This is a genomic window from Mesorhizobium album, assembly GCF_033977205.1.
GTDB classification, from domain to species: domain Bacteria; phylum Pseudomonadota; class Alphaproteobacteria; order Rhizobiales; family Rhizobiaceae; genus Mesorhizobium; species Mesorhizobium album.
Genome location: NZ_JAVIIW010000049.1, coordinates 1 through 54146 on the forward strand (window position 1 = coordinate 1; position 54146 = coordinate 54146).

Annotated in this window: 48 protein-coding genes and 2 pseudogenes; 28 read left to right on the plus strand and 22 right to left on the minus strand. The window is 62.1% G+C overall.

What is annotated here, in order from left to right; all coding sequences use genetic code 11:
- Positions 1–111, plus strand: a pseudogene (locus RFN28_RS28650) (IS630 family transposase); the annotation flags it as partial.
- A gap of 150 nt (positions 112–261) precedes the next feature.
- Here RFN28_RS28650 and RFN28_RS28655 read toward each other — a convergent pair.
- From RFN28_RS28655 to RFN28_RS28665, 3 genes are all read right to left on the minus strand, one after another.
- A complete protein-coding gene (locus RFN28_RS28655) occupies positions 262–1758 on the minus strand; it encodes a lysozyme inhibitor LprI family protein (protein ID WP_320290498.1) in 1497 nt (498 codons plus the stop codon).
- Positions 1759–2089: 331 nt separating this feature from the next.
- Positions 2090–3652 carry a DUF3592 domain-containing protein gene (locus tag RFN28_RS28660; RefSeq protein WP_320290499.1) on the minus strand — a complete coding sequence of 521 codons (1563 nt, stop codon included), beginning with the start codon at positions 3650–3652 and terminating at the stop codon, positions 2090–2092.
- Positions 3642–3824, minus strand: a complete 183-nt coding sequence (locus RFN28_RS28665) for a hypothetical protein (protein ID WP_320290500.1) — start codon at positions 3822–3824, stop codon at positions 3642–3644. Before RFN28_RS28665 ends, RFN28_RS28660 begins: the two co-directional genes overlap by 11 nt.
- A gap of 1214 nt (positions 3825–5038) precedes the next feature.
- Here RFN28_RS28665 and RFN28_RS28670 point away from each other — a divergent pair.
- Entirely contained in the window at positions 5039–5179 is a 141-nt protein-coding gene (locus RFN28_RS28670) for a hypothetical protein (protein WP_320290501.1), read from the plus strand.
- Here the strand turns inward: RFN28_RS28670 and acs are convergent.
- The gene (gene acs / locus RFN28_RS28675) at positions 5176–7206 is read right to left on the minus strand and encodes an acetate--CoA ligase (protein ID WP_320290502.1); all 2031 of its coding nucleotides are present in this window, start codon (positions 7204–7206) and stop codon (positions 5176–5178) included. The genes RFN28_RS28670 and acs overlap by 4 nt on opposite strands.
- 397 nt (positions 7207–7603) lie before the next feature.
- A complete protein-coding gene (locus RFN28_RS28680; RefSeq protein WP_320290503.1) occupies positions 7604–7852 on the minus strand; it encodes a hypothetical protein in 249 nt (82 codons plus the stop codon).
- A 1164-nt stretch (positions 7853–9016) separates the two neighbouring features.
- On the opposite strand from RFN28_RS28680, the gene RFN28_RS28685 reads away from it, so the two are divergent.
- The 14 genes from RFN28_RS28685 (at position 9017) to RFN28_RS28750 (ending at position 23975) form a co-directional block, all read left to right on the plus strand.
- Positions 9017–10273 (plus strand): ABC transporter substrate-binding protein, encoded by a 1257-nt coding sequence (locus RFN28_RS28685; protein WP_320290504.1) that lies wholly within the window; start codon positions 9017–9019, stop codon positions 10271–10273.
- 152 nt (positions 10274–10425) lie between these two features.
- Complete coding sequence (locus RFN28_RS28690; protein WP_320290505.1) at positions 10426–11331, plus strand: carbohydrate ABC transporter permease; 906 nt, start codon at positions 10426–10428, stop codon at positions 11329–11331.
- Between the two features lie 7 nt (positions 11332–11338).
- Entirely contained in the window at positions 11339–12187 is an 849-nt protein-coding gene (locus RFN28_RS28695; protein ID WP_320290506.1) for a carbohydrate ABC transporter permease, read from the plus strand.
- A 19-nt stretch (positions 12188–12206) separates the two neighbouring features.
- Positions 12207–13271, plus strand: coding sequence for an ABC transporter ATP-binding protein (locus RFN28_RS28700; protein ID WP_320290507.1), 1065 nt, complete (start codon positions 12207–12209; stop codon positions 13269–13271).
- 1 nt (position 13272) lies between these two features.
- On the plus strand, positions 13273–14010 hold the full coding sequence (locus RFN28_RS28705; protein ID WP_320290508.1) for a formylglycine-generating enzyme family protein: 738 nt from the start codon (positions 13273–13275) through the stop codon (positions 14008–14010).
- Positions 13989–15008, plus strand: a complete 1020-nt coding sequence (locus RFN28_RS28710) for a ScyD/ScyE family protein (RefSeq protein ID WP_320290509.1) — start codon at positions 13989–13991, stop codon at positions 15006–15008. The genes RFN28_RS28705 and RFN28_RS28710 overlap by 22 nt, the downstream gene beginning before the upstream one ends.
- A gap of 929 nt (positions 15009–15937) precedes the next feature.
- Positions 15938–16615, plus strand: a complete 678-nt coding sequence (locus RFN28_RS28715) for an outer membrane protein (RefSeq protein ID WP_320290510.1) — start codon at positions 15938–15940, stop codon at positions 16613–16615.
- Between the two features lie 27 nt (positions 16616–16642).
- The gene (locus RFN28_RS28720; protein WP_320290511.1) at positions 16643–16900 is read left to right on the plus strand and encodes a hypothetical protein; all 258 of its coding nucleotides are present in this window, start codon (positions 16643–16645) and stop codon (positions 16898–16900) included.
- A 250-nt stretch (positions 16901–17150) separates the two neighbouring features.
- Positions 17151–17558, plus strand: a complete 408-nt coding sequence (locus RFN28_RS28725; protein WP_320290512.1) for a Ros/MucR family transcriptional regulator — start codon at positions 17151–17153, stop codon at positions 17556–17558.
- A 954-nt stretch (positions 17559–18512) separates the two neighbouring features.
- Positions 18513–19979 (plus strand): arginine-ornithine antiporter, encoded by a 1467-nt coding sequence (arcD, locus tag RFN28_RS28730; protein WP_320290513.1) that lies wholly within the window; start codon positions 18513–18515, stop codon positions 19977–19979.
- An 11-nt stretch (positions 19980–19990) separates the two neighbouring features.
- Positions 19991–21205, plus strand: a complete 1215-nt coding sequence (locus RFN28_RS28735; protein ID WP_320290514.1) for an arginine deiminase — start codon at positions 19991–19993, stop codon at positions 21203–21205.
- Between the two features lie 10 nt (positions 21206–21215).
- Positions 21216–22217 (plus strand): ornithine carbamoyltransferase, encoded by a 1002-nt coding sequence (argF, locus tag RFN28_RS28740; protein ID WP_320290515.1) that lies wholly within the window; start codon positions 21216–21218, stop codon positions 22215–22217.
- 1 nt (position 22218) lies between these two features.
- Positions 22219–23172: a carbamate kinase gene (gene arcC / locus RFN28_RS28745; protein WP_320290516.1), complete on the plus strand. Its 954-nt coding sequence runs from the start codon at positions 22219–22221 to the stop codon at positions 23170–23172.
- Positions 23173–23273: 101 nt separating this feature from the next.
- Positions 23274–23975, plus strand: a complete 702-nt coding sequence (locus RFN28_RS28750; protein ID WP_320290517.1) for a VIT1/CCC1 transporter family protein — start codon at positions 23274–23276, stop codon at positions 23973–23975.
- Positions 23976–24050: 75 nt separating this feature from the next.
- Here RFN28_RS28750 and RFN28_RS28755 read toward each other — a convergent pair whose 3' ends face one another.
- Entirely contained in the window at positions 24051–24407 is a 357-nt protein-coding gene (locus RFN28_RS28755; protein ID WP_320290518.1) for an SHOCT domain-containing protein, read from the minus strand.
- Positions 24408–24603: 196 nt separating this feature from the next.
- On the opposite strand from RFN28_RS28755, the gene RFN28_RS28760 reads away from it, so the two are divergent.
- Positions 24604–25857, plus strand: coding sequence for an MFS transporter (locus RFN28_RS28760; RefSeq protein WP_320290519.1), 1254 nt, complete (start codon positions 24604–24606; stop codon positions 25855–25857).
- A 41-nt stretch (positions 25858–25898) separates the two neighbouring features.
- On the opposite strand, the gene RFN28_RS28765 is transcribed toward RFN28_RS28760, so the two are convergent.
- Together RFN28_RS28765 and RFN28_RS28770 are read right to left on the minus strand one after the other, a co-directional pair.
- Positions 25899–26861, minus strand: coding sequence for an alpha/beta fold hydrolase (locus tag RFN28_RS28765; RefSeq protein ID WP_320290520.1), 963 nt, complete (start codon positions 26859–26861; stop codon positions 25899–25901).
- 118 nt (positions 26862–26979) lie between these two features.
- Positions 26980–27489: a hydrolase gene (locus tag RFN28_RS28770; protein ID WP_320290521.1), complete on the minus strand. Its 510-nt coding sequence runs from the start codon at positions 27487–27489 to the stop codon at positions 26980–26982.
- Between the two features lie 166 nt (positions 27490–27655).
- Between RFN28_RS28770 and groL the strand changes: the two genes are divergently transcribed.
- Complete coding sequence (gene groL / locus RFN28_RS28775) at positions 27656–29278, plus strand: chaperonin GroEL (protein ID WP_320290522.1); 1623 nt, start codon at positions 27656–27658, stop codon at positions 29276–29278.
- A 99-nt stretch (positions 29279–29377) separates the two neighbouring features.
- Here groL and RFN28_RS28780 read toward each other — a convergent pair whose 3' ends face one another.
- From RFN28_RS28780 to RFN28_RS28810, 7 genes are all read right to left on the minus strand, one after another.
- Positions 29378–31966: a cation-translocating P-type ATPase gene (locus tag RFN28_RS28780; protein WP_320290523.1), complete on the minus strand. Its 2589-nt coding sequence runs from the start codon at positions 31964–31966 to the stop codon at positions 29378–29380.
- A gap of 40 nt (positions 31967–32006) precedes the next feature.
- Positions 32007–32843 (minus strand): putative universal stress family protein, encoded by an 837-nt coding sequence (locus RFN28_RS28785; protein ID WP_320290524.1) that lies wholly within the window; start codon positions 32841–32843, stop codon positions 32007–32009.
- Between the two features lie 57 nt (positions 32844–32900).
- On the minus strand, positions 32901–33728 hold the full coding sequence (locus RFN28_RS28790; protein ID WP_320290526.1) for a universal stress protein: 828 nt from the start codon (positions 33726–33728) through the stop codon (positions 32901–32903).
- A gap of 73 nt (positions 33729–33801) precedes the next feature.
- Positions 33802–34227, minus strand: coding sequence for a DUF3775 domain-containing protein (locus tag RFN28_RS28795; protein ID WP_320290528.1), 426 nt, complete (start codon positions 34225–34227; stop codon positions 33802–33804).
- Positions 34228–34290: 63 nt separating this feature from the next.
- The gene (locus RFN28_RS28800) at positions 34291–34635 is read right to left on the minus strand and encodes a c-type cytochrome (RefSeq protein WP_320290529.1); all 345 of its coding nucleotides are present in this window, start codon (positions 34633–34635) and stop codon (positions 34291–34293) included.
- A gap of 45 nt (positions 34636–34680) precedes the next feature.
- The gene (locus tag RFN28_RS28805) at positions 34681–36465 is read right to left on the minus strand and encodes a PHA/PHB synthase family protein (protein WP_320290530.1); all 1785 of its coding nucleotides are present in this window, start codon (positions 36463–36465) and stop codon (positions 34681–34683) included.
- Positions 36466–36553: 88 nt separating this feature from the next.
- Positions 36554–37198: a hypothetical protein gene (locus RFN28_RS28810; protein WP_320290531.1), complete on the minus strand. Its 645-nt coding sequence runs from the start codon at positions 37196–37198 to the stop codon at positions 36554–36556.
- A gap of 148 nt (positions 37199–37346) precedes the next feature.
- On the opposite strand from RFN28_RS28810, the gene RFN28_RS28815 reads away from it, so the two are divergent.
- Positions 37347–37880 (plus strand): flavin reductase family protein, encoded by a 534-nt coding sequence (locus RFN28_RS28815; RefSeq protein WP_320290546.1) that lies wholly within the window; start codon positions 37347–37349, stop codon positions 37878–37880.
- Between the two features lie 96 nt (positions 37881–37976).
- Positions 37977–38801 (plus strand): universal stress protein, encoded by an 825-nt coding sequence (locus RFN28_RS28820; RefSeq protein WP_320290532.1) that lies wholly within the window; start codon positions 37977–37979, stop codon positions 38799–38801.
- A 153-nt stretch (positions 38802–38954) separates the two neighbouring features.
- On the opposite strand, the gene ftsH is transcribed toward RFN28_RS28820, so the two are convergent.
- On the minus strand, positions 38955–40790 hold the full coding sequence (ftsH, locus tag RFN28_RS28825) for an ATP-dependent zinc metalloprotease FtsH (protein ID WP_320290533.1): 1836 nt from the start codon (positions 40788–40790) through the stop codon (positions 38955–38957).
- A 423-nt stretch (positions 40791–41213) separates the two neighbouring features.
- On the opposite strand from ftsH, the gene RFN28_RS28830 reads away from it, so the two are divergent.
- Positions 41214–41423: a ChaB family protein gene (locus RFN28_RS28830; RefSeq protein WP_320290534.1), complete on the plus strand. Its 210-nt coding sequence runs from the start codon at positions 41214–41216 to the stop codon at positions 41421–41423.
- A gap of 147 nt (positions 41424–41570) precedes the next feature.
- Positions 41571–42191, plus strand: coding sequence for a hypothetical protein (locus RFN28_RS28835; protein ID WP_320290535.1), 621 nt, complete (start codon positions 41571–41573; stop codon positions 42189–42191).
- Positions 42192–42284: 93 nt separating this feature from the next.
- On the opposite strand, the pseudogene RFN28_RS28840 reads toward RFN28_RS28835, so the two are convergent.
- Together RFN28_RS28840 and RFN28_RS28845 are read right to left on the minus strand one after the other, a co-directional pair.
- Positions 42285–42490 (minus strand): annotated as a pseudogene (locus RFN28_RS28840) (ABC transporter ATP-binding protein); the annotation flags it as partial.
- Between the two features lie 231 nt (positions 42491–42721).
- Entirely contained in the window at positions 42722–43081 is a 360-nt protein-coding gene (locus RFN28_RS28845; protein ID WP_320290536.1) for a hypothetical protein, read from the minus strand.
- Here RFN28_RS28845 and RFN28_RS28850 point away from each other — a divergent pair.
- Both RFN28_RS28850 and RFN28_RS28855 read left to right on the plus strand, forming a co-directional pair.
- Positions 43043–44683, plus strand: a complete 1641-nt coding sequence (locus RFN28_RS28850; RefSeq protein WP_320290537.1) for a DUF47 domain-containing protein — start codon at positions 43043–43045, stop codon at positions 44681–44683. The two genes, RFN28_RS28845 and RFN28_RS28850, sit on opposite strands and share 39 nt — an antisense overlap.
- A complete protein-coding gene (locus tag RFN28_RS28855; protein ID WP_320290538.1) occupies positions 44680–46344 on the plus strand; it encodes a PEP/pyruvate-binding domain-containing protein in 1665 nt (554 codons plus the stop codon). The genes RFN28_RS28850 and RFN28_RS28855 overlap by 4 nt, the downstream gene beginning before the upstream one ends.
- A gap of 209 nt (positions 46345–46553) precedes the next feature.
- On the opposite strand, the gene RFN28_RS28860 is transcribed toward RFN28_RS28855, so the two are convergent.
- Positions 46554–46958 (minus strand): baeRF12 domain-containing protein, encoded by a 405-nt coding sequence (locus RFN28_RS28860; protein ID WP_320290539.1) that lies wholly within the window; start codon positions 46956–46958, stop codon positions 46554–46556.
- Positions 46959–47097: 139 nt separating this feature from the next.
- Positions 47098–47439, minus strand: coding sequence for an ArsR/SmtB family transcription factor (locus RFN28_RS28865; RefSeq protein ID WP_320290540.1), 342 nt, complete (start codon positions 47437–47439; stop codon positions 47098–47100).
- Positions 47440–47563: 124 nt separating this feature from the next.
- On the opposite strand from RFN28_RS28865, the gene RFN28_RS28870 reads away from it, so the two are divergent.
- The 4 genes from RFN28_RS28870 (at position 47564) to RFN28_RS28885 (ending at position 53365) form a co-directional block, all read left to right on the plus strand.
- Positions 47564–48856: an NAD(P)/FAD-dependent oxidoreductase gene (locus RFN28_RS28870; RefSeq protein WP_320290541.1), complete on the plus strand. Its 1293-nt coding sequence runs from the start codon at positions 47564–47566 to the stop codon at positions 48854–48856.
- Positions 48857–48885: 29 nt separating this feature from the next.
- Positions 48886–49089 carry a YgaP family membrane protein gene (locus RFN28_RS28875; protein ID WP_320290542.1) on the plus strand — a complete coding sequence of 68 codons (204 nt, stop codon included), beginning with the start codon at positions 48886–48888 and terminating at the stop codon, positions 49087–49089.
- Positions 49090–49181: 92 nt separating this feature from the next.
- Positions 49182–50183 (plus strand): efflux RND transporter periplasmic adaptor subunit, encoded by a 1002-nt coding sequence (locus RFN28_RS28880; protein ID WP_320290543.1) that lies wholly within the window; start codon positions 49182–49184, stop codon positions 50181–50183.
- Positions 50180–53365, plus strand: coding sequence for an efflux RND transporter permease subunit (locus RFN28_RS28885; RefSeq protein WP_320290544.1), 3186 nt, complete (start codon positions 50180–50182; stop codon positions 53363–53365). Before RFN28_RS28880 ends, RFN28_RS28885 begins: the two co-directional genes overlap by 4 nt.
- 78 nt (positions 53366–53443) lie before the next feature.
- Here the strand turns inward: RFN28_RS28885 and RFN28_RS28890 are convergent, their stop codons facing one another.
- Positions 53444–53794 carry a DUF6867 family protein gene (locus RFN28_RS28890; protein ID WP_320290545.1) on the minus strand — a complete coding sequence of 117 codons (351 nt, stop codon included), beginning with the start codon at positions 53792–53794 and terminating at the stop codon, positions 53444–53446.
- A 69-nt stretch (positions 53795–53863) separates the two neighbouring features.
- The coding region (locus RFN28_RS28895; protein ID WP_502572787.1) for an ABC transporter ATP-binding protein C-terminal domain-containing protein at positions 53864–54146 on the minus strand (283 nt) is incomplete at its 5' end.

The following is a 54146-nucleotide window of genomic DNA, read 5'->3' on the forward strand; positions in this document are numbered from 1 at the left end:
TTCCTCGCCGAGCACAATCGACAACCCAAACCCTTCACCTGGACCGCTGACCCCGACAAAATCATCGCCGCCGTCAAACGTGGGCACCAAGTGTTAGATTCAATCCACTAGATTCCCTTCGGATAGTTTGGTTCCACGCGCTTCCTCCATCACTGCTGCGGCCGTCATTTCTGCAAGTAAATCAAAAGGCTGACTGAAGGCAGCGTGGGCTTCGCCTCGGTAGCCGTTTTTTCTAGTGTGGAGGATCCGGACGTGCCGCGTCTATTCCGGGTTGTCTATCCTGGGCTCAACCTGACCGCGCGCCGCGATATATTCCAGCCGAGCTGCGAGATAGCTGCCCATGATGCCTTCGGCGCAGCGGGAGGCTTCGAAGGCCGAGAGACCGCGATTTTGCATCAACCATTTTTTCGCGGCGCTCTGCCCTTGCTCGACCGCCACCAATAGATTCTTCAAGTCGGATCTGTCCCAGACGCGCGGAACCTGTTTGCGGATGAGTCGGATGGCCCGCTGCTTGTCTCTCCTGTGCTTGGGGGTGTCGAATTGGCGAGGAAAGTTGACGGCTCGAACATCGTCAGCAGCCCAATCCGCGTAGATCGCGAAGCGAATACTGCCAGCTTCCGTCTCGTCCGGTAGAGCCGCCACGAGCAAGTCGTTGAGAGATTGCCAAGCCGGCAGTTCCATAAACGTCGGACCGTCCTCACAAAGGGGGTTATGACCGTCCATGCTGGAGCCATAAAGGCCACCGAACGCGATCAGGGCTCTGCCTTCTTCGCGTTGGAACAGGAACCCGTGGGGGCAATCAAAAATCGGGTCGGCATGTGTCTGCTCGAGCGCAAGGCGGAGCAGGAAAAACGGAACATCCGCGGCCTTTCTTTTCGGGAGATCAAGCATGTTCAGGATGCTTGGGCTTTGTTCCTGAAAAATGGCAATGGCTCGCGCCTTCGCCGCGTCGCCCTCTCGGGGCGAGACGCCAGCTTCCGGGACATGCGTTGCGAGATAGACGAGCCAGGAATTGGCCAACGCGCTGCCAGGATAACGCCGAAAGACATCGGCCGACTTCGCCGGCGTTACCGGAATCATAGTGCTTGCCGCCATCGTCAAGATGTCGTCGTCGCGCAGATCAGCCTGCAATTGCACGATGTGCTTCTGCATCGAATTACGAAGGCAAGAGGGCTTGTCGTCTGCATGAGCACAACCAAGAGACCACATCTTCTTCTCTTCTTGTTCAACCTCTTGCATGAATGGTCGCTTTTCCGGCGTGATGAGATCGCCCATCTGGGCAACGAGTCCAGCGATCTGACGATCCATCTGACTCAGTTCGTCGCTCGCACAAATCGCCTTTTCGGCCTCGATCGAGGCATTCGCGCAATCGAAGGATGGACCGGCGGCCGCGAAGGCAGAACCGGTGATGAATGACAACCACGCAAAAGCCAGAAATGCGCAAGGTAGGCAGAGAGCCGCAGGCACGAAACTTAGGGATCTAGCTGCATTGCGACCGGAGCCACCTCTACCAAATACAACCATTCTGGCCGATCGATAAGGCATGGCCACCGCCCGCTCTCGACCTGGAACGGTAATACGAGGTGCAAATCCGCAATCGTCGCAAGAAACATTGGCTAGGGAGCGGTCAAGTCGGCGAGCCTCGTCGACAACGGCATCAGCAATCCTGAACAGCGCAAGCAACAGGCGAGCCGTGCGTTCTCCGAACGTCAAACAATTGTCTAAGCGGCACTTCCAGACTTCGTCTCTGAAACCCATTTGGCTGCTCCCGGTTCTGATCACGCGGCATCCACGGCATCCCAAAGCGTAGTGGATGCCAAAGGGTACGGTCTGTGTCGCAGGTCACGCGTTACTTCCGAAAACGCTGCGATGGGTAGACTGCCCCCAGCGGCCTGAGCGTGCCAAGGGTGTTAATCAGTGCTCGACGGAGGCGGAAGCCGGATCCGACGTCGTCCAAAAGAGCTCCAGTCACACAGAAGGCTAAGGCTTAGCGGCGTAGGTTTTTTCGGAGCGCCTGATCTTGGGCGCCGTAGTTTCGTGAACGCTCCACCCGCTGGAAGGCGGGGGGCTTATGGTTACGACCAGGGCCTCAAACAAGCCGCCATAACCCCGAGAAAACGACGGCCGCGCCGAAAAATCCGGCCGTGATGGCAAGGCTCAGCCACTTGAAGGCGACACGCGGTTCAAGCACGGCAATCGCGGGGTTCGTCGGGTTGTAGGACGCGACGATGCTTTGGCCCTGCGGATACCGCGCAACAATCGCGTCGGCCCACTCCTTGCCGCCGGAAACCGCCGGGCCGAAGGCAATGCGGGCGCCGTGATAGTTCTTGCCAGCCACGCTGTAGCTGAATTCGACCACAGGAGACCACCTGGTCACGGTCGACCCGCCACTGCTGCCGCTTCTGTGCACCAACTGCCGGTGAGCCTCGGCGACGCTGGCAATGACCGTACCCGGGGCTTTCGGCCATCGCATGGCCGCGGATGCCTGGCGGTAATCGGAAACGAGGATGGCCAGCGCGAGGAGGCCCGTCGCGCCGAAAAACAAGACCCCTTGCACCACTGCACCCTCGGGAAAATAGGGCTGCAGCCAGGCGATGACCTCGCCGATGCGCATAAAGAATGCGACGATCGCCACACCGAGCAGAAGCGTGCCGGCGGCTCCGGCGTAAGCTGTGGTGGTGCGCAACGGCGCGCCTTGCTCCAGCACCGCATCTTTTGGGTCGGCGGGATTGTAATACACAGGTCCCTCTCGACCCACGCAATAGCGATCGGGCGCTGCCGTGGCTTCGGCGCTGTCGGGAGCGATGTCGCCGGCCCGGATACGGTGGCCGCGATACTCGACCCCGTCGACGTCATAGACGTATTCGATGCTCGGCAGATTGCCGACACGCGCAGTGTCGGGCCCGGCACCTCGTGCCGTCCGCATTCCCGAGCGTACGATACGACCCCTCGTTGAAGGCCAAAGGGCTGTCTTTTGCGCCAGATGGGCGTTGTAGGCGATCTTGCCCGCGAGAGCTGCGAAGAAGCTGACGCCAAACAGCGCCATGATCGCCCAGCCTGGGAGTATGACGATCGCGACTGCGAGAGCGGCGCTTGTGCCGGCCAGAAGCCCGGCCCCTCTCGGCAGATCCTTGGAGAAGCCTGGCCAGCCGCGCAAAATCAGCACAAGAGCGATCAGCCCCACTAGCGGCGCGCCGAACGCAAATGCCGTGAGCGACGTCGCGCTTGTCCCGTTCGGCAGCGGATCGGCGACGCGGCGCGCCTCTGTTGTGAGGCGTCCCGGACCACTGTCACCAAAAGTCACGGCCATTGCATCGGAAAGTGCTTTCGCTGCGGCTATTGCCTGGCTCCGGGTCGGAGCGATGACGGTGGCGACGCCATGGCGAAAATGGCGATCGGCGTCCTGGATGGTGAGTCTCGCATCGGTTTGCGTCGTCTTACGCGCTTGCTCGAAAGCCTGGTCCAGGCGGGTTTTGTCCGGCTCATCGATTGTCAGGAGGGAAACCGAACCTTCATAGGAAGTGGCGAACCAAGATGAAACCCACTCGCGACCCGACCATGCGGATAGTGCGAGAATTGCCAGTGCAACGCCCGCCAGCAGCGCGCGCCCGCCACGCCGCCTCATGTCCTCGGCAGACCGCTCATCGCTCATTGCCGTTCCCCAGTATGGTGTGCGTCCAGATCGCACGACCTTGGCTTACTGCGACATCGGCCGTGAATGGTGCGCCGACGAGATGCGGTTTGTCCATCACGAAGCTGAAGGCGAATTCGAGCACCGAGGCTGGATGTGGAATGCGCTGGTTCGCGTCGCTCTCAACGACCATCTCTAGTCCGCCAATCGGCTACCTGCCCGTCCGCTGTGGATAGTAACCGCTTATTCACCATGAGCAGGCAATCTCATTGAAGGCGCTTCCACCGTGCCTAACCTGAGACTGCGTCATTGATGACGCATCCCGCCTACGGCGGCCGACGTTTTCATGTACCCTCACCCCCCGCCCCCCAAACAGTATGCGTCGGCCGCCGGCCCAGGCGCCCCTGTTCATCCCGCCGGCCCAGGCGCCCCTGTTCATCCCGCCAGACCACGCGCCTTCCCATCGGATCCAGACTGCCAGCCTCATCTTCGCCAAGGTCGCGAAATACCGGACACCGGGGCTTCGATAGGAGTGTTTTGTGATGATCCGAATTCTTGTTGCGGCCGGCGCTCTTACGTTTGCCGCCTCTTTTGCTGGCCGGCAAACGCGCAAGAGACGTTCCATGGCTACGATGCACGGATGACTGCTCGGGACACGAGGCCGGCTACGATTGGGCGGCGAGGAACGACATCACCGACGAGCGGGACTGCGATGGGGAGAGCCGATCTTTCAACGAAGGCTGCCAGGCTTACGTTGAAGAACAAGCCGATGACACAAGTCGGAACAGCGAATCCGACGATGAACATGACAACGAGGACAGCGACCAATAAGAAGGGTCGTGGCTAGTGGAGCTGACTAGTTCCGCGATTGGTTGTGGATCTCCAGCCGCACGGGCCCGCCTCGATCGCAGCTTGTGCAGAACAGCGCCCTCTCGAGCGTGCTAACAGCGCACCTCGCCCGTAGCGCCGGATCAGCGCGGCGGGAGCAGTCCCGGGTCGGAAAACGGCTCATTCACCAAGCGCGGCTGGACGAGAAGAGTCATGATAGGGAAGGCAAGAGTTGCATCCTCCAAAATTCAGGACGCGCGCCATTCGTTCCGCCGTCCGGTCCGAATAGGCTATGGGGACGCGCATCACGGCTACACAGTCAAACGTGTCGCCGGGGATCTCGGCGCATTGAGGAGATCGAACTGCCGCGGCGCGACGACCGGAGATGAAAGTCGGCGTTCCTCTCAAACGCAAAAGACCGCCCCGATTGATCAGATCGGGGCGGTTATGGATTTATGATGAAAGTGGTTGCGGGACCCGCAACCATCACCATCGGACCCGACAACAACGGCGAGATCGCCTTTGGTGCCCTGCAAGCCGGCCTCGATCTGAGCTACGGCCACCCGATAGTTACGTCACATGGGGCGGATCGACGAAGTCACTGGCGATGGCCATTCCGAATTGCTCGACGACGACCCGATCGAGATCACGTTCGCCTACCACGATGGCGACGAGGCCATCCTCAAGGCAATACGGCAGACCTCTTCAACAGCCTGCTAGACCTTCATCCTTCGAATCTCATCGACGACTTCGGGATTAGCCAGGGTTGAGACGTCACCGGCATCCTCATCATTCGAGATCGCCCTGAGGACACGCCGCATGATCTTGCCGGAACGGGTCTTCGGCATGTCGGGGACCATCACGACACGGCGCGGTCGGGCAATGGGCCCGATCTCACGGATCACTGCGTCTTCCACCCGCCTGCGGATGTCCTCGCTTGGGGCGAGCCCGGGTTTCAGCGATACGTAGAGGTCGGGTACCCTGCCTTTGATCTCGTCCCTGGCGGGGACCACCGCAGCCTCGGCGACCTCCTCAATAAGGAGACTGGCGGACTCGATCTCCTTGGTTCCGAGCCGATGCCCAGCCACATTGATGACGTCATCGATCCGACCCAAGATCCGATAGTAGCCATCGGCCGCCTGCAAGGCACCGTCGTTGGCGAAGTACGGCCAGTCGCGCCAGTCGCGACTCTTTCGGTTCTTGCAATATTTCGCGTAGTATTGCTCGACGTAGCGATCGGGGTTCTTCCAGATCGTCTGAAATGTGCCCGGCCACGGATTTTGGATGCAGATGTTTCCAGCGCGGCCGGAGCGCGGCGGTATCTCGTTGCCGTCCTCGTCATAGATGATCGGATGGATGCCAGGCACGCCTGGCCCCGCGCTCCCAGGCTTCATCGGGTGGATGGCCGGCACCGTGCTGCACAAGAAACCGCCGTTCTCAGTTTGCCACCATGTGTCAACGATGACCGCTTCGCCCTTGCCCACAAGGTCGTGGTACCACCGCCACACCGCTGGCTCGATGGGCTCGCCCACTGTCGTCATATGTTTGAAGTGGTAGTGGTACTTTGTCGGCTCATCGGGTCCGGCGCGCCGAAGCGCTCGGATGGCTGTCGGCGAGGTGTGAAAGATGTTGACGTCGAGTTCTTGGGCGATGCGCCACGGACGCCCCGCGTCAGGATGGGTCGGGAGCCCCTCATATACGACCGAAGATGCGGCGAGCGCCAATGGTCCGTAGACGATATAGGAATGACCGGTGATCCAACCGATGTCGGCCATACACCAGTAAACGTCCTCCGGATGGATGTCCTGAATGTACTTCGAGGTTCCCGCGACGTAGGCGAGATATCCACCGGTGCCGTGTTGGCAGCCCTTGGGTTTGCCGGTGGTGCCGCTTGTGTACATGAGGAACAACGGGTCTTCGGCGGGCATTTTGACAGGGTCGATCCTGCGGTGCCGGTAACCCGACAACACCTCGTTCATGATGAAGTCGCGCCCCTCGACCAGCGGCGTCTTGCTCGAGTAGCGCCCCGGGTACCTCTGCCACACGAGCACTTTCTCCAGCGTTACACCATCCTTCTTTGCTTCGGTGAAAGCGATGTCTGCTTTCTCCTTGTGATCGAGGAGCTGACCGCCCCGGTAATAGGCATCCATCGTGATCAGCGCACGGCTTTCGGAATCAACGACCCGGTCCGCCGTGGCTTTGCCGCTGAAGCCGCTGAAGACCTGCGAGTGAATGACGCCCAGCCGCGCGCAGGCTAGCATCGTGATGGGAAGCTCCGGGACCATCGGCATGTGCAACGTCACTCGGTCACCTTTCTTGAGACCGCAGAACCCCCGCAACAGCGCGGAGACTTCGTTTACGCGCACGTAGAGTTCCTGGTAGGTGACATGCTGGATGGCGTCGTGCTCGGGCTCGGGGACAAAGTGGATCGCGGTCTTGTTTTTGTGCTTGGCTAGATGGCGGTCGACGCAGTTGTAGCTGGCGTTGATCCGACCCCCAATGAACCACTTCCAGAACGGCGGATTACTCGTGTCGAGTATGACGTCCCAAGGCTTATACCAGTCGAGAAGGTCAGCGTACTCTTTGAAGCAATTCGGGAATTTCTTGAGGCTGAATCGCTCAAAGACCGCCTGGTCGGTCAGATTGGCTTGAGCAATGAATTTCTCCGATGGTTTGACATAGTCCTCTTCTTGCCAGTGCACTGCGATCTCGGCCTCGGACACCTCTGTGGTTCGATCCTGTGACATAAGCTGCCTCCCAGGTTTTGTGGCTTGAGGAAGCCGTTGCTCTCAAGCGAAGCAAAAAGGATAACACCCGCAGGCCTGTGGCCGAAAATCTGGCGCTGGCCGCCCGCGCAACAGGCGTTCCTCGAACGGAAAGTGAACACCGCGCCCGATCTGGATGAGTTGACTGACCTTGATCGCAAGACCTGAAGGGCAGCGTGCTCTTCTCCCGTAGGGGAGCAAATAGGGTCCTCTGTACCCAGGGCGAGGTCCACACCCACAGGAACAGGCTGCGCACCTACGCGGGTGACTAGGTAAAACTGGTCAATGGCAGTGTTATCGGACTTGCGCCGCCCCAACCCGTCAGCCAAGGCACCGCCTACAGCGACGATCTCTGCAGTTGAGCCCCGCAGCATAGCGTTCAGACTGGCGTGTACCCTTCGATCATCGTCAGAATCTCTTCCTCGATCGCTCGGCGCCGATCTCGCAGAATGCGCGCTTCCGGGCTTGTCTCTCCGTTTTCGGTCCGCACGATCTTTGTAACTTCACGATCGGTATCAGCATACTGCTGACAAAGAGCATCGAAAACCTGGCTGTCCTGGATCAGTTGTCGAACCGCGGCCTCATTCTCCGGGAACCGTGCCAGTATATCGCGTATACGGTCGACCATAGCAGCCTCCTAGTTCCCCCCCGAGCTGCTTGATAATGTAGCTGTCGGCCGACGCCGGAAAAGATGCGAGTGCCGGCATTTTCAAGTTCCGGCGGGCCGCTCGTGAGGATAGTGGGGCCGTGCTCATCACGGCAGAAGCGAGGTAGCGGGAGCCATGGAACGTCAGGTGGCGGCAGAGCTCGCTTGAAAGCGGCTTGCCAGCGGTGTTTGTGCGGAACGGCCAAGGAATACGGTACCTGCCAAGCCGTTGAGGGCATGCAGACTGATGGCCGGAAGGTTGTGCTCGTTGAGGATGTGATAACCAGCGGACCTCGGTGAAGGGAGTGCCAGCATGCAGCGCCACATGGAGAGTGCGCGGATAATGCATTTATAAGCAAGATCGGTCGCGATGCCGTAAGTTCTGCCAAAGCAATCAGCGCAAGCGCTTCAAGAGCACCGCTATCTTCTTCGGCCGATCGGTAGGCACTCGGAAAAATGGATGCGAGCTGAAATATCTCCGCACTCGCGCGCGGACTTTCTGACTACCGAGGACCACAGGCGGATTGCGCTTCATGGTCACTCTCCCCAAAAAAGGGAGAGCCGAAGGTCGCGCCTCGCTGGGCGTCATCCCTCGGCTCTCGACCTTCCCCGATGGGTTTACGACAAGACAACCATCGGGATCACTGATACCCCAACACCCAGGTAAAGCGATTGTTCCCGAATCTTTAGCTGATTTTACGCCGGCATCTTTGCCTATGCAAAAGCCGGGCTCGGAGACTGTCGCCTGCATCGCCGACGTCTCCTAACTGGGTCCTGATCAAGTCGATGCTCGGCAAATTCGCAAGGTTTCTCGCCAAGCACTATGCATCAAATACTGGGCGAGATGAAAGGCGATCATTTCACCAGGAATGGGTATCCCGCCTCCCCTTCAATTGAAGCATCCAAGCTGTTAAAATAGTAGCGCACCTCGGTGCACCCGCGGGAGATGTGGGTTGTGACGACCCACCAGTTGCCCGCGGTATTGATGCTTTGGCGGTCCAAGTGGCCCCCTGCGCTGTTCGCACACTCCCTGCAAACGTTGCCAACTGCGACGGAGCGCTCGCGCGTTTCGTAAGCGGTCAAACGCGTGCGAGCGGCTCTGGCACCGGCCGCCCGACAGGCCGGAGCGAAAAAGGGAGGAATACGATGGTCAGAAGATTTCTTTTCTCCGTGGTCTTCGCGCTGTCGTCGCTGATGGCGACGCATGCGTTGGCCGATATAACCGTGCTCGTTCCCTCGGGAAGCGAGGGCGACGGCCTGAGAGCCGCTGCCGCCGACTATGCGAAGCTGAAGGGTACCAAGGTCGAGATCGTTCAGGCTCCCTATAGCAACGAATTTGAACAGGCTGCCAACGCCGGCCAGACCAAATCGGGCGCCTTCGACATCGTTCTGATGGATGATCCGTGGATTCCGTTCTTCGCAGAGAACGGGCATCTCGAGGACCTTACGCCCTATTTCAAAAAGGCCGGGCTTGAAGGCCCTGACAACGACTTCCTGTCGAAGTCTCTCGCTGTCTGCCGCAATCCCTACAACAAAGGCCCCTACGTGTGCCTGCCCTATGTGGGAAACGCGCAGATGTTCTTCTATGACGCCGCCAAGTTCAAGGAAGCAGGCGTTGAAGCACCGAAGACGTGGGACGACGTGCTGAAGGCGGCCAAGGCGCTCTCCGAAAAAGGCGGCGGCCGCTATTTCGGCTACGTCTTCCGGGGCGGCCAGGGCAACCCGGTCGTCGCCGACTTCATGCCGATCTTCTGGTCCTATGGCGCTGACATGTTCAACGCGGACCGGACAAAGGTGACGATCGACACGCCCCAGGGTGCCGCCGCGATGAAGACCTTCATGGCGCTCCGTGACGTCTCGCCGAAAGGTGTCGAGAGCTACAACGCCAACGAGGTCGGGCAGGCCCTAGCGGCGGGCACGGCGGCCTCGTCGATCAACTGGCCGAACTGGGTCGCGACTTTCGAAGACCCCAGCCAGTCCAAGATGGTTGGCAAGATCTCCTACTCGCCGATCCCGGCAGGCACCAAACCCGGCAGCTCGGAAATCGGCCACTGGACGATGGGCATCATGGCCGCGGCGAAGAACAAGCAGGAGGCCTTCGACTTTATGTTGTGGGCGACCTCATCGGAACAGATGAAAATCTCGGCCCAGCGCGGCAACCCACCGGTGCGCAAGTCGATCTTCACCGATGCCAGCCTGACCAAACAGGAAAAATTCCGGCACTATCCAGTGCTCATGCAAGCGATCGAAGCTTCGACACCGCGCCCGCGTCACCCAAAATGGCCTGAGATCGAAAACGCGTTCGGGATCGAGCTTTCCAAAGCCGTAGCTGGCACGGAAACGCCGGCGGAGGCGCTGAAGAAATCCCAGGCTGCGGTCGAAGAGATAACCGGCATCAAGTAGCTGGCCGCATAGTGATCGAAGTGGAGCGACATCCGGTGACGCCGCTCCATTTTGCCGAACCAGCTCTCGGGGCAAGCACAAGCGCGTACGCGCCGGCTTTGGCTCCAGGGTTGGCCATGCTATGATTGGGTATATGGCGGATAGAACTTCTGATGACCGTTTCTGTCGGCGCGAAGTTCGGAAATTCGTTCGAGCGGTGGTTTGAGCGCCACCTCCGGGTATTGATGCTTGCGCCAGCCATGCTGGTGCTGCTGACGCTCACGATATTCCCGTCGATCTACATGATCATCGCGGCGGCAACGAGGATCAGCCCGAATCCCGACCTGCCCTGGCAATTTGCCGGCGCTGACAATTTTCTGAGGCTTCTCACCGACGATCAGTTTCACGTCGGCTTGTTGAACACGCTGGTGTTCACCGTCTTTGCCGTCAGCACGGAGTTCCTTCTCGGCCTTGGCCTCGCCTTGCTACTCGACCGATACATCCGGCGCTTGAATTTCCTGAAAACGGTCCTGATGCTGCCGATGATGCTGCCGCCGGTTGCGGTCGCCATCACGTGGAAGCTCATCTACGAGCCGCAATTCGGGGTGCTCAACGAGATCATGTTCCGCCTCGGCCTGCCCCTCCAGGCATGGGCCGGCGACGTCCGGCTCGCAATGTTCTCCGTGATCGTCGCCGATGTCTGGCAATGGACACCGTTCATGTTCCTGCTAATGCTTGCCGGGCTCGCGAGCCTACCGGACGAGCCCTACGAGGCGGCGGCGATTGATGGCGCTTCCGCTTGGCGGCAGTTCTGGGATCTGACGCTGCCGTTCCTGAAGCCGATCATCGCCATCGCGCTGCTTCTGCGCATCATGGACGCGCTGCGGCTCTTCGACCTCGTATTCATCCTGACCGGCGGGGGCCCCGCTGACCGGACCAAGACGCTCAGTCTCTACATTTACCAGGTGGCGTACCGCTTTGCCGACCCCAGCTATGCGGCCGCCATATCACTGTTCGTGCTGTTCATGACCGTCGCGTTCAGCACGTGGTTCATCAAGCGCATGCGGCTTGCCGACTAGAGGATCTATGGCGCACCGCCGTAAAAGTATCGAAATCCAGCGCGTCGCCGCCTATGCGACGATTGCGGTCGCTCTCGTGATCACCCTCTTCCCGGTCTACTGGATCGCAGCCAATTCGTTCAAATACGACATCGACATCTTCTCGATACCGCCGCAATGGATCCCCGCCAATCCGACGTTGAAGCATTACCACGCAGCCTTCATCGAGCGGCCCTTCCTGATCTACGCTTTGAACAGCCTGATCATCGCGGTCTCCACCACGGTCGTTTCGGTCGTCTTCGGCTCCCTGGCCGGCTATGCGCTCGCCCGTTTCCAGTACCCGGGCAGATGGCGCTACCAGATCTCCTTCTGGATCCTGTCGACGCGCATGATGCCACCCATCGTGACGATCATCCCGCTTTATATCGCCTTCAATCATCTCGGCATGCTGAACACGAAGCCTGCGGTGATCATCGCCTACACGGCGTTCAACCTGCCATTCGCGACCTGGATGATGAAGAGCTACTTCCAGGATTTGCCGGTCGAACTCGAGGAGGCGGCGATGGTCGACGGCGATACGCGATGGGGCGCGTTCCTGCATGTCGCTATACCGCTCGCCCGTCCCGGGCTCGCGGCCACAGCCATCTTTTGCCTGATTATTTCGTGGAACGAGTTCCTGCTCGCCCTCATCCTGACCCTGACAGAACGATCGCAGACGCTGCCGATCGGCATTGCCGGGCGCGTCACCCAGTACAACACCTATTGGGGCGAAATCAGCGCTGCCGGCTTCACCGCCTGCATCCCCATCGTGATCTTCGCTTTCGTCGTCCAGAAACATCTGGTCCGCGGCATCTCGTTCGGCGCGGTCAAGGGATGAGCGGTCAAGGGGATGAACCATGGCCTCGGTCGTCTTCCAGCACGTAGTCAAGAAGTTCGGCGCCTTTACCGCGGTCAGCGACCTCAATCTCGAGGTGCGCGACAAGAAGCTTCTCGTCCTGCTCGGACCTTCGGGCTGTGGGAAGACCACGACGATGCGCATGGTCGCCGGCCTCGAAGAAGTCACTGCCGGAGACATCTTCATCGGCAGCGACCGGGTCAACGGCGTGCTGCCGAAATATCGCGATGTCGCGATGGTCTTCCAGTCCTACGCGCTCTACCCCCACCTCAGCGTCGCGGACAACATCGGCTACCCGTTGAAGATCCGCAAGGTGCCGGAAGACAAGCGGCGCCGGATGATCATGGAGGTGGCACGCCGGGTCGAGCTCGACGGGCTGCTCGACCGGCTGCCGAAACAGCTCTCCGGCGGGCAGCGCCAGCGCGTGGCCCTCGCTCGTGCCATCATCCGAACGCCAAAGGTCTTCCTGATGGACGAACCGCTGTCCAACCTGGACGCCAAGCTGCGGGTCCAGATGCGGGCCGAACTCAAGCACCTCCAGCACGAGCTGCAGGTGACGACGATCTACGTCACCCACGACCAGATCGAAGCGATGACCCTCGCCGACAGAGTGGCGGTGATGAACAAGGGCGTGATCGAGCAGCTCGGTACGCCAAGGGAAATCTACAACGACCCGCGGACCCTCTTCGTCGCGGGCTTCATCGGCTCGCCGCCGATGAACCTTATCGATGGTGAGGTGAAGGACGGGGTCTTCACAAGCCCCGGTGGCATCAGGGTCGACGGCCTCGGTAGCGCGAGCGTTGCGCGGGCTGTGCTCGGCGTTCGCCCAGAGGACATTCACATTATCCCCGCCGGAGGCGCAAAGGCCAATATCGCCGCCCCGATCTATTCGGTCGAACTGACTGGCGAAAGCACGCTGGTCACCGTGCGCGCCGGAGCGGCCTTGCTCGCTGTTCGCGCAGACAAGAACTTCGCCGGCGACTACGACCAGATCGTGCAGGTAGGCTTCTCGCCCGAACGCGCATTCGTGTTCGATCGCCAGAGTCAGGAACGTGTCGATTTCTAGGATGCTCCTCGCCGTGGCGTCACTCATGTGGGCCGGAGCCGCCGCTGCCGACGATGATGCTATCGCAGACAACCCGCTTGTCGAAATACCGGGAGGCCCGTTCGTCTTCGGTAACGACATGGGCAATGAAAACGAGCGGCCGCAACACATTGTCGAAGGCCAGGCCTTCGCCATGAACCAGACCGAGATCACCAACGCACAGTACCGCCGCTTCGTTACAGCAACGGGCCATCGGGCCGCTTTCTACGACCGGCATCCAGCCCTGGGCCTGCCCGACCATCCGGTCGTCGGCGTCAGCTTTGCCGATGCCGAGGCGTTTTGCGCCCATTACGGCCTGAAGCTGCCGTCCGAGCAGGAATACGAGCGCGCGGCGCGCGGGACGCAAGGAGCGCGCTTTCCTTGGGGCGACGCGCCGGTCGACGCGGCACGCGCCAATTACGGGCGCGACGCCTGTTGCGGTGGTGATGACATTACGGCGCCCGCACGGTCGCTTCCCCAAGGGGCAAGCAAGGAGGGACTGCTTAATCTCGTCGGCAATGTGTGGGAATGGACCCGTGATTTCTACGCACCCTACAGCGGTGAAGCGCCGCCCGAGATAGGCGGAAAGTATCGAGTGCTTCGCGGCGGCGCGTGGAACAGCGACCCCGCCCGCCTGAGCACGACCTACCGGCTTGCCTACGACCCCGATTTTCGCTTCGCTGCCAACGGAGGCTTCCGATGCGTGCGCTCGCCGGATTGATCGCCCTCTCACTCATGATGGTCGCAGCAGACGGCTTGGCGGAACCGAAGGCGGCGCCGGGATACGAAGTCGAAACCGTGCAAAAGCCGGGAGCGATCTTTGCCGGCCTTGCACGCGACGGCGATGCGCTTCTGGTCACGGACCTGGCCGACGGCCGCCTCTACAGGCGCGGCCCAAATGGCCAATTCACCGCATTCGGACCGGTCTTGCCGCACGGCACCGACGTCATGGGCGATCCGACCGGACCGTACCGGGTCGAGCGCCACGGCAGCGGCTATCTCGTAGCCCAAGGCTGGATGCCGGCGAATAGCAACGAGGACCCTGACGATCATGCGATGCTCGAGGTCGATGAGCGCGCCGTCACGAAGGTTGTCAACAACGACTTCTGGAATCCGTACGATTTCGCCGTGTCGAACGATATGCTCTTTGTCGTCGACGCCGCGCGAAACTCCGTCGAACGCCTTTTGCTCAACGGCGGCGGCCGGACGCAGCTCTTCGCCTTCGCCCGGCTGAGCACCAGCGGCCAGTCCCTTACCGCCTTGTCGCCGACCGAGTTCGGCGACAAGCAGAAATACGAGTTCGACGCGGTCCCGACCGGCCTCGCCATGCATGGTGGCCGGGTTTACGTTTCCCTGTTCGGCGGATTTCCCTTTCTTGCCGGCAGCGGCCGTATCGTCTCGCTGCCGCAGGCCGGCCAAACAAGCATCGCCCGCATCGAGGCCGGCGGCTTGAATGCCCCGGTCGATGTCGTCTTCGATGCGACGGAAGAGATGCTGGTCCTGGAGCACGGCACTTTCGATCAGTCCAGTGGCTGGGCTTCCGACAGCGGCAGGCTCCTCGAGGTGGACCTCGTCTCAGGAAAAAGGCAGGTGCTTCTCGACGGTCTGACCCGCCCGGTCGCCGTGCTGCCTCTCGACAACGGTGGTTTCGTCATCTCGCAACTGGACGGGAAGCTCGTCTTTCTCAGGCAGACAGGGCCTGCCCAGCCGCACCCCTAAAATCTGCAATCGACAGCGTAGCCGACGCTACCGGAATGCTCGCCGGCGCCGGTGAGTTGCCGAGATCTATAGATCCGATGCGTCGGTGCACCAGCAACTCGTAGGAAGGAGGAATCTCCCAACCGGCACTCCATGGGCGCTGCTAGGCTCAGCGGACCATGTGTATCGAAAATGTTAACACCGCTCGCGACCAACGTCATCCATCAATCGGTATAGAGTTCCAGCAGCCGGACGGCCGATCGAGGGCCGCGATGTCGGCGGCAGCCGACCTAAAAAGTCCGTTTCAACAAACGAATTCGACAACGGTGCTGTATTGGCGGTAGCCCTCCTCTGACTCGCCCCCCTCCCGATAGTCTGCCGCGCGACCGGGCGTTACAAGAAGCCGCCTCGATCAGATCGAGACGGCTATTGATTTATGAAGAAAGTGGTTGCGGGGACCCGCAACCACCACCATCGGACCCGACAACAAAGGCGAGATCGCCTTGGCGCCCTGCAAGCCGGCCTCGATCTGAGCTACGGCCACCCGATGGTTACGTCACATGGGGCGGATCGACGAAGTCACAGGCGATGGCCATTCGCGCGCGGCTTTTCACAACCTGACGACGTTCTACAGTGCTTTCCGGCGGGCATCTGACGCGACGCAAGATGACCTGCGGAGAAAAATGGAGCGGCCGTAGTTTCGAAGGGGAGAAGGCGAAAGTATGCACGTTTGTTCCCGTATGCTGCCCACGGCCCTGCTTCTCGTCAAGCAGGATCAGCGCCACCACTATTTTAGCGCAGGGCCATTCGACACTGGGCGATGCCTGGATCACTCAGTGTTCAATTCCCGAATCTCACAGCAGATATCCAGAATGCTGTTGCAAAAATGAGACATTAAACATCAGTAGTCGCTGATAGGCTGGGATTCGGGATTTTAATTGGGGTTTTCGATGCGCTTACGTTCCTTCCTGTTTGCCGGTTTATTGTCGCTGATTGCCGGTTCAGCATTGGCCGCGGACGTGGTTACGAGCGAGCCCGCTGCAAGCGTCAATTGGTCGGGAGCTTATATCGGCGCCGTCGCCGGATATGGGTGGAACCAAGACACATATCACTATGGTGTCTCGTCGGTCGATTTCGATGTTAATGGCTTCGTCGGCGGCCTGACTGGGGGCTATAACTGGCAGAAGGGCCAATTTGTTTTCGGTCTCGAAGGCGACGTCTCCTACGCCAATATTGATGGGAGCGTCCTCAAGGTTCCCTTTGTGGCCCCGTGCGGCAACGAGGGGTGCACGGCCAAGGTCGACTGGTTTGGTACCGGCCGCGCCCGCGTCGGCTATGCCTTCGAGAATTTCCTTCCCTACGCCACGGGCGGCTTTGCCGTCGGTCATGTCAAGGGATCGGCTGATCTCGGGGCATGTGGCTTTACTCCGACATGCGGCTATAGCGATACCCGCTGGGGCTGGACTGCTGGCGCCGGCGTTGAATGGGCCATGAACCAGCAGATATCGTTCAAGGCCGAGTATCTGCATGTGGATTTGGGCAAACCCAGCTTCAACTCGGTCGGCATCCCCTCGACCGACGCCATCAAGTTCGATACGGTTCGGGTCGGCATCAACTATCATTTCTAATCCGGGCGAGCATATGCGGCGGGCCTGATGGGCCGCATGGCCGGTGTCGCTCGCCGGCCATGTTTCTTCAGGTTCGGTGATCCTGACCCTAGTGCGACCGGCCATATCCTGACTGCGGCGGCCTACTACCCGCCGGCGGCGATCTATCGATCAATCTTCTTCCCGGAAATCTATCAGCGAAGGATGGCGCAGATCGTACTCGCCCGGCAGATTCTGCACGCGATCAAGCCGGGCCTGATCCATCGCATCCCCGCCGCTTCATGCGCCTCGGCGGCAGGCTCCTAAATTCCGAAGAGCGATCGCATCGATCAAAGGCCACCAGCCCGTTCCGATATCCCTGTCTCTTTCATAACGGCGCGTAATTCCGCTGGTGGCGCTAGACAGAAAGTTCGAAAAGCTTCCAGGAACCCCAGGTAGACTGGACGCCCCCCTTGAGCAATCGGCGGCCGAGACCACTCTTATGACAAAAGTCGTGGACCTGTTGGTAAAGCCGGCTAAGAAAGTTCGGGTATCGCCGCGAAATAGGAGTTATTGCATGTCGGAAGAGATTGAGGCCGGCCGAAGCGAGTTGATCGAGCTCACGGCGGACATCGTGTCTGCCTACGTTGGCAAAAACGCGGTGCCGGTTGCCTCCCTTCCGGAGCTTATCGAGAGCGTGAACATGTCGCTTTCGAAGATCGGAGGACCGGCCGAGCCCGAGACACCGACCCTAGTTCCAGCAGTCAATCCGAAGCGATCGGTGTTCCCTGACTACGTCATCTGCCTTGAGGACGGGAAGAAGTTCAAATCGCTGAAACGTCATCTTGGCGTGCACTACGGCCTGACGCCAGATGAATATCGCGAAAAGTGGGGATTGAAGCCAGAGTATCCGATGGTGGCTCCGAGCTACGCGGCCCAAAGATCGGCACTGGCGAAGTCGAGTGGGCTCGGCGCAGACCCGTGACCAAATCCCCCAAGAGGGGATCGGCTAAACGGAAGTAGGGTGCAAGGGCCGCACCTGGGATTAGCCTAGTTGAAACAATCGACGCCGGCTGCAGTCCTCTGTTTTGCCAACGGCATTCCGGCTACTGGGCATGATGTTAAGCTCTTGCACGCTCAGGCTGAACGCCGCCGAAAGTGGAAGAGCGCATCTTCGATAGTGGGTTTCGCGATGTAGCTGTCCTGCGACTCGAGCCCCCGTATCACTGGGTATCGGCAAGAGTTTTCGGCGTCTAACATAGGTGCAGATACGTAACCTGGCACACAGTATTCGGGAACCGAGCCAATCCACAGAAATATTTAGCTGGTATTTTTGTTGGTCAAAACTGCCACAGCACGATCCTCAATCAACTGAATACAAAGCGATATTTCTTTGACTTGGATTCCGCCTCTGGCACCATCACCTCTTCTCCCCACGCTCCGTTTCGCGGCGGCCTGGTCTTTTCTGCAAGTTCGGTCGCCTGGTGCGGCGCGCTGCCTGCCGGCAAGGCAATGAATGACGTGGGAAGGATCACCCTCAACCTGCTCGACCATCTCTCGGCATAGCAAAACAGGAGGCCAACTTCGAAGCCGCGCCTTGCCGGAATTGCTCCAAAAAGGGAGCCCGCTGCTGGGAGGAGTGACAGCGGGCTCAGCACACGATGGGATCAGGGAGTGCAACCCATCGTTCGCCCACGAAATGGGAGGTACGTGAGCACATTACAGGTAGGAATTGTTTCTTATAACTCAAGATAGGCGCCGCATGCTGCAAGATGCACCCGAGTATCCTTAACTCAAGGATGTTTCGGCGCTCAGTGCTCAACGCTTGTTCAAGTATTACGCTGTGCCTCCGTGCCAGCACGGCATATTTGACCGGCGTCAAAGCTGCCTGGCCGGTTTCCTGTCAATCCTCCCACCGTTCTCAATTCGGGAGGGCATCATGTCCACAACACAAATCAATATCCCAATCCGGGAAGCCGCGGCCACGGCATCTGCGAAGCTACGACTAGGATCGCTGACAGCGCTTGTGATCGGCTCGATGGTAGGGTCGGGCGTGTTCAGCCTGCCCCAGAACATGGCAGCCGGCGCCGGTCCGCTGGCGATCCTGATCGGCTGGGCGATCACGGCCGTCGGGATGCTGGCGCTGGTGTTTGTCTATCAGTCGCTGGCGGTGCGCCGGCCCGAGCTCGACGCAGGTCCCTATGCCTATGCCAAGGCAGGGTTCGGACCCTTCGTCGGGTTCAACAGCGCCTGGGGCTATTGGATCAGCGCGTGGGTGGGCAACGTGTCCTACGCCGTGATCGTCTTCAGCGCCCTGTCCTACTTCTTCCCTGCCTTCGGTGACGGCAACACCTGGCAGGCGGTGCTCGGCGCATCGATCCTGTTGTGGGTCATCCACTTCCTCATCCTTGCAGGCATTCGCCAGGCCGCGATCGTCAACACCGTGGTGACCGCGGCCAAGATCGCCCCGGTTGTCCTTTTCGTCGGGATCGTCGCCGTCGCCTTCAAGCTCAATGTCTGGACACTCGACTTCACCGGGCTCGGTAACGCCTCGCCCGGTACCATCGCCGCCCAGGTCAAGAGCACGATGCTGGTGACGCTGTGGGTCTTCATCGGCATCGAGGGTGCCAGCGTATTCTCCGCCAGGGCAGAGCGCCGCAAGGACATCGCCACCGCGACGGTGCTCGGTTTCTTCACATGCCTCGCGCTCTACGCGCTGGTCTCGCTGCTTTCGCTCGGCATCCTAAGCCAACCCGAACTTGCCGCCCTCAAGAACCCGTCGATGGCGGGCGTGCTGGAAGCGGTTGTCGGGCCTTGGGGCGCCGTCCTCATCAACCTTGCGCTCGTCGTCTCGGTCGTCGGCGCCTTCCTGAGCTGGACGCTGCTCGCCGCGGAGGTTCCGCATGTCGCCAGCAAGGACGGGACAATGCCGAAATTCTTCGGCCGGGAGAGCGAGCGCGGCGTTCCCTCGACCTCGCTGCTCATCACCAACCTGCTCGTCCAGGCCTTCCTGGTGATCACGCTGTTCGCGCAGAGTACTTACCAGGCGCTCTTCTACATCGCCTCGGCAGCCATCCTGGTGCCTTACATCTTCTCCGGGGCCTTTGCCGCCAAGCTGGCCTGGACCGGGGAAAGCTATGAAAGCGGCGAACGGCGCGCCGGACCTCTCTTTGCCGGTGTGCTGGCAACGATCTATGGACTGTGGCTGGTCTATGCGGCCGGACCTGCGTATCTGTTCATGTGCGCGATCCTCTATGCACCGGGCATCATCTTCTATGTCTGGGCCCGTCGCGAAGGCAATCAGCGCGTCTTCCATCCCCTGGAGGCCGTCGTTGCAGTCGCCCTTGTCGCAGTCGCTATCCTCGCCGTCTACGAGATGTGGACCGGCGCCGTCAGCGCGCTTTGAGAGTTGGTCCCATGAGAGATCTTGGAGTCCACTCGGAAGTCGGTCGCCTGCGCGAGGTGATGGTCCACAGGCCGGATCTCAGCCTGCGCAGGCTGACGCCGGAGAACTGCAAGGCGCTGCTGTTCGACGACGTGCTGTGGGTGAAACGAGCACGCCAGGAACACGACATTTTCGTCGATGCCCTGCGCGAACGCGGCGTGGTCGTTCATTCGTTCGGCGAGCTCCTCGCCGAGACCGTGGGCATCGGCAAGGCGCGCGAGTGGCTTCTTGATCGGCGCGTGCATGCCGGCGTCGTCGGGCTGGACATGGTCGACGAGATGCGGGGGTGGCTGAACGAGATGCCGGCCGAGCTGCTGGCAACCCATCTCGTCGGCGGCATTGCCCGCGCCGAACTTCCGTTCGAGCCCAAGGGACTGACCGGAAGGACGCTCGCGCCGCAGGATTTCGTGCTGCCGCCGCTGCCGAACCAGCTCTTCACCCGCGACAGTTCCTGCTGGATCTACCGCTCCGTTTCAGTCAACGCCATGTATTGGCCCGCCAGGCGACCCGAGGCAGCCAATGTCGAGGCTGTCTACCGCTTCCATCCGCGGTTTCGCGACAGCGGCATTCCATTCGTGTCTCCGGGAGCCGGAACCGGCGTCAGCCTGGAAGGCGGGGACGTCATGCCGGTCGGCGGCGGCGTCGTTCTGGTCGGCATTGGCGAACGCACCACGCCGCAGGCGGTGGGCGACCTTGCCCGAAGCCTGTTCGCCGCCGGAGAGGCCACCCGCGTGATCGCGGCGCTGATGCCGCGCGACCGCTCCTTCATGCATCTCGACACCGTCTTCACCTTCTGCGACCGGGATCTTGCCACCATGTATCCGCCGGTGGTCGAACGGCTGCGCAGCTTCTCGATCCGGCCCGGCGATGGCGATGCGGCGGTCGAGGTCAGGGAAGAAAATACCCCCTTCACCACGGTCGTCGCCGAGGCCCTCGGGCTGAAATCGCTGCGGATCATCGCCACCGGCGGCGACCGCTATGAGGCCGAGCGCGAACAGTGGGACGACGGCAACAACGTCATTGCGGTCGAGCCGGGTGTCGTCATCGGCTACGACCGCAACGTCTACACCAACACGCTGCTGCGCCGCGCGGGGATCGAGGTGATCACCGTCGAGGGCGCCGAGCTCAGCCGCGGCCGCGGCGGCGGCCATTGCATGACCTGCCCCATCGCCCGCGACCCGCTCTGAAAGGACCCCAATGTCGATCAACCTGCATGGCCGCTCGGTGCTTTCGCTGGACGACCTCTCGGCCGAAGAGATCCGCTTCCTCCTGAAGCTGGCCGCCGACCTCAAGGCGGCCAAGCAGGCCGGGCACGAGATACCGCGCCTCGTGCGCAAGAACATCGCGCTCATCTTCGAGAAGGATTCCACGCGCACGCGGACCGGGTTCGAAGTGGCCGCCTACGATCAGGGCGCCCACGTCACCTATTTCGGCCCCACTGGCAGCCATATCGGACACAAGGAGTCCATGAAGGACACTGCGCGCGTGCTTGGCCGGATGTATGACGCAATCGAATATCGTGGCTTTGCCCAGCACCAGGCCGAACAGCTCGCCGCGCATGCCGGCGTGCCCGTCTACAACGGCCTGACCGACGAGGCGCATCCGACGCAGATCCTCGCCGATTTCATGACCATGCGCGAATTCACGCACAAGCATCTTTCCGACATGAGCGTCGCCTTCGTCGGCGAGGGACGGGACAATGTCGCCCAGTCCCTGGCCGTGGGCGCCGCCAAGGTCGGCATCGACATGCGTATCGCCTCGCCCAGACAGCTTTGGCCGGACGAGGAATTTTGCGCCCATGTGAGAGATCTTGCCGAACGCAGCGGCGGTCGCTTCAGACTGGACGAAGACGTGAAGAGCTGCGTTGCGGGCGCCGACTTCATCTATACGGATGTCTGGCTCTCCATGGGCGAGGACAAGTCCGGCTGGGCGGAGCGCATCAGTCTGCTGACGCCCTATCGGGTGACGCGCGAGGTGATGTCGGCCAGCGGCAATCCACATGTGAAATTCATGCATTGCCTGCCAGCATTCCACGATACCGAGACCGAGGTCGGCGCCGACATCGCACGCGAGTACGGGATCGACTGCATGGAGGTTTCCGACGAGGTATTCGAGTCGGGCGCCTCGATCGTCTTCGACCAGGCGGAAAACCGCATGCATACGATCAAGGCGCTGCTCGTCGCCACCATCGGCAACTGACATGCTGATCGTCGCAGCTCTCGGCGGGAACGCGCTGTTGCGGCGCGGCGAGCCGATGACCGCCGAGAACCAGCGCAGCAACGTCAAGCGCGCCGCGTCCGTTCTGGCGGCGCTCATCGGCGAAGGCCATTCGCTGGTGATCACGCACGGCAACGGCCCGCAGGTCGGCCTGCTCGCGCTCCAATCGGCCGCCGCGTCGAAAGAAGGAGCCTTCCCGCTCGATGTTCTCGGCGCCGAGAGCGCCGGCATGATCGGGTACATGATTGAGCAGGAGCTTGCCAACCTCGCCAGCCAAAGGCTGTTCGCGACGTTGCTGACGCAGGTGAAGGTGGACCCGCGCGATCCAGCCTTTGCGCATCCAACGAAACCGATAGGCCCTGTCTATGACGAGGCAACCGCCCGAAGGCTTGCAGACGAGCGTGGCTGGGCAGTTGCGCCCGACGGCGACAAATGGCGCCGCGTCGTGCCCTCCCCGCGACCTGTCGAGATTCTGGAGGTGTCCGTGATCTCCTATCTGGTCGAGCACGACGTCGTCGTGATCTGCACGGGCGGCGGCGGTGTCCCTGTGGTTGCTCGCGGCGACGGCAGCATGATCGGCGTCGAAGCCGTCATCGACAAGGATCTGGCGAGCTCGCTTCTGGCGCGTCAGTTGAAGGCCGACATGCTGCTCATGCTGACCGATGTCGATGCGGTCTATGTCGGCTACGGCACGCCGGACGCACGCGCGCTTCGCAGGGTCGGGGCAACGGAATTGTCCGGGCGCGATTTCCCGGCCGGCTCGATGGGGCCCAAGATAAGCGCCGCGATCGAATTCGTCCAAGCTACAGGCAGGCCGTCGGCCATCGGGCGGCTCGAGGACGCAGTGGAGATCGTCAAAGGTCGGCAGGGCACGCGGTTCGAAGCCTCGTCCTTGCAGTTGACAAGCCTCAAGGCCGACGGCCGACAAGGGCACTAGGGCCGGTCGCGTGATTTCGCTCCGCATCCCCGGACCGGCGAGCCGCCGTTCACGCTCGCTCCCGTCGTCATGGAACGTGGCCTCACACAGGAAGGACCGAAATGAGCCGTCTCTCGCATTGCGAAATTCACATGGTGCACCGGATCGGCTGGCTCCGCGCCGCCGTGCTTGGCGCGAATGACGGTATCGTTTCCACCTCAAGCCTCGTGGTCGGCGTCGCCGCGGCCGGATCGGGATCGACCGAGATCCTGATCGCGGGATTGGCCGGCCTCGTTGCGGGCGCGATGTCGATGGCTGCCGGGGAATATGTCTCGGTCAGCTCCCAGACGGATGCCGAGAACGCCGACCTCGCGCGCGAGAAACGGGAACTCGCCGAGACGCCCGAGGCTGAGCTGGAAGAACTGACGCGGATTTACGTCGATCGGGGCCTCGACCGGGAACTTGCGGAGCGCGTCGCGCTCCAGCTGACTGAGCGTGACGCCCTGGGGACCCATGCCCGTGACGAACTGGGCATTTCCGAGACCGTCGCCGCCCGCCCGGTGCAGGCGGCCCTGGTCTCGGCCCTCACCTTCGCGTCAGGGGCGGTGGTGCCGGTGCTCGTTGCCCTCCTGACACCTGCGGATAAGACGAGCATCATCGTCGCGGCATCCACGCTCATTGCGTTGGCCATCCTGCGCGGCCTGGGTGCCACTGCCGGAGGAGCCGGCGTGGTGCACGGGGCCACGCGGGTCACGTTCTGGGGCGCGCTCGCGATGGGCGTCACCGCCGCGGTCGGGACGATCTTCGGAGTTAGCGCCGGATAGCTGGCGAAAAGTTGGCTAAGCGCCAAAGGAACATCTCAACGACGGCCGCACCTTCTGCCGGGACGCCAACGCCACTTATTCGCCGAGCACACGGCGCCTTTCCTCGAACTCTTCCTTGTCGATCTCGCCGCGCGCAAATCGCTCGCGAAGAATGTCGAGCGGTGTGCGGCCCGAGTGATGCGGTAATACTGGCCCCGACCACGGTCCACCCAGCCCGCGGACGAGAACGACTACGGCTACCACCAGCACCGCGAGGAAGAGTATCATGAACAGCGGACCGAAAATCATGGCATACCAACCTCCGCCCCACATCATGTGAGGTCCCCAATCGTACCTTCCGATGTCGGACGGCGCCTGTGCCCATGCTGCACCGGGGGCAAGGGCCACAGCAGCGCTCACTGCCGCGACGGACTTCATCAAAGCCTTCTGCATTGGCTTGCTCCATCTTGGACGGATAACATTCTACGCCGTTGATCGGCTTCCACTTTGCGCGAGATCAACCGCCTTCGCGGCGTGCTCCGCATAGCGGCGCAACGGCCTTGCCATTGCGTGGTCGATCTCGATGGACAGCGCCACCGCCGGTTCGCTACGCTGAGCATGACCAACACCGACAGGGCGAACGGGGGGCATGGAACAGTTTCAGGAAATCACCCCCGTCCGCCTGAGGACCATCCCTGCGGGGATCTGGGCGCTGGGCTTCGTCTCGCTGCTGATGGACGTGTCGTCGGAGATGATCCACGCCTTGCTGCCGATCTATCTCGTCACCGTCATGGGAGCATCGATGGTGACGGTCGGCACCATCGAAGGCATTGCCGAAGCGACGGCCGCCATCACCAAGGTTTTTTCGGGCGCACTGTCTGATTGGCTGGGAAAACGCAAGCTGCTGGCGGTCATCGGTTACGGCCTCGCCGCCCTCACCAAGCCGGTATTCCCGTTGGCCTCTTCGGTCGGCTGGCTTGTGGCGGCCCGCTTTGTCGACCGTGTCGGCAAGGGTATTCGCGGCGCTCCGCGCGATGCCCTGGTTGCGGACATCGCCCCCGCTCATGCACGCGGCGCCAGTTTCGGACTTCGCCAAGCGCTCGACACGGTTGGCGCGTTTGTCGGGCCGCTGCTCGCGATCGGTCTCATGTGGCTGACCGCCAATCAGTTTCGGTCCGTGTTCTGGGCTGCGGTCGTTCCCGGCTTCCTGGCGGTCGCGCTGCTGGTCGTAGCCGTCCATGAGCCCGCCCGGCCCGCCGGCCTGCGTGAGGTGCGTGCTCCCTTGAGCTTGCTCGAGCTCAGGCGCCTGGGCTCACCCTTCTGGCTGGTTGTCTGCGTCGCCACCGTGTTCACATTGGCCAGGTTCAGCGAAGCGTTTCTCATCCTGCGCGCGCAGGGCATGGGTTTGCCGATCGTGCTCGTCCCGCTGGTGCTCGTGGTCATGAATGTGGTCTACTCGCTCGCCGCCTATCCGGCCGGCGCGCTCTCGGATCGCGTCAATCGCCTGACGATGCTTATTCTCGGCTTCCTGATCCTGATTGCCGCGGACATCGTGCTGGCGTCCCCTGGAAATCTGGCCGGCGTGGCGCTTGGCGTGGCCCTCTGGGGCCTGCATCTTGGCTTCACGCAAGGGCTTCTCGCAACGCTCGTCGCCGATACCGCCCCGCCAGAGCTGAGAGGCACCGCCTTCGGGATGTTCAATCTGTCGGGCGGGCTCGCGCTGCTGGCCGCCAGCCTGCTGGCGGGGGCGCTCTGGGATCTTTTCGGACCGCGCATGACCTTCCTGGCGGGCGCAGGCTTCACGGCTCTGGCGCTCCTTGGCCTTGGCCTGGTCCGTTGGCTGATGCCGACCCTTGGACGTAATGGAGACCCGCAAGAAGAAGGCGCGGTGTCCGGCTCCTGACGCCGATACTGAGCAACCGCTTCCCTGTCCGGGCTATCGGGTCACGGGATCACGCCCGCTCCCTCCAAGAACACGCGGACGGCGTCGCGAACCTGCTGCGCGTGTCCAACCAAAAGATGTCCACCGGTGTCGTAGACGACCAGCTTTGCACCGGGGATCTTACCGGCCGTGAATTCGGCTGCCGGCAGCGTGTTAAACAGGTCGTCTCGCGCGGAGATGATCATTGTCGGTGCAGTGATGTCTTCCAGCGGCAGCTCATGTAACTCGGGGGCGCTGTCGATGTTGATTCCGGGGAAGCGCAGCGACAACGGTTCGACGCTCCTGACGAAGCTCATGACGCGGCCCCTCTCGGCCTGGGGCGCGGCTGCTACCACCGCCGGTCGAACGCCGAGAAAGCGAATAAGTGTCGACGGCGCGATAGTCTCGGCGGCCCACCAGGCGAAATCGCCGCCAGCATTGACGGCCCAGAATGCGAACCTGTTGCCGAGGCCCACGTTGATCGAGACGCGACTGGTGGGCGAATAAAGGGCTGGGACGATCAGAATGAGAGCGGCGACCTTGTCGGGATGCCGGAGTGTCAGCTCGACCGCTGAACGGGCGCCTGCCGAAACGCCGACGACCACCGCCTTGGGAACGTTCAGTCTGGAAAGCAGCGCCGCGTGCGCGTCGCCCTGCGCGGCTGGAGAGGGGTCTCGCGGAACGGGCGTGCGCAGATAGCCGAAGCGCGACGGCGCGATGACCCGAAAGCCTCCACCCACAAGATCGGCAGCAATGGCGAGGCCCAGGTCAAAACCGCCGCCGGCGCCGTGGATCGACAGCAGTGGAATGCCCGTACCGCTGTCGGCGTATTCGATCGGGCCGATGTCGAGGTTGGCGATCAGGCTGCCGCGGCTGACGGCCTCGCGCAGACGACCAACCTCGTTCCTGTAAAGCAAGAACGCCACAGCGGTCGCTGTCGCAATGGCGATGAGCATGACCAGCAGGAAACCGCCAATTCGACTCATTGCGATAGCTCCTCCAAGGGACGAGCGAGCATCAGTCCGCATCACTTGAAAGCAAGTGGATATCTCAATCCCTTGAGTAACGGCAACTGGGTGACGGCAACGCGTTGACCTGCGGGTGCTAAGCTATGGCCGCAACGCCAACGATATAGTTCTTTCCATAGGCCTTGGCGCATTTCGGGCACGTCGTATAGAAGAAATAGACATCGCCCGGCTCCGATTTTCGTTCGCGCGCGATCTGCCGCATCTCCTCGTGCCACTGGCTTGCCTGGCTGTATGGGCCTTCGAACACCTTCGTCAGAAAGTCGCCGCTCAGCGTGGTCATTTCTTCCTCGGGAACGGCTTTCGAGACTGAGAAAAGATGCTCGCTGGTCCAGGGGGAGAGATCGCGGCTGAGAACGATGAACTGGCCATCGGCCGAAGCACCGGCAGCATCGATGTGCTGGTTAACTCTGGCGAAAACGGCGCCCATGTTCACGGGGACATGCATGACGCTGCGGGTCGTCGCTCTCACGAATGGCTTGTCGCGGAAGTGCAGCTCCTGATCGTCCCAGCCGCCTGGATTGAATTTGGGACAGCAGCCAGTCCTGTTCACGCCGGCATCGTAATGCGGCGTCTCGTTCGTCTGCATGGCCATCTCCCGATGTGAGCAGATGGCAGCAGAGCAGCGGAAGACTCAGCCATCATTGATTCCGGTCAAAACGGCAAACATGTCGGCGGAACCGGAATTGATGCACATCAAGGCCGATCGATCACAACGCGGCTAGGTGGACGTTCAGGTAGTTTCGGAGACGACCATGGCCCACAAACAGGTGCTGTTTCGGTCGGCGGCGCGTGAGAAGATTCTGCGCGGTGCGACCCAGCTTGCCGACGCCGTTCGGGTGACTCTCGGCCCGCGCTCGAAGTCGGTGCTGATCGAAAAGAAATGGGGCGCGCCAATCGTCTGCAACGACGGCGTGACGATCGCCAAGGAATTCGACCTGAAGGACGCTGAAGAAAATCTCGGCGCGCGCATGTTGAGACAGGCCGCCGAGAAGACCGGCGACATGGTCGGCGACGGAACGAGCACATCGACCATCCTCGCCCATGCAATATTCGCCGACGGCGTGCGCAATGTCGTCGCGGGCGCGAGCGCTATCGACATCAAGCGCGGTCTCGACCGTGCGACGAAGCGCGTGATCGAAACGCTCAAACAGATATCGCGGCCGGTCGCGACCAGGCGCGAGAAGGAACAGGTGGCGACGATCTCCGCCCACAACGATCCGCTGATCGGCGAACTGGTCGGCGAGGCCATGGAGAAAGTGGGGGGCGAAGGCGTCATCACGGTCGAGGAATCGAAGACAACCGAAACGGTCCTCGATGTGGTCGAAGGCATGCAGTTCGACCGCGGCTTCCTGTCCCCCTACTTCGTGACCGACACCGAGAAGATGGAGGCGGTGCTGGAAGACGCGCTCGTGCTCATTGTCGAAAAGAAGATCTCGTCACTCAACGACCTGATCAAGCTGCTCGAGGCCGTGGCGAAATCAGGATCGCCACTGCTTGTGATCGCGGAGGATGTGGAGGGCGAAGCGCTTGCCACGCTCATCGTCAACCAGATCCGCGGCACGTTCAAGAACTGCGCCGTGAAGGCGCCGGGCTTCGGCGACCGCCGCAAGGCCATGCTGCAGGACATCGCCATCCTGACGGGCGGGCAGGTCATTTCAGAGGACATCGGCCTCAAGCTCGAGAACGTGACGATGGCGCAATTGGGACGCGCGAAGCGCGTGGTCGTCGACAAGGATAACACCACGATCATCGGCGGCGGCGGCGAGCAGAAGACCATCAAGGCGCGCGTCGAGCAGATCCGGCGAGAGATCAGCGATACGACCAGCGACTATGATCGCGAGAAGCTCCAGGAGCGGCTTGCCAAGCTCGCCGGCGGCGTGGCCGTCATCAAGGTGGGCGCACCGACAGAAGCCGAGATGAAGTCGAAAAAGGAAGCGCTCGACGACGCCATCAGCGCCACCAAGGCTGCCGTCGCGGAGGGTATCGTGCCTGGCGGCGGCCTGGCCCTGCTGCGCTGCATCGGTGCGGTCGCCGAGGAAGAAGCGCGTTGCGAAGGCGACGAGCGCACCGGGCTCCAGATCCTCAAGCGCGCGCTGGAAATGCCTGTGCGCCAGATCGCCGAGAATTCTGCCGTCGATGGCGGCGTGGTCGTCGCCAGGATGAGCGAAGGCAAGGGAAATTTCGGCTTTGACGCCGGCCGTAAGGAATATGTCGACCTCGTGGAAGCCGGCATCATCGACCCGACCAAGGTCGTGCGCATCGCGCTGGAGAACGCCGTCTCCGTCGCCAGCGTCCTGCTCCTGACGGAAGCGACCATGACGGAGATTCCAGAGCCGGCGAAGGAGCGTCCGCTTGAACCGGAAATGTCGATGTAGCGACAAGCCGCAGTTCCTGACATCGAGGCGACAGCGCGATAGCGTGGATTGGGATCGCCGACAGTATTTATTTATTTAGCCTGAGTTCCGGCATTCAGCTCAGGTCCTCAGCATTCCTCGCGAGCGATATTTCAGAAACTCGAGCAATCCGACCATACAAAGCCCGGCAGCCAGTGCCACGGCCAGATGGCTCAGACGCGGCTGGCCGAATTGGAAGAGAGCGGTCGCGGGCTGGTAGAGCAGCACCAGGCCAAGCACCAGTGCATCCACGGCGATGACTACGACAAGGGCGCGATTGGGCCTTAGAAGCGCTGAAATCGGCGAGGCGCTGTAGGTGCGATTGACCAACACCAGCCCGACTATTGCGACGATGAGGGCGAAGAAAGTCAGGCCGCGTACTTCTCCTTCCGGGATTCCTGCATAAAGGCTGAGCAGATAGACGGCAGCGACAACTGCCAGTGCCAGCAGGCCCTGCGCAAGGCTCCATGCCATCAGCGGACGGGTAAACAGGGTCTCTTGCGGATCCCGCGGTGGTCGGTCCATGATGTCGTCCTCCTCGGATTCCGCCTCAAAGACGAGCGAGCAGACCGGGTCGATCACCATTTCCAGGAATGCGATGTGCAGCGGCCCGAGCAGGATGGGCAGACCGAACAGCAGCGGCATCAGGGCCAGCCCCGCTATCGGCACATGAACGGCGGAGATGAAGCTCATTGCCTTGCGCAGATTGTCATAGATGCGTCGTCCGAGCCGGATCGTCGCAACGATCGACCCGAAGTCGTCGTCGAGAAGAACGATGGAGGAAGCCTCGCGCGCGACATCCGTGCCGCGTCCTCCCATGGCGACGCCAATGTCGGCGGCTTTCAGGGACGGAGCATCGTTTACGCCGTCCCCTGTCATCGCGACAATCTCGCCAGTCGCCTTCAGGGCTCTGACGATGGCCAGCTTCTGATCGGGCATAATTCGGGCAAACACTGTCGTCGTCTTCGCCGTTGCCGACAGGTCTGCTTCGTCCATCTCTTTCAGCTCTTCGCCCGTGACGACACCGGTAGTGTCGAGCCCGGCCTCGCTTGCAATCGCTGTGGCGGTTGCGGGATAGTCCCCGGTGATCATCACGACGCGGATGCCGGCCGAGCGGCAGCTGGCCACTGCTTCCCGGACTCCCGCGCGGAGTGGATCGGCTAGTCCGACCAGCCCCACGAATTCGAAGGCGAAGGCGGTTTGGTGGTCAGGCAAATTGTTCACCGGGTGGCCGGCGCGGGCCACACCAAGCACCCTGAGGCCCTCGGTCGCCATAGCGTCCGCGGATCTCCGGATTGCACTGGCCTGGTCCTTGGGAAGACCGCAAAGGCCTATGATCGCTTCGGGAGAGCCTTTGGCAGCGATAAGGCAATCGTCGTCGCCTGCAGCCAGCCGCCAGGCGTTCGACATGGCCAGCAGTTCGGGCCGAAGCCTGTAGCTGCGAAGCAATTGGCGGCCGATCGCCGGCCTGTGCAAACTTCGATCGGCAAGGTCGTGAAATGCCTTTTCCATAGGGTCGAAGGGAATTTCAGCACTGGCCAGCGCTCCGAGTTCAACCAGATCCCTGATCGCTTCGGGAAGCCCGTCTGAGAATTCGAGCGGCGAGTAAACACCTCCATCGGGCGTCCTCAACTCCGCGATGGCCATCTGGTTTCGGGTGAGCGTCCCGGTTTTGTCGGTACACAGTACGGTCGCGGACCCAAGCGTCTCGATGGCCGTCGCTCTGCGGGTAAGCACACGCGCCTTCGATATGCGCCAGGCGCCCATGGCCATGAAGATCGTCAGCACCATCGGAAATTCTTCCGGCAGCATCGACATGCCGAGGGCAATCCCCGCCAATATCCCGTCGAGCCATTCTCCGCGCAACCAGCCATGCAACAGAACCGCTAGCACGCTGACGGCCGCGCCAACCACAGCGAACAGCCTGACGACGCGTCTTGTCTGCATCTGGAGCCGAGGCGCCTCAATCTCCAAGGTGCTGAGCGACTGGCCGATGGCACCGATTGCGGTGCGAAGCCCGGTTGCCGTCACTTCGCCGATACCCGAGCCGCGGACGACCAGCGATCCAGAGAAAACGGCTGGCACGTCATCTCCACCCGGTCGGTGCTTGATGGTCCGGTCACCCGACATTGCCGCGATCTTTCGCACCGGCACGGATTCGCCGGTGAGCAGGGATTCGTCGACCTGGAGGTCGCCGGCTTGTATCAGGGTTAGATCAGCTGGCGCACGATCTCCTTCGCCAAGCATGACGATATCGCCGCGAACCACCTCACGCCCGGCTATCCGACGACGTTCGCCGTCGCGCACCACCAGCGCACGAGGGCTCGTGAGATCGCGGAGTGCGTCCAAGACACGTTCCGTACGCGCTTCCTGCACGACGGTTATTGCAACCGAGAGGGTGGCGAAGCACAACAGGACCAACGCCTCGCGCAAATCGCCAAGCAGGAGATATACCGCGCCGCTGCCCAGCAGCAGCGCCAGCATCGGTTCGCGAACGACCTCGACGACAATTTTCAGCGGTGTGCGTCGTCCAGATCTGGGCAGCTCGTTCGGCCCTTCGGCCAGAATTCTGGCCCGCGCTTCGGCCTCGCTGAGGCCGCACAAGCTCTCGCCAGGCGCTGGAGTGCTGGTCACGTCATCTGCCGGATGCTTGTTTGCCGTTGTCAGCATCCGCTTGGGTCCGTGCGTTGGAGTAGCGGCCTCTCATCGCCTAATGAGACATCAATACCGGCAATCGCAGATCCGACAAAATCCCTTCGGTCGCTCCGCCAAGCACGAAGTCCCTCAAACGCGAGTGGCCCCATCCGCCCATAACGAGAAGATTGCCGCCGATCTTCACGGCGTGCTCCTGAAGAGCGATGCCGATTTCACTCTTGCCGGCCCGGATTGATGCCGCCTTCGCCCGAAAGCCGCGCGCTTCCAGTCCATGCGCGAGGCGATCGCCGATATCCTGGCGCGGCAACGCCTTCTCATCCGTCACGGTCACGATCGATATTGCGGAGGCGCGCTCCAAATACGGTCGTGCGTCGGCCACTGCCCGGGCAGCCACGCGGCTGCCGTCCCAGGCGATCACCACATGGTCAAGGGCGCCGACATCCCTCCCGCCCGGAAGAATCAATGTCGGGCGGCCGGAGCTGAACACGACCTCCTCGATAGTCATTCGGGCCGCTTCGTTGCTTGCGCTCCATCCCACCAGGCAGAGATCGAAATAGCGCCCCTCCCTGGCGGCGGCCTCTCCCATCAGCGCGGGCTGCGCCTTCAACTCCTGTCTGGTCAAGGTCACGTTGCATCGCGCGGCTTCAGCCGCGACCGTCTCCAGCAAAGCCTTGCCGCGGTTTCGGCTGGCAGTCTCGACCTCCCGAATCTTCGCGGGAAGGTCGAACAGGAAACCGGACAACGCGTTTGAAACGTCCGGGATGTCGACGTTGATGACCGCTGCGTCCAGCGTGGCGCCGAGTTGCCTGGCAACCGCCACCGCATTTGATGCCACCTTCGGCCCGGGTGAATCCGGGTAGGTTGGCAAGAACAAGGATGCCAAAAGTTGCATTGGCCTCGTCTCCTTCAATGGCATGCCTACGTGGCGGACACAGATGGCTGGGGCCCTTCAATTCGACAGAAGCCTGTGGAATGAGCCCGACCTGAGCAGGGATCGCGTCGCGCCCCCGAAAGCCCATTCACGGAACCGGCTGTGGCCGTAGCCGCCGGCCACGATGAGGTCGGCCCCGATTTGATCGGCCGCGACGAGAATGGCGTCGCCCGCCGATGATCCATCGCTTTCCAGCAACTGCGATCGAGCCTTCACGCCATGCTTCATCAGGAAGCGCACGACATCGGCCGCGCCATCTCGCGCGGCGAGCGTGCCTCTTTCAGCTGCGCTGAAAACGGTCACCTCCTTGGCATTGCGCAAGAAAGGCATCGCATCGACCACCGCCCGTCGCGCTTCGCGGCAGTCCTTCCAGGCAACCATGACCTTCTCGCCTTTGAGGGTGCGGAGATCGTCGGTGGCAAACAGAACCGGCTTGCCCGCGGACAGGACCAGTGCGCCCGGATCGATGGTCCTTTGGAAGTCGCCGGCGGCAGCCGCAGCGGGCGCGCCGGTGATCACCAGATCGGCCGCTCGCGCGTGCAGGGCAACGGCGCGTGTAGGATCGTCAAGCTCGGCGCGCCATGATGCGCGTTCGTTGTTGCCGACGACGGCAAGGAACTCCTCCTTGAGCTTGTTGATACGATCCTCGATATCGAGGGTCCGCTGACGCAAAACCTCTGCCACAGCCAGCGACGATTCGCTCGGCGACACCAGCGTGGAAGCTTCGGCTGCCGTCACCGCGATGAGATCCGCCTCGAATTTCCTCGCGATCTCTTGCGCGAAAATCAGGCGCGGCGTTGCCGACGCATCGATATCGAGCTGGACCAGTATTGTCGTGTAGATCATATCCGGCCTCCATGACAGGCTGGTAGATCAGCACGGTCGGGAGCTTCGCACTTTGATGCGCATCAAGTCCTGTTCAGTCGGAGCAAGACAGGCCGAGAGCGTCAAGCCCGGCCTCGAGGTGATCGCCGAGGAGCGGGTTGCCGCAGAGGTAGCCGGCTGTGTGCCTGTTGTGGGCGTAGGCGGCCTGCTGACGGACCTCTTCCCAATCGGCTGCCTCACCGTCATCCCTGCCGAGCCACATCAACGCCACGAGGTCGATCTGCTCATCGATGGAGAGCTCCGAGATCAGCGAGCCAAGCTCTTCACGCACAGGGTCGTCGTCGTGATCCTGAAGCACCGCGATCTCATTGTCGTCCGTGGGATTGGATCCCGCGTCCGGCTCGGCAACGGCAACCTTGACGTCGAATTCATGTGCCTTGGCGACTATAAAGCAGACTTTCCGGACCGGAATTGCCAGTTCCGGCGTCTCGATGTCTTCACTTCCGATTCCGCGTTTCATCCGACATCTCCTCTTCGTCTTCTGCGGATCACGCGTCCCTCAAGCCGGTCGGAATAGCCCCAATCATCGATCGAGGCTCCCGATGTAGGCGATGATGGCCTCGATCTGATCGGGAGCGGCCACGAACTCGGGCATATCCGGGTGGCCGGTGGAAATTCCCTCGGCCAGAGCTTCCTGCAGGTCTTCGATCGGATAGCGAAGGTGCAATGAACGGAAGGGCGGAGCATCAGGATGGGTGCTTGCGCCAGTCGGGCCAATGGCATGGCAGCGCGCGCAGTTTGTTTCGACCAGCCTCTTGCCATAGGCAATCTGCAGATTGTCGCCCGCCCAGGCGGGCAGTGTGAAGGCGACTGCAAACGGCAGGATCGCGAATGCTGCTCGACGTTTCATGTGTACCGAATACGCCATGAACCGACGCCGAACCTTGACCTGGCTCAAACCGCCGAAAAGGCGCTATCGTTCAAGGACATACGTGCCGGGCGCTCTGCAAATCGCCTTCAAGTCGCCTGCGGCGCCGGACCGGTCGGCCGCGACCTCGCAGCCGGAATGGCCTGCCAACCATTCAACCCAGGCCGACCACCAGGAGCCATATGTCACGCCGGCGTTCTTGGCCCATTCATCCGCGTCCGGGCGGATATCCGCGTGACGGCAGCTGAGCCGCCGGTAGGAACGGCCCGGGTGGCCGGGCTCGGAAACGATGCCCGCATTGTGTCCGCCGCTTGTCAGGATGAAGTCGATGTCGGTGTCGAGGAGATAGGTCAGCTTGAATACCGAGCGCCAAGGCGCGACGTGATCCGTCTCGGTGCCGACCGCGAACACCGGTGCTCGAATATCCTCCAGATGAATGGGGCTGTCCCCGACAGAGAATCGCCCCTCGACAAGGTCGTTGTCCAAATAAAGCTGCCGCAAATATTGCGACTGCATGCGGAACGGCATCCGGGTCGAGTCGGCATTCCAGGCCATGAGGTCGGTCATTGAAGCGCGCTCGCCGAGCAGATATTCGCGAACGATGCGTGACCAGATCAGGTCCTGCGAGCGAAGCATCTGGAAAGCGCCGGCCATGCGGCGCTGATCGAGGGTGCCCTCGACCCACATCACGTCCTCGAGCAGGGTGATCTGGCTCTCGTCCATGAAGAGGCCGAGTTCGCCCGGTTCTTCGAAATCAACCTGCGCCGCGAAAAGCGACAGGCTGGCGAACCGGTGATCGCCATCGCGGGCCATCGCCGACGCGGCGATCGACAGTAGCGTGCCGCCAAGGCAGTAGCCCACCCCATGGACCCGGCTGCTCCCGGTCGCCTTCTCGACCGCATCCATGGCCTCCATCACGCCGAGGCGGCGGTAGTCGTCCAGCGAGAGACCACTCTGATTGCCACCCGGATTGCGCCAGGAGATGCAGAAAACCGTATAGCCGCTCCGGACAAGATGGCGGACCAGCGAGTTCCGCGGCGAAAGATCGAGGATGTAGTATTTCATGATCCAGGCGGGGACGATGAGGATCGGCTCCTCCTTCACCGTGCCCGTCATCGGGGCATAACGGATCAATTCGATCAGCTCATTTCGGAAGATCACCTCGCCTGGCGTGACGGCGACCTCGATGCCTGGCCGAAAGCTTTCCGCGCCGGCCGGCGGTTTGCCGTCGATCAGACGAATGAGGTCATCGAGGAGGTTGTTGGCGCCGCTGACGAAATTGGCGCCATTTTCCCGATAGGCCCTGTCGATGACCTCCGGGTTGAGCGCAGGGAAATTCGAGGGCGAAACGGTATCCAGGATTTGCCGGCTGTAGAACTCGACGAGGCGCTCATGCCTCTTGGTCACTCCTGGAAATCCAGTGGTCGCATTGTGCCACCATTGCTGGGAAAGCAGGAAGGCTTGCTGCATGGCGTTGAAGGGGAATGCCTGCCAGGCCGGGTGCTGGAACCTCTTGTCCTGCGGCAATGGCGTGATGGTTGGCGAGGCAGCGCCCATCCCGAGCCAGCAGCGAAAGAGAAAATCGCTCAGCCTCGCAACCTTTTCGACCGCTTTGGCTGAGATCTCCCCCTGCTTGCCCGGCGATGAGGACAGGTGCAGCAGCCAGTCCTGCCAGGCTTGCAGGAGGCTGATCGGCGAAATGCCTGCCGTGGAGGCGGTCAGCAAGGCATGCGAGAGCCGATCGACATCGCGATAGATGCCTCCGGCCTCTTTGGCCGGCAGTGGCAACGCGCGACCGCCGACCGCAGCCGCGACCTCATGCCCGGACATAATCTGGTCCTCTGCCTTGTCGTGAACACCTGGGACGGAGCGCCGACCGGCAGCTGGTTTCCGCCCGCTCTTTCTTGATCGCAACATTTCAGGTGGCGAGGGTTGCCGCAGCCATGTCGTCGATCGTCGTTTCCGCCTCTTTGCGAACCCGCCCGGCTGTTTCCGAAGCAAGCTTGGCGCCGATGGAAGCGAACTTGCCGACCTCGCTCGCATAGTCGGAGGTAGCGTTCTGGAGGAAGTTCACATACACGTCGAAGGCATCGACGAATTCGTCGCCGGCCGTCAGCTTGTCGAGGAGCTTCAGGTCATCCTCAAACCGTCGCTTGAGGAAGGATACACCTTCGATCTGCATGCGCAGCAGGGCGCGGATCGAATGCGCCTGAAGAGCGGCGGTCGCTCGAATGAATTTCTGTCCGGTTTTGGCCAAAGGGAGCAGCTCCGGCGCACGAAACTCTTCTGCATTCCAGATCATGATGTTTTTCCTTTCGCACTTCGCTTCAATGTCTTGTTTTCGGCTGGCGAGATCGTGAACGGCGTCCGAAGCCGTAGCTTGCGGACGGGCGTTTGCTTCTCCTGGACGAAGCCAGTTCGAAATAGATCGCGGCTCCGGCGATAAAGGCGAGGCAGAGCACGGCGCCCCAAAGGAGAATGTCTTCAGCGGACATGGATCAGCCCCTGTCGGTTCTGGCCGAACATCGCAGGACCCGTTCAGGCTGGCATTGATCGGGATCAATGGATTCGGTTGCCATGCAGCAATCGCCGTCGCCGCACCGCCCCAACCCGCATCCCGGCTTTTTGACCCTGATCAAGGCGAGGGACGGTATCGTCAGCAACAAGTCGGCGCGAACAAGCGCGTTGCGGATGCGCAGCGAGGGACAAAGATGAAGGAACTGCCGCTCGCCGAAGTGTATCGGCTCATCGAACCCGGTCCGGTCGTCCTGCTGACGACAAGGTCCAGGCAAGGCCGCGCGAACGTGATGACCATGTCCTGGCACATGATGGCGGAAATTGCGCCGCCGACGATCGCCTGCGTCGTGTCGAGCAACGACCTCTCGTTCTTTGCTCTGCGTCAGACAAAGGAGTGCGTGATTGCAGTTCCTGCCGTTGAACTTGCGGAGAAGGTCGTCAAAGTCGGCAACTGCTCTGGCCGCGATACGGATAAGTTCGCGACTGCCTGGCTGACACCGCTGCGCGCCGAGCGGGTGTCGGCGCCGCTGGTGGCCGAATGCTTCGCCAATCTCGAATGTCGCGTGGTCGATACGCGCCTGGTCAACAAATACAATTTGTTCGTCCTGGCAGTCCTGAAAGCCTGGGTGGATCCGGGACAGCCAAAGCCGAAAACAATCCATCACATCGGCAATGGCGCCTTCATTGTTGACGGCGACGTCATCCATTTCGAGTCCCGTATACCCTGAGGGATCTCACAACATCACTTTGATCAACATCAAGGCGCGCTCATCCCGGCGAAGTAGCTTCGGCGCATCGAAACATCCAAACCGGAAGCCCTGCCGATGAGCTACAAATCCATTCTCCTGAACCTTGGCATCGATGGTCCAGTAGAACCGCTCACGCGGGCTGGCATCGACCTCGCCAAGCGTTTTGACGCACGGCTGATCGGCTTCTGTGCCGCCGATGCGCCGTTGCCGGTGACGATGGCGCCCGAGGGCGCGGCCGTTGCGGCCGAACTCTGGGAACAGTCGCGGGACGAAATCCGGCAAAAGCTCAAGGATCTGCGCGGCGAGTTCGAGGCTCTCGTCGCCGGAGCGGTCAAGACGGATTGGCGCGGCGCGATCGAAAATCCGGATCATGCCCTGGCCAGAAGTTCTCGTCTCGCCGATCTCATCCTCACCGGCGCGGCGCAGGGCGCAGCCACCGGCGATTCCTATCGCACGGCCGATCCGGGCAGTCTGGTGCTGCGCGCCGGAAGGCCTGTGCTGGTCGCCGCCCATGGCACGGCGGATATTCCCGCCGGCAGGGTCGTGGTGGCTTGGAAGGATACGCGCGAAGCGAGGCGCGCGATAGCGGACGCTGTGCCACTGATGGCCATGGCCAATGAAGTCACCATCGTTGCCGTCGATCGCAACCCGGATGACTGGATCAGGGACAGTGTCAAGGACGCGGCGAGCTTCCTGGCAGGCCACGGCATCAGGTCGCGGACCGAAATCCTGAAGTCGGATGATGAAGCCAATCGCCTCATCGATTTCCTCGCCTCGGTCAATGCCGAACTGATCGTGTCGGGCGCCTACGGACACAGCCGTTTGCGGGAATGGGTGTTCGGCGGGGTTACCCGCTCGCTGCTCGACGAGGTCTGGCTCAATCGGCTGATGTCGAGCTGATGCCGGCTTGATTTTGGCTCGCCGATCGACATTTTCGTGAGGGACATCCAATTGCCTACGCTGCAGGTCTGACCCCTGCTTCGCGCGGTGACGGCGTCAAACGCCGATCTGCCTAAGGCATGCTCTCGCATGCCGGCGAATTGTGGGGAGCCGTCACGATCGTCCCGCCACTTTTTTGGCCGAGGCAGCAGGCGGGGTCGCGCGACGCAGGGCCGGAAAATCGTCGGGCGTTATCGTCTCGCGTTCGAGAAGGAGGCTGGCCCCGGCCCTGAGGTCGGCTATCCTTGACCTGAGCAGGTCCTGCGCTGCCGCATAGGCATCGTCCAGCATCCGGCGGACCGCGAGATCGACTTCACGGGCTGTGGCCTCGGAATAGTCGCGCTTATGCAGCGAGCCGTCCCCCAGCCACTGCTGTTTCTGTTCCTCGAGGACGGCCTGTCCAACAGAAGCGCTCATGCCGAACCGCGTGACGCTCTGGCGCGCGACATCCGTTGCCTTGGCGAGGTCATCCGCCGCGCCAGTCGAAACCTCGCCATAGACGATGTCCTCCGCCGCCCGACCAGCCAGAAGGGCGATCATCCGCTCCTTCAGCTCGCCCTGGGTGATCAGGAACCGGTCGTCGGTCGGGCGCTGCATGGTGTAGCCGAGGGCGCCGATCGAGCGCGGGATGATCGACACCTTGTGCACGGGGTCCGTTTTGGGAAGCGCAGCCGCGGCAAGCGCATGCCCCATTTCATGATAAGCAACCCTTTCGCGCTCCGCCGGATTGAGCAGCCTGCCCTTGCGCTCGGAACCGGCGACGATGCGCTCCACCGCGTTGGTGAAATCGTCCATCGTCACCTTATCGGCGTTGCGCCGGGTGGCGAAGATCGCCGCTTCGTTGACGAGATTGGCGAGGTCTGCGCCGGTGAAGCCGGGCGTGATGCCTGCCACCTCGCCGATGTCCACGCCCGGCGCCATTGCAACGCTGCGGACATGAACCTTGAGGATGGCCTCGCGCCCTTTCCGGTCGGGCCTGTCGATCACCACCTGGCGATCGAAGCGCCCGGCGCGCGTGAGCGCCGGATCGAGGGTTTCCGGCCGATTGGTGGCGGCAAGCAGCACGATGCCGATGCGCGGATCGAAGCCGTCCAGCTCCGACAGGAGCTGGTTGAGCGTCTGTTCCTTCTCGTCGGCGCCGCCATAGCCCGCGAAGGGGCTGCGCGCGCGCCCGAGCGCGTCCAGCTCGTCGATGAAGATGATGCAAGGCGCGGCCTGCCTTGCCTGCTCGAAGAGGTCTCGAACCCGTGCCGCTCCCACACCGACGAACATCTCGACGAACTCGGAACCGGAGATCGAGAAGAAGGGCACGCCCGCTTCGCCCGCCACCGCGCGCGCCATCAACGTCTTGCCGGTGCCAGGCGGCCCGACCAGAAGAGTGCCCTTGGGGATGCGCGCGCCAAGCCGGCCATATTTGTCCTTGTCCTTCAGGAAGGAGACGATCTCCTTGAGCTCGAGCTTGGCCTCGTCGACGCCGGCGACATCGTCGAAGGTCACGCCGGTCTGTTTCTCGACGTAGATCTTGGCCTTCGACTTTCCGATATTGACCAAACCGCCCATGCCTTGCCGTTCGGCGAAGCCGCGGAAGAGAAACATCCAGAGGCCGAAGAAGAGCAGCGCCGGCAGGATCCACGACAGGATGGTGGTCAGCCAATTGCTGTCGGTGCCGCCCGATACCTTGACGCCGGCCTTCTCGAAGGCTTCGGCCGAGGCCGGATCGACGCGAGCGGCGATGAAAAGGCTTTTGCCGTCCTGCGGCTCCTTGAACTGGCCCTGGATGGTCGTTTCGGTCAGCGTCACCGAGGCGACCTTGCCTTCCCCAACCAGCCGCATGACGTCGCTGTAGGAGAGCTGCGCGACGTCCCGCCAACCGAGCCAGACTTGGAACAGGCCGACGAGAACCAGCGCGAGGATGAAGTAGCCGATGTTGAAACTATGCTTCCTGTCCATACCAGTCTCCGGCGGGGTCATGCACCTCGGGAACCTAGCCGCGCCGCACTCTCGCGACTTTGAGCGAAGTCAAGGAGAGCCGGGTTTGCCGCGCGTGGCCGAGCCGCGCGCATGTATCGGCACTTGACGATTTAGTGCAGCAACCGACCCGCGACATCGTTGACCAGAAAATCACCGAAGCCCGCCTCGGCCAGGTTGGGGAGGCTTGATAGGCCGCTCGAAGGGGCCTCCTCTCGCTTGTGTCGGCCCGGGTTCGATCACTGCGGCGCCGATGAGCCGAATGGAATTGCCCGGCCATGACTTGCGCGAAATCAAAGTATGCGCCTTCGTCAGTCCTTAGAAGAAGAAGGAGGCAGCCATGCGGTGGATCGCTTCCAGGGTAACCGGGGGCACGCACCTGCCCTTCTTCATGTGAAACGATCTATGCCATACGCTTCGATCGAGGATCTTCCGCCGTCAATCAGTGAGCACCTTCCCCGCCACGCCCAGGAGATCTATCGCGCCGCCTTCAACAACGCCTGGGATGAATATGCAGATCGCGGCGAGGGGCGCGAGGAAATCGCTCATCGGGTCGCTTGGGCCGCGGTGAAGCGCCGCTACCACAAGACAGCAGGCGCTTGGGTGCCGTGGTAAGCGACTCCCGTTCCTCGGAGCACCGGCCAGTTTCCCGTTCCTGAATTCGCATTGTTGCTCGGCGCCCAGGTAACCCTTTGATGCGGATCAAGGTGTTGCGTTGCCAAGCTGTCTTGATGCTGAAAGCAACCAACGGGAGACGCTGAGATGGTCGGCATTACCTTAAGCCCGGAGCAGATCCGAACCGCTCCGCCGGAAGTTCGGCAATGGCTGGAACACGAGATCGCGCAGTCGCTGGGGCTCGGCCCGGCGGCCGAACCAGGTCCGCCCGACGCGCCGCATCTGGCCGCCTGCAGTCCGCAGGAAGCCATGGCGATCTACGCTTCGATCCGCAGCATGCTCCCTGTCGTCAGCGTCTTCTTCGAGCTGGGCCGGGAGGGAACAAGCATCGCCGAGCGAGGCCTCGAGGCTTTCCGGCTTTCCGACATGCTGCGCAACACGCGTCTCCCAAACGCTGGGCAGTTGGCCGCCTGCCTGGAGGTGATCGACCGAGCCTTCCGCCTGGCGCGCAATGACGACCACGCCGTGCTTTCGATCCTCGACCCCAGAGGCTATTGCATCGTTGCTGAGGCTACGCAGCAGAGCGTCCTCGCTGTGTGGACGCAGGAAATAGCCGCACAGCAATTCCCGGATGATGCCGTGCCGGAAAGTGCCGAGGTTTCGCCGGCGGTGCCGTTCTCAACCTCGGGCGCCGTGCCGCCCCAGTCCGTCCACCTCGGCCAGCCTTTTACGGAATCGGCTGCGCGGCCAAACGGCCAGCGAAATTAGGCGACAAACGCGTCCCGCCCTCGCCGGGGCGCATGTTCGGGCCGAGAGGTCGACTTGGCTCAACAACGCCATGGATGACTGGATGCGCCGGTCGCCGGTCAGCCGGCGGTCGACCAACTCGATGATGCGGTCGCATTGCGCTGCGAGATCGTGGTTGTGAGTGACGATCAGGAAGGTAGTCCCTCGCTCCAGGTTGAAGCGCCGCATCAATTCGACCCCCCCCCCTGGGCCGAAGCCGTGTCGAGGTTTCCAGTCGGCTCGTCCGCCAGCACCTGTTGGCGGGATATGGCCGAAGACTTCGGAAGCGGAGCAAAGCGGGACTTGGACGACCGGAAAATAACAGTGAAAACTGCCAGTAAGTTGATTTCTAATTCACAAATATATTAGTCGGTTAACTATTAAGTATCCCACTTTATTCATCCGAGCGAAATTTATCCGCATACCCGATAGCTGCCGTTGATCTGCATCAAAGCGGACAGCGGCGCACGAATATTTATTTACGACGCGCCAGCATCTGAAACCAGCACAAATCATTCCGGAGTTCGAACATGGAGAAGACCGGTGTCGTCGCCGCGCTCGGGCAAACCGAGCTTTTGCGCCCGGCTTGGATCAAGGCGGCGCTGGCGGCCAACGACCGGCTCAAATTCTATCTGACGGTGCTGCAGGCAGCCCGTGCCCAAGCCGATCATCCAGGAACGGCGCAACTCGACCTCCACAGGGAATATTCCTTGGCGCATATCGATGCACCATGGATCATCGAACTCCCTGCTTCCGCTTATCTTGAGGCTTCGACACTCCATCTCGCCAATCTGCCCAAGCTGGCGGAAAAGCTGCGCGACGATCTGCGCATCATGGCGCGCCCGATCCAAGGCAGCGCCGAGGATCCGCATCTCGCGCTTTCCGCGCGCGTGGACCAGTGGTGCCGGTGGGTCGATCATCTTGGAACGGAGCTCGACCCGGCGCAATTGAAAGCACTGACTAGCGGCAAACGCGGTGACGAAGACAGCTTCCATCTGCTGGTCATGGATTTGCACAAGGCGCTCAACCATCTGGCGGCGCAGCTCTCCGGCGACACGATCGACGGTGCCCATGTCTGGCAAGTGTCGCAACAAGATGGACCGAGGATTTCCGCTTTCATGCGGGGACTCAATCATACACGGGCGCTGAAGCTCGATCACCCGGGCCTCGAAACCGCTGCAACGCGCGACGGCGAACGCCTGCTTATCCAGAACGACATCGGCACCAACGACGCGCATGTGCTCGTCGCGCAGGTGGAAGGCCTGGTGCTGACGCTGACCTACTCGGATCTGCATCGGCAGCGCTTCGCATTCTTTCAGGACATGCTCTCGCAGATCGGCGCGAAATGGTCGGCGGTCGGTTCGCGCATGACCGAAGGCCTCAATTCAGGAGATGCCTACTACATCGGCACCGCAACGTTTGAATGTTCGGACGAAGCCGGCTTGCTCAAGGCGCTGGAAGGACTGGGCGCGCGCATCGTCTTTCTGATTGATTGGAATCGCGCCCGCAAGCGGCTGCGCCAGATCGTCGGCAAAGCCGGTTCCATCGCTGTCCTGAACGAATGCGCGCGGCGAGAGATCGGTCACAGGGGCTGGCTCGAAGCGGGAGGCGAAGCACTGATATTCGCCGCCATGGAGGCTGCAGGCAGCGACTACTTCCACATCGGCGACACACTCGATGCCGTCATGGGCACCGTCCCGGCGCAGGAATTCCTGATCGAAGCGATGGCAATGGCGTCGCAGGCGATGCAGCAGCGTCAGCCGGTGTCGCGGATCGCGGACTCGATCCGCCTGCTGCTCATCCGCCATGTGGGGCGCCATCATGATGAATTCGCACTGCTGAGCGAGCACGCTTCGTTCTGCCACGCGCTGGCTGAAGGAATCCGCGACGCCATTGCCCACGGTCACGAGCGTTCCGCCAAGGATGCCGAAAAGCTGGCCAAGCGGGCAAAGGCGTGGGAACGCAAGGCGGACCTGCTCGTCATGCGCTCGCGCGAACGCGCCGAACGCAATCCGCGTTGGTTGCCGTTCAAACGGCTGATCGAGCGCGCCGACGACATTGCCGACGCGATGGAGGAAGCTGCCTTCCTTTTCTCGCTGATCGCCGAGAACCACGACAAAGCCTGGCCGGGCGACGTGCACCAAGGGATGCAGCAGCTTGCCGAAAAGGCCCTCCAGGCCACTCAGGATCACGTCAAGCTGCTGTTGATTGCCAGCGCGCTTGGCGAAGGCAGCGACGCCGGCGACCATGAGGAATTCATCGCCATCTCCTGGCGCGTGGTCAATGCCGAGCAGCAGTGCGATCAGTTGCTGCGCGATGTGAGACGACTTTTGGTGCGCAACGTCGATGATGCCGCGACGCTCGGCCTGGGCACCGATTTCGCCGCGGCGTTGGAATCGGCAACGGATGCGCTGCTTGCAACCGCCTATGGCATACGCGACTTGGCCTTCAGCCGTCTGGGAGTCGAAGCATGAGCGTATCCGCCACATCGACCGGGCAGCGTGCGACCAAGGACGATCTCAAGCGTATATACTTCATCGGCGGCAAGAGGCCGCTGCAGGACGCGGCCACCACGGCCGTCCTCGGGTTCAAGGCCTACAACCTCGCCAAAATGGCTGCGCTTGGCCTCAAGGTGCCGCCTGCCTTCGTGATAGGGACCGGCTACTGCGCCGATCCGCAGACCGTCGTTCCGCAACTTTGGCAGCCTGCCCTGGCGGAGCTCGAAGCGTTCACCGGATTGAAGCTGGGAGACGTCCGCCGACCGTTGCTCCTCTCGGTGCGTTCGGGTGCGCCGGTCTCGATGCCGGGCATGATGGAGACGTTGCTGAATATCGGACTTACGGATGCGACCATTCCCGGCCTGATACGGCTAACCGGCCATCCCCGACTTGCCTGGGACGCCTACCGCCGGCTTATCGCCGGCTATGGCGAAGTGGTCGCCGGTATCGGTCCTGAGCATTTCGAGGCCGATCTTGCCGCCATCCGGCAGGACGAGGATGAACGATCCCTCGATTTCGCAAGCCTCCGGCAGGTCGCCCAACTGCATCTTGAGACTTTTCGCCGCGAGGCCGGGGCGCCGTTCCCCCAGGATCCGGAAACCCAGTTGAGCGAGGCGATCAGCGCAATTTTCCGGTCGTGGGGAAGCGAAAAGGCGATGGCCTATCGCAATCTTCACGATCTGTCGCATGAGATGGGCACGGCCGTGACCGTCCAGCGAATGGTGTTCGGCAACGCCGGCGGCCTCTCCGGGGCCGGCGTCGGCTTCACGCGCAATCCCGTCACCGGCGACCACAAACCTTGGGTGGACTTCCTTTTCAATGCGCAGGGCGAGGATGTCGTGAGTGGGCGCCGCACCGCCCGTGGCCATGACGAGCTTGCCGCGGTGGCGCCGCAAGTCTGGGAGGAGCTGGTCGACGCGGCGGCCTTGCTCGAACGCCACTTCGGGGACATGCAGGATTTCGAGTTCACCGTCCAGGACGGGGTGTTGTTCCTGCTGCAGACCCGCAACGGGAAACGCACTCCCATGGCGACCGCCCGCATTGCGCTGGATCTCCTGGCCGAGGGTGTGATCGACGTGGAGACCGCGCGGGAGCGGACGCGCGGCCTCGACCGGCATGCGCTGACTGTCCGCAGCATTGGGAGCGACGTTGGCACCGCGTTGCATCCAATTGCCTCGGCGGCATCCGCATCGAGCGGTGTCGTCTGCGGCGAGATCGCGCTCGCAGAGGCAAGGGTGCGCGAGCGCAAGGGCGCCGGTATCAGCGTCATCCTCGTGCGCAGCGATGCCGAAACCCGCGACATTGCCGCGCTCGACATCGCCGACGGATTGTTGACGCAGCGCGGCGCCAGGACATCGCATGCCGCGGTCGTCGCGCGACAGCTTGGCAAAGTCTGTCTGGTCGGTTGTGAGACAATGGCGATCGACGCCGCGCGAAATGAGGTCAACATCGGCGGCACCATCTTTCCGGAAGGTGCTGTGATCACGTTGGACGGCAATAACGGCAGCATCTATCCCGGTGCGGCGCGTATCGTCGCGAGCGTGCAGACCGAGCTCCTGGCTCGGCTGGACGCGTTGCATGGCCGCTCGGCGGAGCCGGCAGGGAAATCGGCGACCCTATTGGCTGAGGTGGGCTGACTGCCGCAATCACGGGCACCAGCCGCTACCCAACGCTCCTTTTGAGATCGTGGCGTCCGTCCGTGAGACGCCGACAATGGACGACGTGATCGGCAAGATGAGCTCGCCAGCCGTATGCGCGATCTTCAAGCCATCCCTACCTACCCTAGCCTGATCAGCTCGCGCAGAAACGCGCGTCGCCAGCTATGGTGGCGACGCGCGAACTTCGTTTATGCCGTCGCAACAGCGTATTTGATCGATTCCACCGAGTGTTTGACGAAGTCCTTGCCGATCTCGCCCACCAGCTTCGCATTCAACGACGGCTGGTAGTGCCTGCGCATTTCGCCGAGCGTGCGCGGATCGGCGATCACCAGTATGTGCTCGTACGCTTCCTCGAGCGCCTGGTGGTTGAGATAGGCCGCAACCGAACCGGCGAAATCGTCCTCACGCAGACGGGACTGGTCAGGATTGGCGGTTGAGCTGCGATGCCTGCCGCCGGATCCGGCGCGGGCCACTTCAAGGACGGGATCCTCGATTTCGACCAAATCGAGATGAGGTTCGTGGCCCTTGTTGTGAAACAGCCGCAGCCTCTCGCCATCCGTAACCGCGACCAGGGTGTCATTGCTCAGGATCATCTGTTTTCTCCATAGTCGGATCACGCGGGCGTGCGTGCGCCTGATGCATCAATGCAAAAAGGAGATTGCAGATCCGATTGCGCCGCCTTGACCTCGATCAAGTAAGGGACAGCTGTCGCTCAGCTTTTGCGCGGGTTTCCTACCTTGGGCAGAAAGCCGAATGCAGCGCCTCGATGACCGTCAGCACTTCCGGCCTGGTGATGCGGTAATAAACGGTCGTCCCTTCGCGGCGGGCTTCGACCAGCCCATCGGCCCTCAGCCGCATAAGCTGTTGCGACATCGGCACCTGATCGATGTCGAGCAGTTCTCGCAGTTCGGCCACCGAGCGCTCCTCGTTGCCGAGTGCGCACAGCACGAGCAAACGCTGCGGGTGGGACAGGCTCCGAAGCAGTTCCGCCGCCTTGTCCGAGGCTGGGATCAAATCTCTTACATTCATGTTCTTGAATTTATAATCTTTGAATGTTACATGCAAGCTTGCCATCCGGGCTCGTCGACGCCGTCACCTTACAACCGCGCCGCCCCGTTTGGAAATTGAGCCTGATCAACGCAGAGCGCGGCTTTCCCGCGCAGGATGCTGCGAAGATCTAACCAATGGGAGGATCATCATGTCTCACATCGTCGTCCTCGGAGCGGGTCTCGGCGGCACGATCATGGCATACGAAATGCGCGACAAGCTGCGCGGCGAGGACCGGCTGACCGTCGTCACGCTCGGCACGTCCTATTCCTTTGTGCCTTCCAATCCCTGGGTGGCTGTCGGCTGGCGGGTGCGCGAGGACGTCACCGTCGATCTGGCGGATACCTTCAAGCGGCGCGGCATCGCGCTGCGTCCCGAAGGCGCGAAAAAGGTGCATCCGAAGGAGAACCGCGTCGAGCTCAACGACGGCTCCTTCGTCGACTACGACTATCTGATCATCGCGACCGGCCCCGACCTTGCCTTCGATGAGGTGCCGGGTCTCGGACCTGCCGGCCATACCCAATCCATTTGTCACATCGACCATGCCGTCACCACGCGGGCGAGGTTCGACGAACTCGTCCGCAAGCCCGGCCCGATCGTGGTGGGCGCCGTCCAGGGCGCGTCCTGCTACGGCCCGGCCTACGAATTCGCCTTCATCCTCGACACCGCGCTGCGCAAGGCCAGGGTGCGCGACCGCGTGCCGATGACCTTCGTGACGCCGGAGCCCTATATCGGCCATCTCGGCCTCGACGGGGTCGGCGACACCAAAGGCCTGCTCGAGAGCGCCATGCGCGATCGCCACATCAAGTGGATCACCAACGCCAAGGTGGTTTCGGTCGACGCCGGCGTGATGCATGTCGAGGAAGTCACCGAGGACGGTGCGACCAAGGCCAAGCATGACCTTCCCTTCGCCTTCTCGATGATGCTGCCCGCATTCCGGGGCGTCGACGCCGTCAAGGGAATCGAGGGCCTCGTCAATCCGCGCGGCTTCGTCACCATCGACAAGCATCAGCGCAACCAAACCTATCCGAACGTCTTCGCGATCGGCGTCTGCGTCGCCATCCCGCCGGTCGGCAAGACGCCGCTTCCCGTTGGCGTGCCGAAGACCGGCTTCATGATCGAATCCATGGTCACGGCCACCGCCGAGAACATCGGCGCACTTCTGCGCGGCGAGGAACCACGGGCCGTCGCGACATGGAACGCGGTCTGCCTCGCCGATTTCGGTGACGAAGGCATCGCCTTCGTCGCGCAGCCGCAGATCCCTCCCCGCAACGTCAACTGGTCCTCGCAGGGCAAGTGGGTCCACGCGGCGAAGGTCGGGTTCGAGAAATACTTCCTTCACAAGGTGCGGCAGGGAAAGAGCGAGACCTTCTATGAGGGGCTGGCGCTCGACGTTCTCGGCATCAAGAAGCTCAAGGCCGTCCACATAGAGCCGGCCGAATAGGCCCGGCAGATCTTCAGGAGAAAAGGATCATGACGATAGACAAGGCAGTTCTCATGTTCGCGGGCTTCTTGGTGCTGATATCGCTCGCGCTCGGCATCTACTATTCGCCCTACTGGTTCCTGCTGACCGCATTCGCCGGGCTCAACATGATGCAGGCTTCGGTCACGGGCTTCTGCCCGGCAGCGATGGTCTTCAAGAAGCTCGGCTGCAAGCCGGGCGTGGCGTTCAAGTAACGGCACTCATCCAGCAATTGGCCGCCAGCCGGGAGGCGGCTGAGCCGCCTTCCGGCCCATTTCAACCGACCGAGACTAACGCAATGAGACCCATGCAGTCGGCCCTCGCGAACATCCTTCTGATCGGCGTCGCCGGCCTTGTCGCGATCGACGCGCACGCCGCCGAGTTCATCGTCAAGGCCACGACCGTCACCGAGATGAAGGCGGTGTATGGACAGGTGGAGAGCCGCACCATCCTGCCGGCCAGGGCGAGGATTTCGGGAACCATCTCGTCCGTACGCGTCTCGGAAGGCGCTGAGGTGAGCAAGGGCGACGTGATCGCGACGGTAGTCGACGATAAGCTCGCGTTGCAGCTCAGAGCCGCCGACGCCAAGATCGCGGCGCTGAATTCGCAACTCGATAGCGCCCGCACCGACCTGCAGCGCGCGCAGGACCTGCTGGCCAAGGGCGCCGCCGCCCAAAGCCGGGTTGACGCTGCAAAGACGCAGTTCGATGTCGTCACGAACCAGCTGGCAGCCGCGATTGCCGAGAAGGCGGTTATCGAGCAGAGCACCAAGGAAGGCGATGTCCTGGCTCCGGCCGACGGCCGCGTGCTGACGGTCCCCGTGGCCGCCGGCTCGGTGATCATGGCGGGCGAACCCGTCGCGCGGGTGGCGTCGGGCCAGTACTACCTGCGACTGTCCTTGCCGGAACGGCACGCCGTCGAAATAACGGAAGGCGCCCGCGTCGACATCGGCGAACGCGGCACGGGTACCAATGCCGGCTTCGTCAAGGCCAGCGAGGGCCGGATCGCCAAGGTCTATCCCGAGATCGAGAACGGCCGTGTGATCGCCGACGTCGAGGTTGCCGATGTCGGGACCTATTTCGTCAACGAACGCACGCTGGTGTCCATACCGGTTGCCAAGCGGACCATGCTGGGGGTTCCGCCGGAGGCGCTCAGGATTGTCCACGGCGTCGACTATGTCACGGTCGAGACGGCGGACGGCCCGCTCGACGTCGCGGTCGTGCTGGGCGGGGCATTCCAGGATGCCGGCCAGCCGCGCGTCGAGATTCTGAGCGGTCTTGCCGATGGCGACAAGGTCGTCCTGCCATGAACCTCGGCATCGCCGGCTGGCTGACCCGTTCCTTCATCGCATCGCCGCTGACGCCCCTGTTCCTGCTGGCCGCACTGGCGCTTGGGCTTGTGGCACTGGTCACGCTGCCGCGCGAGGAAGAGCCGCAAATCTCCGTGCCCATGGTCGACATCCACGTATCCGCGAACGGCCTGAAGGCCGAGGATGCGGTCAAGCTCGTGACCGAGCCGCTGGAGACGATCATAAAAGGCATAGACGGCGTCGAGCACGTCTACTCCCAAACCACGGATGACGGCGCGCTGGTGACCGCGCGCTTCAACGTCGGCACCAGCTCGGATGCCGCGATCCTGCGCGTACACGAAAAGGTCCGCGCCAATATGGATCGCATCCCCGTCGGGATTCCGGAGCCGCTGATCGTCGGGCGCGGCATCGACGACGTGGCCATTGTGGTGGTGACGTTGACGCCGGCGCCACAGGCAGCGGCGCGCTACTCCTCGGCGGACCTGACGCGTCTTGCGCATGAACTGCAGGTCGAGGTCGCGAAGCTTCCCGATATCGGCCTCACCTACATAGTCGGAGAGCAACCGGAAGAGATCAAGGTCGAGCCGGATCCGGAAAAGCTCTCGCTCTACGGCATCACGCTGCAGCAGCTGACGGGCAAGATCGCGGGCGCCAACCGCTCCTTCCATATCGGCACGGTTCGCGACGACGGCAATCAACGCGTGCTGGTGGCCGGCCAGACGCTGCAGGCTTTATCCGACATCGGCAACCTTTTGCTGACGGCCCGCGACGGCCGCCCGGTCTATGTGCGCGACGTGGCCAGCGTCGTGCTCGCGACATCGCCGGCGGAGAACCGCGTTACCAATATCGTCAAATCCGACAAAGGTCTCGAACGCGCACCGGCCGTGTCGGTGGCGATCGCGAAGCGACCGGGCACCAATGCGGTCGTGATCGCCGATACGATCGTCAAGCGCCTCGATCAGGTGCGCGGCCAGATCTTCCCCAAGGACGTCGAAATGGCCGTGACGCGCAACTATGGCGAAACGGCCAATGAGAAGGCCAACGAACTGCTCTTCCATCTCGGTCTGGCGACCGCCTCCATCGTGCTCTTGGTCGCCGTCGCCATCGGTTGGCGGGAGGCTCTGGTGGTGGCCGTCGTGATACCCACGACGATCCTGCTCACCATGTTCGCATCGCGCGCCATGGGCTACACGCTGAACCGCGTCAGCCTGTTCGCGCTGATCTTCTCCATCGGCATCCTCGTCGATGACGCGATCGTGGTCATCGAGAACATCGCGCGCCACTGGGCAATGGACGATGGACGTTCGCGCACGAAGGCGGCGATCGATGCAGTCGCCGAGGTCGGCAATCCCACCATCGTGGCGACGCTGACGGTGGTCGCGGCGCTGCTGCCCATGCTGTTCGTCTCCGGCCTGATGGGTCCGTATATGAGCCCGATCCCGGCCAACGCCTCGGCTGCGATGCTGTTCTCCTTCTTCGTCGCGGTGATGTTGACGCCGTGGCTGATGCTGAAGCTCGGCGGAAGGACGGGCTCGCATGGCCATGTCGGCAGCGCCCATGGTGGCGTGCTGGGACGGGTCTACGTCGCGGTGGCGCGGCCGATCTTGAAGTCGCGGCTCAGGGCGTGGGCCTTCCTGCTGGTCGTGGGCATTGCCACGATTGGGTCCATGGCGCTGATCTATACCAAGCACGTAACGGTCAAGCTTTTGCCCTTCGACAACAAGACCGAGCTTCAGATTGTGGCGGACCTGCCCAGAGGCTCGTCGGTCGAGGACACCGACCGGCTGCTTCAGGCGGCCGTGAACCGGCTGGCCTCCGTGCCGGAAGTGGTTTCGTTCCAGACCTATGCAGGCGCCTCCGCGCCTTTCAACTTCAACGGCCTGGTGCGCCATTACTACCTGCGATCGAGCCCCGAGCAGGGCGACATAGCCGTCAACCTGCTTCCCAAGGGCGATCGTAGCCGCGCCAGCCATGCCGTAGCGCTCGACTTGCGCGACCGCTTGAAGGGAATGGCGATGCCGGCGGGCACGGTGTTGAAGGTGGTCGAGCCGCCGCCTGGCCCGCCGGTGCTCGGCACGCTGCTGGCCGAGATCTACGGCCCGGACGCCGAGACCCGCCGCGCCGTCGCGGCCAAGGTTCGCGGGACCTTCGCCAGCGTCCCGTTCATTGTCGACGTCGACGACAGCTTCCACAACCAGCCGGAGCGGCTGCGGCTTTCGCTCGACCAGGACAATCTCGAATATTACAAGGTTGAGCAGGCGGATGTGTACGACACGCTGAGCTATCTCTACGGCGGGACCACGGTCGGCTACTCGCATCGAGGCGGTGGACGCCTGCCGATCCCGATCCGCATCGCCTTGTCCAAGACAAACGGTGTGATCGACCAGCGCGCCCTGGCGACGCCGGTGGCCGCCAACGCGCTGCCCGGCGCGCGCGACGTTGTCGAGCTTGGCGACGTCGTGCGGGTGAGCCGGGAGCCGGCCTCCTATCCGATCTTCCGCCACAACGGGCGCCCAGCGGAGATGGTGATGGCCGAACTGGCCGGCGCGTTCGAGGCGCCGGTCTATGGCATGCTGGCCGTGGACGACGCGATCGCCAAGGCGGACTGGGGCAATGTCCCCAAGCCGGCGATCGCGCTGCATGGCCAGCCGAACGACGAGTCCAAGCCTACTCTGTTGTGGGACGGCGAGTGGGAGGTGACCTGGGTGACGTTCCGCGACATGGGCGCGGCCTTCATGGTGGCCATCCTCGGCATCTACATCCTGGTCGTCGCGCAGTTTGGCTCCTTCAAGCTGCCGCTGGTCATCCTGACCCCCATTCCACTGACGCTGATCGGCATCATGCTCGGCCACTGGGCCTTCGGCGCACCCTTCACGGCCACCTCGATGATCGGCTTCATCGCGCTTGCCGGCATCATCGTGCGCAACTCGATCCTGCTGGTGGATTTCATCCGCCACGCCAGGGCGACCGACGAGCCGCTCGTTCACGTGCTGCTCAAGGCCGGAGCGATCCGCTTCAAGCCTATCCTGCTCACCGCGCTCGCGGCGATGATCGGGGCTGCGGTGATCCTGACCGATCCGATCTTCCAGGGGCTGGCGATCTCGCTGCTGTTCGGCCTCGCCTCATCGACGCTGCTGACGGTGCTCGTCATCCCGACCATCTACGTGGCATTGCGGGGCTGAGAGCTCTGGTCCGAGCGCCGGCCGGAAAGCCGCGCTGCGTGCTTCGCGGAATGCCCCGTGAGCTGCGCGGAGACGACCTCAGCGAGAGACGCGCTTCCAGCTCAATGGGGAAGCTCTTTCATAGAGCCAATAGTACTGTTTCACCATCTGATTGGTGCGCGTGTATTGATAGCTGAGGAAGCCTAGGATCATCAGCACGATGGTGTCGACGATATAGTAGTGCAGCGAGAACATCGTGCCTCCGAACAGGGCATGATGGATGAACCTGACGCCGATGCCGAGCCCCAGCATGTAGAGGAATAGCCGAAAATGGCTGCTCCAGGTCTGCGCCGCCGCCTTGCCGGTCATCCACGCCGCCCAGCCCCCGAGCAGGCAGGTGACGAGCAGGAACTGCCCGATCGAAGTTTCTTCATAGATAACGCCCTGCATGATTGATGTCTCCCTATCGGATGTTGCCGTAATAGGTCGGCACTCCCTTGAGCGGCGTTGTGCCGACCATCATTGACGCCCTCCACGCTTGCCCGATGCGCCGGCAACCTTGCCGGTATCGAGCTGCTCGATGACATCCTCGTCGCCGACTTCGGTGAGCACGGTTTCGACCTCTTCGTCGTCGACGCCGAGATAGGCGGCGATGACGCGCGGATCGGTCCTGACCGACTGCGGGTTGCCGTCGGAGATCTTGCGGCCGTATTCGAGCACCACGACATGGTCGGAGATCTGCATGACCACCGACATGTCATGCTCGATGAGCAGGATCGAGGTGCCGGTGTTGTCCTTGATG

Bases quoted from the DNA above. Each gene is read 5' to 3' on its own strand.
- RFN28_RS28655 (WP_320290498.1), bottom strand. From the start codon at position 1,758: ATGGGTTTCAGAGACGAAGTCTGGAAGTGCCGCTTAGACAATTGTTTG.
- RFN28_RS28660 (WP_320290499.1), bottom strand. From the start codon at position 3,652: ATGAGCGATGAGCGGTCTGCCGAGGACATGAGGCGGCGTGGCGGGCGC.
- RFN28_RS28665 (WP_320290500.1), bottom strand. From the start codon at position 3,824: ATGGTCGTTGAGAGCGACGCGAACCAGCGCATTCCACATCCAGCCTCG.
- RFN28_RS28670 (WP_320290501.1), top strand. From the start codon at position 5,039: ATGGGGCGGATCGACGAAGTCACTGGCGATGGCCATTCCGAATTGCTC.
- acs (WP_320290502.1), bottom strand. From the start codon at position 7,206: ATGTCACAGGATCGAACCACAGAGGTGTCCGAGGCCGAGATCGCAGTG.
- RFN28_RS28680 (WP_320290503.1), bottom strand. From the start codon at position 7,852: ATGGTCGACCGTATACGCGATATACTGGCACGGTTCCCGGAGAATGAG.
- RFN28_RS28685 (WP_320290504.1), top strand. From the start codon at position 9,017: ATGGTCAGAAGATTTCTTTTCTCCGTGGTCTTCGCGCTGTCGTCGCTG.
- RFN28_RS28690 (WP_320290505.1), top strand. From the start codon at position 10,426: ATGACCGTTTCTGTCGGCGCGAAGTTCGGAAATTCGTTCGAGCGGTGG.
- RFN28_RS28695 (WP_320290506.1), top strand. From the start codon at position 11,339: ATGGCGCACCGCCGTAAAAGTATCGAAATCCAGCGCGTCGCCGCCTAT.
- RFN28_RS28700 (WP_320290507.1), top strand. From the start codon at position 12,207: ATGGCCTCGGTCGTCTTCCAGCACGTAGTCAAGAAGTTCGGCGCCTTT.
- RFN28_RS28705 (WP_320290508.1), top strand. From the start codon at position 13,273: ATGCTCCTCGCCGTGGCGTCACTCATGTGGGCCGGAGCCGCCGCTGCC.
- RFN28_RS28710 (WP_320290509.1), top strand. From the start codon at position 13,989: ATGCGTGCGCTCGCCGGATTGATCGCCCTCTCACTCATGATGGTCGCA.
- RFN28_RS28715 (WP_320290510.1), top strand. From the start codon at position 15,938: ATGCGCTTACGTTCCTTCCTGTTTGCCGGTTTATTGTCGCTGATTGCC.
- RFN28_RS28720 (WP_320290511.1), top strand. From the start codon at position 16,643: ATGGGCCGCATGGCCGGTGTCGCTCGCCGGCCATGTTTCTTCAGGTTC.
- RFN28_RS28725 (WP_320290512.1), top strand. From the start codon at position 17,151: ATGTCGGAAGAGATTGAGGCCGGCCGAAGCGAGTTGATCGAGCTCACG.
- arcD (WP_320290513.1), top strand. From the start codon at position 18,513: ATGTCCACAACACAAATCAATATCCCAATCCGGGAAGCCGCGGCCACG.
- RFN28_RS28735 (WP_320290514.1), top strand. From the start codon at position 19,991: ATGAGAGATCTTGGAGTCCACTCGGAAGTCGGTCGCCTGCGCGAGGTG.
- argF (WP_320290515.1), top strand. From the start codon at position 21,216: ATGTCGATCAACCTGCATGGCCGCTCGGTGCTTTCGCTGGACGACCTC.
- arcC (WP_320290516.1), top strand. From the start codon at position 22,219: ATGCTGATCGTCGCAGCTCTCGGCGGGAACGCGCTGTTGCGGCGCGGC.
- RFN28_RS28750 (WP_320290517.1), top strand. From the start codon at position 23,274: ATGAGCCGTCTCTCGCATTGCGAAATTCACATGGTGCACCGGATCGGC.
- RFN28_RS28755 (WP_320290518.1), bottom strand. From the start codon at position 24,407: ATGCAGAAGGCTTTGATGAAGTCCGTCGCGGCAGTGAGCGCTGCTGTG.
- RFN28_RS28760 (WP_320290519.1), top strand. From the start codon at position 24,604: ATGGAACAGTTTCAGGAAATCACCCCCGTCCGCCTGAGGACCATCCCT.
- RFN28_RS28765 (WP_320290520.1), bottom strand. From the start codon at position 26,861: ATGAGTCGAATTGGCGGTTTCCTGCTGGTCATGCTCATCGCCATTGCG.
- RFN28_RS28770 (WP_320290521.1), bottom strand. From the start codon at position 27,489: ATGCAGACGAACGAGACGCCGCATTACGATGCCGGCGTGAACAGGACT.
- groL (WP_320290522.1), top strand. From the start codon at position 27,656: ATGGCCCACAAACAGGTGCTGTTTCGGTCGGCGGCGCGTGAGAAGATT.
- RFN28_RS28780 (WP_320290523.1), bottom strand. From the start codon at position 31,966: ATGCTGACAACGGCAAACAAGCATCCGGCAGATGACGTGACCAGCACT.
- RFN28_RS28785 (WP_320290524.1), bottom strand. From the start codon at position 32,843: ATGCAACTTTTGGCATCCTTGTTCTTGCCAACCTACCCGGATTCACCC.
- RFN28_RS28790 (WP_320290526.1), bottom strand. From the start codon at position 33,728: ATGATCTACACGACAATACTGGTCCAGCTCGATATCGATGCGTCGGCA.
- RFN28_RS28795 (WP_320290528.1), bottom strand. From the start codon at position 34,227: ATGAAACGCGGAATCGGAAGTGAAGACATCGAGACGCCGGAACTGGCA.
- RFN28_RS28800 (WP_320290529.1), bottom strand. From the start codon at position 34,635: ATGGCGTATTCGGTACACATGAAACGTCGAGCAGCATTCGCGATCCTG.
- RFN28_RS28805 (WP_320290530.1), bottom strand. From the start codon at position 36,465: ATGTCCGGGCATGAGGTCGCGGCTGCGGTCGGCGGTCGCGCGTTGCCA.
- RFN28_RS28815 (WP_320290546.1), top strand. From the start codon at position 37,347: ATGAAGGAACTGCCGCTCGCCGAAGTGTATCGGCTCATCGAACCCGGT.
- RFN28_RS28820 (WP_320290532.1), top strand. From the start codon at position 37,977: ATGAGCTACAAATCCATTCTCCTGAACCTTGGCATCGATGGTCCAGTA.
- ftsH (WP_320290533.1), bottom strand. From the start codon at position 40,790: ATGGACAGGAAGCATAGTTTCAACATCGGCTACTTCATCCTCGCGCTG.
- RFN28_RS28830 (WP_320290534.1), top strand. From the start codon at position 41,214: ATGCCATACGCTTCGATCGAGGATCTTCCGCCGTCAATCAGTGAGCAC.
- RFN28_RS28835 (WP_320290535.1), top strand. From the start codon at position 41,571: ATGGTCGGCATTACCTTAAGCCCGGAGCAGATCCGAACCGCTCCGCCG.
- RFN28_RS28850 (WP_320290537.1), top strand. From the start codon at position 43,043: ATGGCGCGCCCGATCCAAGGCAGCGCCGAGGATCCGCATCTCGCGCTT.
- RFN28_RS28845 (WP_320290536.1), bottom strand. From the start codon at position 43,081: ATGCGGATCCTCGGCGCTGCCTTGGATCGGGCGCGCCATGATGCGCAG.
- RFN28_RS28855 (WP_320290538.1), top strand. From the start codon at position 44,680: ATGAGCGTATCCGCCACATCGACCGGGCAGCGTGCGACCAAGGACGAT.
- RFN28_RS28860 (WP_320290539.1), bottom strand. From the start codon at position 46,958: ATGATCCTGAGCAATGACACCCTGGTCGCGGTTACGGATGGCGAGAGG.
- RFN28_RS28865 (WP_320290540.1), bottom strand. From the start codon at position 47,439: ATGGCAAGCTTGCATGTAACATTCAAAGATTATAAATTCAAGAACATG.
- RFN28_RS28870 (WP_320290541.1), top strand. From the start codon at position 47,564: ATGTCTCACATCGTCGTCCTCGGAGCGGGTCTCGGCGGCACGATCATG.
- RFN28_RS28875 (WP_320290542.1), top strand. From the start codon at position 48,886: ATGACGATAGACAAGGCAGTTCTCATGTTCGCGGGCTTCTTGGTGCTG.
- RFN28_RS28880 (WP_320290543.1), top strand. From the start codon at position 49,182: ATGCAGTCGGCCCTCGCGAACATCCTTCTGATCGGCGTCGCCGGCCTT.
- RFN28_RS28885 (WP_320290544.1), top strand. From the start codon at position 50,180: ATGAACCTCGGCATCGCCGGCTGGCTGACCCGTTCCTTCATCGCATCG.
- RFN28_RS28890 (WP_320290545.1), bottom strand. From the start codon at position 53,794: ATGCAGGGCGTTATCTATGAAGAAACTTCGATCGGGCAGTTCCTGCTC.